The following is a 56,034-nucleotide window of genomic DNA, read 5'->3' on the forward strand; positions in this document are numbered from 1 at the left end:
CCAGGTTTGCCAGCAGCGGTAACGTTACCGTTGGTGCCGCCGCCCGAATCCAGACGTACGCCCAGCAGGCCGATGGCGTCGATACCAAAACCAACGGTGCCTTGGGTATAGCCGGAAATGAAACGCAGATCGAAGCCTTGGCCCCACTCTTCGTTGCGGCTTGGTTCGTTTGTTCCGCTACGGTTGTCAGTGTTGATGTAGAAGTTACGCAGCCCCAAAGTAGCTTTGCTGTCTTCGATGAAACCGGCGGCGCCTGCCTGCTGCGCCATAACCCCTACGGCCACAGCCAGGGCCAAGGTGGACTTGTTCATGTAAAGCTCCTCTCGTTTCTAATTCTTGTGTTCCTGGCCCGGGGTCTGATGCCCTGAGTCCTAAGATGCGCGATTAGCGCCAGACCGTGACTGACAAGTCAATCGTAACCTTTCATGTCTACGACCAAGGTCTAATCGCAGTGATTTGGTCCGTGCAGAGTAAAGATTTCCTGATAAACCCAAAAAGAATTTATTCATTCTTTTTCATATCATTTCGGAATATGGCCAGTATCGTGCCACCTCCGCCGGGAAACAGCGTATCGGCGACTAAGCTCATTCCTAAATGGTATCTGTTAGCCTTTTTTTATATCGATTAGCTTTGGCGCAACCGCAATTCGTCAAACCCTATCGAAAAGGCGACGCCATGATGGCCAAACGCGCACTATCTAGTCAATTTGTTACAGTTTGTGTGTCAGCACTTATTTCTTTTTCGGCCCATGCCGCCAACCTCACCGTCGGCTATCAAACCGGTATCGACCCAAGCAAAGTCCCGCAAGCCGACGGCGTCTACGAGAAAACCATCGGCGAGAAAATCGACTGGCGTCGCTTCAACAGTGGCCCGGAAGTTGTGACAGCCATTGCTTCGGGTGACGTGCAGATCGGCAACCTCGGCTCCAGCCCGTTGGCGGCCGCCGCTTCGCGCAATCTGCCGATTGTGGCGTTCATCGTTTCGGCGCAGATCAATGCCGCCGAAGCGCTGGTAGTGCGCAATGGCAGCGGTATCAACACACCCCAGGACCTGGTCGGTAAAACCATCGCCACACCTTTCGTTTCGACCTCACACTACAGCCTGCTCGGCGCCCTCAAGCACTGGGGCCTGGACGCCTCGAAAGTCAAAGTGGTGAACCTGCAACCCGCAGAAATCGCCGCTGCGTGGAAACGCGGCGACATCGATGGTGCTTTTGTCTGGTCGCCGGCGCTGGGTGAAATCCGCAAGACCGGCAAGACCCTGACCGATGCCGCGCAGGTCGGTCAGTGGGGTGCGCCGACCTTTGAGGTGTGGGTCGCCCGTAAAGACTTCGCCGAGAAGCATCCTGAGGTCGTGGCCAAATTTGCCAAGGTCACTCTAGACGCGTTTGCCGATTACGCCAGCCATAAGGACAGCTGGACAGCCGACTCCGAGCCTGTACAGAAAATCGCCAAACTGACCGGTGCCAATGCCGCTGATGTACCGGAATTGCTCGCAGGTTCAGCGTTCCCGGACGCCAAGGCGCAGCAAACCACAGCGCTGCTGGGGGCCGGCACGGCGAAGGCGATTGGCGAGACGGCGAAGTTTTTGAAGGAACAGGGCAAGGTTGAAACGGTGCTGCCGGACTACTCGCCGTACGTCAGCGCGAAATTCGTGGCGCAATAAAGCTTCGCGAGCAGGCTCGCTCCCACACTTTGGAATGCATTTTCCTGTGGGAGCGAGCCTGCTCGCGAATGGAGCGACGAGGTTTATAGGGTCTTTTCGAAGATTTTCGAATTGCGCTGGAAGTTGTACAGCGACGCCCTCGCCGCTGGCAGGCGTTCAACGCTGCTCGGTTCGAAACCACGCTCGCGGAACCAGTGCGCAGTACGCGTAGTGAGGACGAACAAGGTTTTCAAACCCTGAGCTCGTGCGCGGGTTTCGATGCGCTCCAACAGTTCATCACCGCGACCGCCATGGCGGTACTCCGGATTCACCGCCAGGCACGCCAGTTCACCGGCATCGGAATCGGCGATCTGATACAGCGCCGCACAGGCGATGATCATGCCTTCACGCTCGACCACGCTGAACTGCTCGATCTCGCGCTCCAGCACTTCGCGCGAACGCCGCACCAGAATCCCCTGCTCTTCCAGCGGACTGATCAAGTCGAGCAAGCCGCCAACGTCTTCAATCGCCGCCTCGCGGACCAGTTCGAATTGCTCCTGCGCGACCAAAGTACCGCCACCGTCACGGGTGAACAGCTCGGTCAGCAGCGCGCCGTCTTCGGCATAACTGACGATATGACTGCGCGCCACGCCGCCACGGCAAGCCTCGGCGGCAGCATCCAGCAGTTCCGCCTGATAGTTGCTGCCAAGGCGCTGCAAATGTGCCGGCACTTGCTGTGGACGCAACTCACGCACCAGCTTGCCGTTCTCATCGATCAGGCCGAGGTCGGCGCCGAACAGCAGCAGTTTGTCTGCGCCCAGGTCGATGGCGGCGCGGGTGGCGACGTCTTCGCAGGCGAGGTTGAAGATTTCCCCGGTCGGCGAGTAGCCCAGCGGCGACAGCAGAACGATCGAACGCTCATCCAGCAAGCGATTGATGCCTTTGCGGTCGACCCGGCGCACTTCGCCGGTGTGGTGATAGTCGACGCCTTCCAGCACGCCGATCGGCCGTGCGGTGACGAGGTTGCCGCTGGCCACGCGCAAACGCGAGCCCTGCATCGGCGACGAAGCCATGTCCATCGACAAACGCGCTTCGATGGCAATGCGCAACTGGCCAACGGCGTCGATCACACATTCCAGGGTCGCGGCATCGGTGATGCGCATGCCGTGGTGGTAATGCGGGGTCAGGCCACGCGCGGCGAGGCGGGTTTCGATTTGCGGGCGCGAACCGTGTACCAACACCAGACGCACGCCAAGGCTGTGCAGCAGGACGATGTCGTGAACGATGTTGCCGAAATTCGGATGCTCGACGCCGTCGCCGGGCAGCATGACGACGAAGGTGCAGTCGCGGTGGGCATTGATGTAAGGGGACGCGTGACGAAGCCAATTGACGTATTCGGGCATGAACCTGGGCCTGTAATAAATAGCAGCCTAAAAAGGGGCGAAACGGAAAACGCACAGCGGGCTGATGGTTATCGTCGGAACAGGCTTGGCGACACGCGCGCTCTCCTCATGAATACGGGTTGGGATGCTGGCAATTTACAGCGTTTGATCAGGCAAAACACAATCCCTGTAGGAGCGAGCCTGCTCGCGAAAGCGCTGTATCTGTCGACATCGAGGTGTCTGAACTGGCGCTTTCGCGAGCAGACTCGCTCCCACAGGGATGGATCATCGTTCGTCAGCAGTCAGGCAGTAATGTTCAATCAGTTGCCGTAATAGATGCACGGTAGGCTGCAAACGTGACATTTCAAGGTACTCGCCGGGCTGATGTGCACAGGCAATGTCACCGGGGCCAAGCACGATGGTTTCGCAGCCAAGGCGCTGAAGATAAGGCGCTTCGGTGCCAAACGCTACTGCTTCGGCGCTATGACCGGTGAGCTTTTCGGCGATGCGCACCAGTTCGGCGTCTTCGGCCTGCTCGAACGACGGCACTTCCGGGAACAATGGCTTGTAGTCGATCTTGACCTGATGCCGCTCGGCGACCGGGTTGAGCTTGCGCAGGATCTCTGCGCGCAGGACTTTCGGGTCCATGCCTGGCAGCGGTCGCAGATCAAACTCCAGCGAACACTGACCGCAGATACGGTTGGGATTGTCGCCACCATGAATGCAGCCAAAGTTCATCGTCGGCTGCGGCACGCTGAACTGCGGGTTGTTGAATTCACGTTGCCACAACAGGCGCAGGCCGCGCAGTTCGCCGATCGCATCGTGCATCGCTTCGAGGGCACTGTGGCCCAGGCGCGGATCCGACGAATGGCCGCTCTGCCCGAGGATGTCGATGCGCTCCATCATGATGCCTTTGTGCATGCGGATCGGTTTGAGGCCGGTCGGCTCGCCAATTACCGCCGCGCGGCCCAGCGGACGTCCGGCCTCGGCCAGCGCACGGGCGCCGGACATCGAGCTTTCTTCATCGCAGGTGGCGAGGATCAACAGCGGCTGCTTGAACGGCTGATCGAGCAGCGGCAACACCGCTTCGATGATCAGCGCGAAGAAACCTTTCATGTCGCAACTGCCCAACCCGACCCAGCGGCCATCGACTTCAGTTAGCTTCAGCGGATCGGTCTGCCACAACGCATCGTCGTACGGCACCGTGTCGCTGTGCCCGGCCAGCACCAGCCCGCCGGGGCCGCTGCCGAAACTGGCGAGCAGGTTGAATTTGCCGGGGCTGACCTGCTGGATATCGCAGCTGAAACCCAGGTCACCCAGCCAGCCGGCGAGCAAATCGATCACCGCGCGGTTGGACTGATCGAGGTTTGGTTGGGTGCAGCTGACCGATGGCGCGGCGATCAGCGCAGCGAACTGGTCTTGCATGGACGGCAAAGGCATTGCTGACTCCAACTCCCGATTTGAGGTCCATCATAGAACCATCCGGCGTCAGGAATAAACCGCCGCAGGGCGTAGGACGAATCAGTCCTGTACACTGCACGGCCTTGGCAGCCACATATTCCCCGGCTGCGCTCCCGATCCTGGATTTTCCGGCCATGCAGAAAGAAACCGAAATCAAACTCCGCGTCAGCCGCGAAACCCTCGCCGCCCTGCGCGAGCACCCGTTACTGAAAAAACGCAACAAAAGTGGCTGGGAACGCCGTGAGTTGATGAACCAGTACTTCGACACCCCCGAGCGCGATCTGGCCCAGGCCAAAGTTGCCCTGCGCCTGCGCAAGGACGGTGACGAAGTGATTCAGACCCTCAAGACCCGTGGCCAGAGTGTCGCCGGTCTGTCCGAGCGTAACGAGTACGACTGGACGTTGCCGAAAGCCAAGCTCGACGTGAAGAAACTCGACGGCGAATGCTGGCCCGAGTCGCTGGCCGAGCTGGACAAGAAAACCCTCAAGCCGATCTTCACCACCGATTTCGTCCGCGAACGTGCGGAAATCGCCTGGGGCCGTGGCAAATCCAAAGTGGTTATCGAAGCCGCGCTGGACCTCGGTCACGTGGTAGTCGGCAAGCAGAAAGAAGAAATCTGCGAGCTGGAACTGGAACTGCGCGAAGGCGAGCCTGCCGCGCTGCTGGAACTGGCTGCCGAACTGGCGGAAACCCTGGCGCTGATGCCGTGCGACATCAGCAAGGCCGAACGCGGTTATCGTCTGTACGACGCCAACAGCTACTCGCTGAGCCTGCCGGCACCGGAGCTGACCGCGGAAACCCAACTCGACGACGCCTTCGCCGCGCTGAGCTGGCATTTGCTCGGCAGCAGCCAGCGTCTGGCTGAACAATATCGCTTCAACGGCCACTGGCGCCTGTTGCTCGACTGGGTCGAGAACCTTGCAGAAATGCGCGCCCTGCTCAGCAGCCTCGGCCAGGCCGCGCCGCGTCAGTCGACTCACGACTTGCGCGTTGCCCTGGATGCGTTGCTGGAAGACTGGCGCCCGCTGGTGCAGGCCGGTATCGAAGACGAAGACGTGCGCAAAGCCGCACCGGAGCAGTTCCTCGAAGAACTCGAAGACCCGCGCTGGGGCTCGTTCTCGCTGAACACTTCGCGTTGGTTGCTGGCTCGCACCTGGACCGCCGAGCGCAATGTGCGTGGCAATCGTCAGGGCGGCGCGCAGTTGCACAGCTGGCTGCCGCGTACCTTGGGCGAAGAAGCGACGGCCCTGCAATTGCAGCGTTATCAGCAGCAGCCGGAAGATCTGGCTGAGCAACTGCCGCGTATCGAGCGCATTCAGGTCTGGCTGCACCACGCCCGCAACGTGCTGGAAATCCCGGAAATGGATCGCCTGTACGGCGAACTGAACAAACTGGCGCAACTGGCCAACGAGCCGACGATCACCGACGAACTGCTCGATGCACGCAAGCAGCAGGCGATTGCGGTTTACCAGAATCGCGCGTGGAAAATGCTCCTGCGCATGTAATACCGCTTTCGCGAGCAGGCTCGCTCCCACATTGGAATGCAATCCCCTGTGGGAGCGAGCCTGCTCGCGAAGAGGCCAGCCGCCTTACCTCAAACCGGCAGGCTGGTGGTGGATTTGATCTCCGACAGCGCCACAATCGAATTCACTTCCTGAATCCCCGGCACCAGCGACAGTTTCTCGAAAAAGAACCGCTCATACGCCTCGATGTCCGCCGCGACAATCCGCAGCAAAAAATCCACCGCGCCCATCAGCACATAACACTCCAGCACTTCCGGAAAGCCGCGAATCGCCTCGGTGAACTCGGTGAAGTTCGAACGCCCGTGCGCGTTGAGTTTGATCTCGGCAAAGATCTGGGTGTTCAGGCCAATCTTCTTGCGATCGAGCAAGGTCACCTGACCACGAATGATGCCCTCCTCCTTCATCCGCTGAATCCGCCGCCAGCACGGCGACTGGGACAAGCCCACCTGCTCGGCGATCTGCGCGCTGGACAGTGAAGCGTCCTCTTGCAGCAAGGCGAGAATCTTGCGGTCGTAGCTGTCCAGCTCACTGTGCATAGAAAAACCTCGATTACGTATTTCCGCGAATTGATCTTTTCGATCAACCGTCATTAACGCCGATCATAGCCAAGAAATACCCCGCGACGAATGTAAAAATTCCTCCAGAAATTTTGGAGACTCGCCATGCCGCACCTCGAAGCCGTCACCACCCCGCCAACCCGCGCCGATGTCTGGAACGTCAGCAACGCCCATTGCCTGGCGCAGTATCAGATCCTCGCAGAGGCTGAGCCGGACTTGCTGGTGCGGGTGCTCAACCTGTTCGCGTTGCAGTTCCTCACACCCGAGCAGGTCAACGTGCAGCGCATGGATGACTTGATGTCGATCGACATTGTCATGGGCGGTTTCAGTTGGCATCGCGCGCAAGTGATCGCGGAAAAACTTCGTAACCTGATCAGCGTCTGCTCGGTCAATCTGCAAAACGCCGACAGCGCTTGGGATGCGCCCGCCCAAGCCGCTGGCTGACAGATCCGGCAACGGCTTCGTCGGGTAGTGGCCCAACGGTCTGCGGGGCCACGACTATCCTTTTGCGCACTGTCGCTCAAAAGGAAGCCCGCATGTCCGTTCAACTCGCCACTCAGGACCGCTGGCTGGAACTCAACGAGGTGCTGCGTGAACTGGTCGCCCAAGGCTTTATCGGCCAGGACGCGGCGGAGCAGGCGCTGAACGCCCGTCGCCGTCACGCCGCCCACGGCCAGATGCATCCGCTGGAATTCATCGCCAGTCAGCAACTCGACGACCTTAGCCGTCCAGGCAAACACCTCGACCTGGAGAGCCTGACCCTGTGGCTGGCGCAGCAGGCCGGCCAGCCGTATTTGCGTATCGATCCGCTAAAGATCAACGTCGCCGCGATCACGCCATTGATGTCCTACGCCTTCGCACAACGGCACAAGATTCTCGCCGTGGCGGTCGACCGGGATTCGGTCACCGTGGCCAGCGCCCAGCCTTATGTCACCGGCTGGGAGGCCGATCTCACCCATGTATTGAAGCTGCCAATCAAACGGGTGGTGGCCAACCCTGCGGACATCCAGCGCTTCAGTGTCGAGTTTTTCCGCCTGGCGAAATCGGTCAGCGGCGCCAGCAATGCCGACGCTCAGAGCGGTAACCTCGGCAATTTCGAACAACTGCTCAACCTCGGCGCCAGCGATCAGGAGCCGGACGCCAACGACGCGCACATCGTCAACATCGTTGACTGGCTGTTTCAGTACGCCTTTCAGCAGCGCGCCAGTGATATCCATATCGAACCGCGCCGCGAGCAAGGCACCGTGCGCTTTCGCATCGACGGCGTGCTGCACAACGTTTATCAATTCCCGCCGCAGGTGACCATGGCAATTGTCAGTCGCCTTAAAAGCCTCGGGCGGATGAACGTCGCCGAGAAGCGCAAACCCCAGGACGGCCGGGTCAAGACCAAGACCCCGGACGGCGGTGAAGTCGAGCTGCGCCTTTCGACCCTGCCTACAGCGTTCGGCGAAAAAATGGTCATGCGGATTTTCGACCCGGAAGTGCTGCTCAAGGATTTCGACCAGTTGGGTTTCAGCGCCGATGACCTGCGCCGCTGGCAGGACATGACCCGCCAGCCCAACGGCATCATTCTGGTCACCGGGCCGACCGGTTCGGGCAAGACCACCACGCTGTACACCACGCTGAAAAAACTGGCGACGCCGGAGGTCAACCTCTGCACCATCGAAGACCCGATCGAAATGGTCGAGCCGGCGTTCAACCAGATGCAGGTGCAGCACAACATCGACTTGAGCTTCGCCGCCGGGGTGCGTGCGCTGATGCGGCAGGACCCGGACATCATCATGATCGGCGAGATTCGCGATCTGGAAACCGCTGAAATGGCGATTCAGGCGGCGCTCACCGGACACTTGGTGCTGTCGACCCTGCACACCAACGACGCGCCCAGCGCGATCAGTCGTCTGCTCGAACTCGGCGTTCCGCACTACCTGATCAAAGCCACCGTGCTCGGGGTCATGGCCCAGCGTTTGGTGCGCACCTTGTGTCCGCATTGCAAGGCGCCGCTGACGCTCGAAGAAGAAGACTGGCAAACCCTGACCCGCCCGTGGCAAGCGCCGTTGCCGAGCAACGCGCAACGCGCCATCGGTTGCGTGGAATGCCGCGACACCGGCTATCGCGGCCGCGCCGGGGTCTACGAAATCATGCAACTGAGCGACAGCCTTAAGGCGTTCATCACTCCCGACGCCGATCTCACGGCTATCCGCCGGCAGGCGTTCAAGGAAGGCATGCGCAGTTTGCGATTGTCCGGCGCGCAGAAAGTCGCGGCGGGACTGACGACGGTTGAGGAAGTGCTGCGGGTGACGCCGCAGAGCGAGCAGAAATGAGCCGCCACGGAACCGGATCGGGGAAATGGCGATCCAACGCCTCAGTTAACCCCCAGGAGTCATCTCATCATGCGTCTCAAACTTGCTGTCGCCACTCTGGCCTTGCTGTCCCTTCCCGTTGGTTCGGCCATGGCGGACAGCTTTTGGCGTAACGTCATCTCGTCCGGTGCCACCACCGGTTCGACCTATCTGACCTTCAAGGATCACAAGCTGATCATCGCCGCGCAGGACGATGCCGGCAGCTTCGTTGCCAGTGACGGCGGCATTCGTGGGCCGTATCTGGAAGCAGCGATGCAGAAAGTCCGCGCCGACAATCCGGGCCTGCAGGCGACCGATATGGAACTGGCGAATGCGATTCTGGCGAAGAACGCCGTGGCTTCCGAGTAAGCCGTTCGCCGAAGCAAAAATGCCGCTCAATCGAGCGGCATTTTTTTGCCCGGATTTCAGGATCACCACAATCCCTTGTAGGAGTGAGCCTGCTCGCGATAGCGGTGTATCAGCAAATTCTCCGGTGACTGATTCACCGCTTTCGCGAGCAGGCTCGCTCCCACGGGGGACGGTGTGCCACCAGAGAGTTCAGCGGTAATCATCCACCGGTACGCAGGCGCAGAACAGGTTGCGATCGCCGTAGACATTGTCGACCCGATTCACCGCCGGCCAATACTTGTGCGCCTTGGTGTGCACATCCGGGGTAATGCCCTGCTCGATGCTGTAGGGCCGCTCCCAAACTCCGGTGACATCCGCCAAGGTATGCGGCGCTCGTTTCAACGGGTTGTCCTCGGCCGGCCAGTTGCCGTTCTGCACCTCAGTGATTTCTGCGCGAATGCTCAACATTGCACCGATAAAGCGGTCCAGTTCAGCCTTGGATTCACTCTCGGTCGGCTCGACCATCAAGGTTCCCGGCACCGGGAAGGACATGGTCGGCGCATGGAAACCGTAATCCATCAGACGCTTGGCGACGTCCTCCTCACTGATCCCGGTCTGCGCCTTCAACGGCCGCAAATCCAGAATGCATTCATGAGCCACGCGCCCGTTGCGCCCGGTGTACAACACCGGGAACGCGCCGGATAAATGCTGCGCCAGGTAATTCGCTGCCAGGATCGCCACCTCGCTGGCGTCCGCCAATTGCGGGCCCATCATGGCGATGTACATCCAACTGATCGGCAGAATACTTGCACTGCCCCATGGCGCCGCGCTGACGGCGCCGTTCTGCGCCAACGGCCCATCGATTGGCACCACCGGGTGATTGGCGACGAACGGCGCCAGATGCGCACGAATGCCGATCGGGCCCATGCCCGGCCCACCGCCGCCATGGGGAATGCAGAAAGTCTTGTGCAGGTTCATGTGCGAGACGTCGGCGCCGATGTCGGCCGGCCGCGCCAGCCCAACCTGCGCGTTGAGGTTGGCGCCGTCCATGTACACCTGGCCGCCGTGTTTGTGGATAACTTCGCAGATCTCGCTGATGCCCTCCTCGTACACACCATGGGTCGACGGATAGGTTGCCATCAGGCACGACAACTTATCCCCAGCCTCGGCGGCTTTCGCTTTCAAATCCTCAAGGTCGACGTTGCCTGCCTCGTCGCACTCGACGATCACCACGCGCATCCCGGCCATCTGCGCCGAGGCCGGGTTGGTGCCGTGGGCCGAGGACGGAATCAGGCAGATATCCCGCGCACCCTGCTGACGGCTCTCATGATATTTGCGGATCGCCAGCAGCCCGGCGTACTCGCCTTGGGCGCCGGAGTTGGGCTGCATACAGATCGCATCGAAGCCGGTGATTGCGCACAGCCAGCGCTCCAGCTCCTCGATCATCAATGTGTAACCGACGGCCTGCTCGCGGGGCACGAACGGATGCAGATTGGCGAATTGCGGCCAGGTAATCGGGATCATTTCGCTGGTGGCGTTGAGTTTCATGGTGCAGGAGCCCAGCGGGATCATCGACTGGTTGAGCGCGAGATCCTTGTTCTCCAGTTGTTTGAGATAGCGCAGCATCTCGGTTTCGCTGTGATGAGCGTTGAATACCGGGTGGCGCAGGTACGGGGTTTTGCGCTGAAGGTTGTCGGGGATGCCCGAGCTCAGGGCTTCAGCGTCAAGTTCATCGACGTTCAATCCATGATCGGCGCCGAGCAATACATCGAACAGCTTGACCACCGTGCTTTCATCGGATGTCTCATCAAGACTCAGCCCCACACGGCCGCGACCAAGAATTCGCAGGTTGATCTGTGCGGCTTGAGCGCTTTCGATAATCGCGGTTTGCGCACCGCCGACGTCCAGCGTCAGGGTGTCGAAGAACTGCGCATTGACCCGACTGATGCCTTTGCGCTCAAGCCCGGCCGCCAGAATGCAGGTCAACCGATGCACGCGCTGGGCGATACGCCTCAAGCCTTCCGGGCCGTGATACACCGCGTAGAAACTGGCGATGTTGGCCAGCAGCACCTGCGCCGTGCAGATGTTTGAATTGGCCTTCTCACGGCGGATATGTTGCTCGCGGGTTTGCAACGCCATGCGCAGCGCCACGTTGCCCCGGGCATCTTTCGACACACCGATGATCCGCCCCGGAATCGCCCGTTTGTATTCCTCGCGACTGGCAAAGAACGCCGCATGGGGGCCGCCATAACCCATCGGTACGCCAAAGCGCTGGGACGAGCCGAACACCACATCGGCGCCCAGTTCGCCCGGCGGTGTCAGCAACAGCAAGCTCAACAAATCGGTCGCCACACACGCCAGGGCCTGCTGCGCATGCAAGTGATCGATCAACGGCCGCAGATCACGGATCTCGCCGTGAGTGTCGGGATACTGCAGCAGCGCGCCAAACACCTGATGCTGTTTCAAGTTATCCACAGCGTCGATGATCAGCTCGAAACCGAAGCCTTCGGCGCGGGTCTGCACCACGGAAATGGTTTGCGGATGACAGTTCTCATCGACGAAAAACAGGTTGCTCTTCGACTTCGCCACACGCTTGGCCAGCGCCATGGCTTCCGCCGCTGCCGTGGCTTCATCGAGCAGCGAAGCGTTGGCCAACTCGAGGCCGGTGAGGTCGATGGTCAACTGCTGAAAATTCAGCAGCGCTTCGAGCCGGCCCTGGGCGATCTCCGGTTGATACGGCGTGTACGCGGTGTACCAGCCGGGATTTTCCAGGACGTTGCGCAGGATGACGGTCGGCGTGAGCGTGCCGTGATAGCCCATGCCGATCAGGCTGGTCCAGACCTGATTCTGTTCGGCATAACCGCGCAGTTTGGCCAGCGCTGCTTGTTCATCCAGCGCCGGTGGCAGGTCGAGCGCGCGATTGAAGCGAATGCCTGGCGGCACCGTTTGCTCGATCAGTTCGATTCGACTACCGAGGCCGAGACTGTCGAGCATCGCCTGTTGTTCGGCGATGTCGGGACCGAGGTGGCGGCGCAGAAAAGCGTCGGGATCGCGTAACTGGCTCAGGGACGGCAACTGGGACATGACGGGCTCTCTCTTGGCTGGCGCTCGGCGTCAATGCAACACGGTCAAACCAGCATAGCAGCCCACATGGCAACCCATTTTCAGTGCACCGCGTCCCCCTGTAGGAGTGAGCCTGCTCGCGATAGCGGTGTGTCAGTCAGCATTAATGTGTCTGAAAGAGCGCTATCGCGAGCAGGCTCACTCCTACAGGGGATTTGTATCGCCCATGAAAAAGCCCCGACGAGTCGGGGCTTTGGGTATTGCTTAACGCTTACTCTCCGATGGCGGCCTTGTACGCCGCTGCATCCAGCAGCTTGTCCAGCTCAGCATTGTCACTTGGCTTGAGCTTGAAGATCCACGCGCCGTACGGGTCGGAGTTCAACAGCTCTGGCGAACCACCCAGCTCTTCGTTGATTGCGATCACTTCACCGCTGATCGGCGAATAGATGTCGGAAGCAGCTTTCACCGATTCAACGACGCCAGCCTGATCTTCAGCGGCGAACACCTTGCCCACTTCAGTCAGCTCGACGAACACCACATCGCCCAGCGCTTCCTGCGCGTGATCGCTGATGCCCACGGTGACGGTGCCGTCGGTTTCCAGACGTGCCCATTCATGACTTTCGGCAAAACGCAGTTCAGCGGGGATATTGCTCATCTTCGGTGTCCTCGGAATTGGGTCAGCGGTCATGCCCGCCGGAAAAAGGTTAGATCAAAGTTTTGCCGTGGCGTACGAAGGTCGGTTTGACCACTCGCACCGGGTACCACTTGCCACGGATTTCCACTTCGGCGCGGTCGGCGGTTGCCATCGGAACACGCGCCAGGGCAATCGATTTGCTTAGCGTAGGAGAGAAACTACCACTGGTGATCTCCCCTTCGCCAACATCGGCGATGCGAACCACTTGATGAGCGCGCAAAACACCGCGCTCTTCCAGCACCAGGCCGACCAGTTTGTGCGCAACGCCGGCGGCTTTTTCCGCCTCCAGAGCAGTGCGACCGATGAACTGGCGCGAGGCCGGTTCCCAGGCAATGCTCCAGGCCATGTTCGACGCCAGCGGCGAAACATCCTGATGAATGTCCTGACCGTAGAGGTTCATTCCGGCCTCAACGCGCAGAGTGTCGCGGGCGCCGAGGCCGATCGGGGAAATGCCGGCGCCGACCAGATCGTTGAAGAACCCCGGCGCCTGACTGGCCGGCAGGCAGATTTCCAGACCATCTTCACCGGTATAACCGGTACGGGCGATAAACCAGTCACCGTCGGTATAACCTTCGAAGGGTTTGAGGTGCTGGATCAGCGTGGCGCGCGACTGGGTCACCAGTTCGGCAATCTTGTGCCGGGCCTGTGGACCTTGAATGGCGAGCATCGCCAGTTCGGCGCGCTCGTGCAGCTGCACGTCGTAATCGCCGCGCTGCGCGTTCATCCAGGCCAGATCCTGATCGCGGGTGGAAGCGTTGAACACCAGTCGATAAGCGTCGTCGAGGCGGTAGACAATCATGTCGTCGACGATGCCGCCGCGCTCATTGAGCATGGTGCTGTACAACGCACGGCCGGGGCGGTGCAGGCGGTCGACGTCATTGGCCAGCAAATGCTGCAGCCAGGCTTTGGCCTGGGGGCCGGTGACATCGATCACGGTCATGTGGGATACATCGAACACCCCGCAATCGCGGCGCACTTCGTGGTGCTCCTCGACCTGCGAGCCGTAATGCAGGGGCATGTCCCAACCGCCAAAATCGACCATCTTCGCGCCGAGGGCGAGATGCAGGTCATACAGAGGCGTACGCTGTCCCATGGGTTTCTCCTTCCGGGCGTGGCGAAGGTGCGGACAGTCGCTGCACAGCGTGAAAGCCTTGTAATAGAAGGCTTTCAGCCAATTTCAGCGAAAAGATCTGTCAGACGAACCGCACCGAATGCCGCGCATTGTAGCCGCATGATTCAGGACTCACTACTAAGTGTTTCGATGGGCAGAGCGGCGAATCAGGCCGATGACCGGTAACAATCCGACCAGAACCAGGGTCAGCGCTGGCAACGACGCACGCGCCCATTCGCCTTCGCTGGTCATTTCAAAGATGCGTACGGCCAGCGTGTCCCAGCCAAATGGGCGCATCAGCAGGGTCGCGGGCATTTCCTTGAGCACATCGACGAACACCAGCAACGCCGCGCTCAACGTGCCGGGCAGTAACAACGGCAGATACACTTTGAAAAACAGTCGCGGCCCACTGACACCCAGGCTACGTGCCGCTTCGGGCAAAGATGGCCGTATACGCGCCAGACTGCTTTCCAAGGGTCCGTAAGCAACTGCGATGAAGCGCACCAGATAGGCCATCAACAACGCTGCCAGACTGCCGAGCAACAACGGTTTGCCCGCACCGCCGAGCCAGCCTGAAAGCGGGATCACCAGCTCGCGATCCAGATAACTGAACGCCAGCATGATCGACACCGCCAGCACCGAACCGGGCAAGGCGTAGCCAAGATTGGCCAGACCTACCCCGGAGTTGATCGCCTGCGTGGGTGCCAAGCGCCGGGCAAACGCCAGCAACAAAGCAACGCTGACGGTAATCAACGCGGCCATGCCGCCCAGATACAAGGTGTGCAGGATCAGCCCGGCGTAACGTTCATCCAGATCGAAACGGCCGCGCTGCCAGAACCAGACAACCAGTTGCAGCATCGGAATGACGAAGGCGCAAGCGAACACCAGTCCGCACCAGCTCATCGCTGCGAAAGCCTTGAATCCGCGCAAGTGGTACAAGGCTTTGACCCGTGGCCGCTCGTTGCTCGCCCGGTTGGCGCCACGCGCGCGACGTTCACCGTAGAGCACCAACATCACCACCAGCAGCAACAGACTGGCCAGTTGCGCGGCGCTCGGCAGGCTGAAGAAGCCGTACCAGGTTTTGTAGATGGCGGTGGTGAAGGTGTCGAAGTTGAACACCGACACTGCACCGAAATCGGCCAGGGTTTCCATCAGCGCCAGCGCCACGCCCGCACCGATGGCCGGACGCGCCATCGGCAACGCCACCCGCCAGAAGGCTTGCCACGGCGATTGACCGAGCACCCGTGCGGCTTCCATCAAGCCTTTGCCCTGAGCGAGAAACGCTGTGCGCGCCAGCAGGTAAACGTACGGGTAGAAGACCAGCACCAGCACGATAATCACCCCGCCGGTGGAGCGCACCCGTGGCAGGCGCAGACCGGTGCCGAACCATTCCCTGAGCAGTGTCTGCACCGGGCCGGCGAAATCCAGCAGGCCGACGAAAACGAAGGCCAGCACATACGCGGGGATGGCGAACGGCAGCATCAGCGCCCAGTCGAGCCAGCGCCGTCCGGGGAATTCGCAGAGGCTGGTGAGCCAGGCCAGGCTGACACCGAGCAGCGTTACGCCGACGCCGACGCCTACGACCAGCGTCAGGGTGTTGCCGAGCAGGCGCGGCATCTGGGTTTCCCACAGGTGCGCCCAGATCTGCTGATCGATGGTCTGCCAGGACAGCAGCAGAACGCTCAGGGGCAACAGCACCAGCGCGGCGATGGCGAAGACGATGGGGTACCAGCGGCGTTGGGCGGGGTGGGCCACTTTTGGGTCTCTGGGGGATTGGGGGTGTTTTTGGGATTAGGGTTTCAAGTTGAAATTGTTGCCCTCACCCTAGCCCTCTCCCGGAGGGAGAGGGGACTGACCGCGTAGTTTATGGGAATTACGCCGACCTGAAACATCGAGCCGAATTCAGGATTTGAATTCAACATAGATCGACTCCCTCTCCCAGAGGAGGAGGGGACTGACCGAGGTGCTCCGTCGATTTACGTCGACCTGAAACATTGAGTCGAACTCTGTATTTGAATCCAACACAGATCGGCTCCCTCTCCCTCCGGGAGAGGGCTGGGGTGAGGGGCAGCGATCTTGAAGCAGACAAGTCTATCGAAAAAGCCTCAATTCCAACCCGCCCGATCCATCATCCGAATCGCCTCAGCCTGACGCTTGCCCGCCACTTCCACCGGCAAGGTGTCTGCGATGAACTTGCCCCACGCCGCCACCTCTTCCGAAGGTGCCACCGCCGGGTTGGCCGGGAACTCCTGATTCACGTCAGCGAAAATCTTCTGCGCCTCTGGCGTGGTCATCCACTCAACCAAAGCCTTGGCCGCTTCCGGGTGCGGCGCATGTTTGGTCAGGCCAATGCCCGACAGGTTCACATGCACGCCACGATCGGCCTGATTCGGCCAGAACAATTTCACCGGCAACTCCGGCTTCTGCTTGTGCAGGCGACCGTAGTAGTACGTGTTGACGATGCCAACGTCGCACTGCCCGGCATTGATCGCTTCGAGCACCGCGACGTCATCGGAGAACACATCGGTGGACAGATTGTTGACCCAGCCCTTGAGGATCTTCTCGGTCTTTTCGGCGCCATGGACTTCGATCATGGTGGCAGTCAGCGACTGGTTGTAGACCTTCTTCGCCGTGCGCAGGCACAGGCGCCCTTCCCAGTTCTTGTCGGCCAGTGCTTCGTAGGTGGTCAGTTCGCCCGGTTTCACCCGTTCGGTGGAGTAGGCGATGGTCCGCGCACGCAGGCTCAGGCCGGTCCAGGCATGGCTGGACGAGCGATATTGCAGCGGGATGTTGGCGTCGATGGTTTTCGAAGTGAACGGCTGCAGGATGCCCATCTGCTCGGCTTGCCAGAGGTTACCGGCATCAACGGTGAGCAGCAGGTCGGCGGTGGCGTTTTCACCTTCGGCCTTGATGCGCTGCATCAGCGGCGCTTCCTTGTCGGTGATGAACTTGATCTTCACCCCGGTCTTGGCGGTGTAGGCATCGAAGACCGGTTTGATCAGTTCATCGATGCGCGACGAGTAAACCACCACCTCATCAGCGGCCTGGGCCGTTGTGCTGCCGATCAGGGTCAGGGCCAGTGCGGTCAGAAGACGCTTGGGTGCCAACATGGGAGTGGTCTCTCGGTCGGGAAATGTGGGCCAAATGATAAGGACTCACATTTACCACCTCAATCGAACTCTTTTTGAAGGAGTTACCAGATGTTGCACAGTTTGAAAATTGTGGTGCCTGGACGGGCGCCATCGCGAGCAGGCTCACTCCTACATTTGAAATGCGATCCCCTGTAGGAGTGAGCCTGCTCGCGATGAGGCCATCAGCAGCAACGAAAAGATCAAGGCTTGGCGAGGGCCGGAAGATCACCGGTCAATCCGAGTGCTTCACGCACAAAAAGCGCCTTCGCTTCGGGCATCTGCTCCACCAGCTTCAACCCGGCATTCCTCAACCAACGCACCGGCAACGGATCCGCCTGAAACAACCGCTCAAACCCTTCCATCGCCGCCATCAACGCGAGGTTGTGCGGCATGCGCCGACGCTCGTAACGGCTCAACACCTTCACATCCGCCAGACGCTCACCGCGCTCCGCCGCCTGCAACAGCACTTCCGCCAGCACCGCCGCATCGAGGAAGCCAAGGTTCACCCCCTGCCCCGCCAACGGGTGAATGGTGTGCGCCGCATCGCCGATCAGCGCCAGCCCTTCTGCCACGTAACGCTTGGCATGACGCTGACGCAGCGGCACGCACAGTCGTGGATCGGCACTGATCACTTCGCCGAGTCGCCCTTCAAAGGCACGCTCCAGCTCACGGCAGAAAGCCGCCTCATCCAGCGCCATCAAGCGTTCGGCCTCACTCGGCGTGGTCGACCAGACGATCGAACACCAATCCTGCTGCCCGTCACGTTCCAATGGCAAAAACGCCAGCGGCCCGTGATCGGTAAAGCGCTGCCACGCGGTCATCTGGTGCGGTTTGCTGCTGCGCACGCTGGTAACGATGGCGTGATGCAGGTAATCCCACTCACGCGTCGCCACACCGGTCAGACGGCGCACTGCCGAGTTGGCACCGTCAGCGGCAATCACCAGCGGCGCGCGCAACTGCCGACCGTCAGCCAACGTCAGCAGCCAGTCATCACCAGAGCGGCGCATCTGTTCCAGCCGCGCATTGGCCAGCATGCCCAGATCGCAATCGTGCAGACGGTCGAGCAAGGCGTCCTGCACCACACGGTTTTCGACGATATGCCCCAGCACCTCGGCGTGCACACTGCTCGCCGAGAAATGAATCTGCCCGGTGCCGCTGCCGTCCCATACGTGCATGTCGGTGTATGGACTGCTGCGGCGTTTGGCGATGCCTTCCCACACGCCGAGGCGTTCAAGAATGCGCTGGCTGGCTGCCGACAAGGCACTCACTCGCGGCTCAAAAGCGGCTTCGGCGTCGAAGGGTTTGACGCTCAACGGGCTGCCGTCGAGCAGCAGGACTTCGAGGCCGCTGTCCTGCAACGCCAACGCCAAAGCGCTGCCGACCATTCCGGCTCCGACAATCAGCAGATCTGCGCGCATTTCCATGCTTTAAGCCTGTCTCGCTTGCGGCTTGAGCCGCACGTAAAGGGTTTTACCGACCCGCGCCACCAGATTGCCGGCGCCGTCATGAATGTCGACCTGCAACTGCGGCAGGTATTTCTCACCATTGGCGGTTTGCCGGCGAATCTCGGCGAGCAAGGTCTCGTCGATATTGAAGCGGGCGAACACCGGGCCTTTGCCCGGTGCGATGAAATCGATGTCGGCAGCCTTGTCCCAGACGATGTAACGCGAACCGAGGTTTTCCATGAGCATCAGCATGAAGAACGGGTCGACCATCGAATACAGGCTGCCGCCGAACTGGGTGCCGACGTAGTTGCGGTTGTACCAGCCGAGGCCCATCGACACCTGCACATCGCGAAAGTCATCGCTGATGTGCCGAACCCGAACACCGGCGCCGAGGTACGGCGGGTAGAACGTCATCACCCAGCGCATCAATCGTGCTTTCCCGAATTTGCCGGTTAACCACTTAAGCATCCGGTCGTGTTCCCAAACCCATGGCCTGACGGGCAAACCAGCGCTTGGCCGGCGGCAACAGGTCGAGGCCGAGCAGGCCGATATTACGACCCAGCGAGACCAGCGGTTGCGTGCTGCCGAACAGGCGCGTGACCTGATCGGAGAAGCCGACGGTGAGATCCTGATCGAGACGCTGACGCTCGCGATACGTCTGCAACGTGGCGAGGTCGCCGAGCGGTTTATCGCTGGCCAACAGCGCAGCCGCCAAAGCATCGGCATCACGCAGCGACAGGTTGAAACCCTGCCCGGCAATCGGGTGCAGGCTGTGTGCCGCATTGCCGAGCACGGCCAGATGCGAGCGCACTTGTTCTTCGGCCTCAACCAGCGTCAGCGGATACAAATGCCGCGCGCCGACCTGTTTCAGCGTGCCGAGGCGGTAACCGAACACGCCCTGCAATTCGCTGAGGAAATCGCGCTCGCTCAGATCGGCCAAGCGCTGCGCGTCCATACCCAAACGGGTCCAGACCAAAGCGCAGCGGTTTTCGGGCAGCGGTAGCAGCGCCATCGGCCCTTCGTCGGTGAAGCGCTCGAAGGCCATGCCGTTGTGCGCTTCGCTCGGAGTGATGTTGGCGATCAGCGCGCTCTGGTTGTACGGACGCTTGCGCACGTTGATGCCCAACTGCTCGCGCAGACCGGAGCGACCGCCATCGGCGAGTACCGCGAGATCGCATTCAAGGGTGGTTTCATCGTTGAGGGTCAGGCGATAGCCGTCGGGCAGCGGCTCCATGCGCGTGACTTCCGCCGGGCAACGCCAACTGATCACGTCTTTGTCGACGTGCTGCCACAGGCACTGACCGAGCCAGGCGTTTTCCACCACGTAACCGAGTGCCGGCACGCCCTCTTCCATCGCCGACAAGCGCGCGGTGGAGAAGCGGCCACGGTCGGAAACGTGAATCTGTTTGATCGGCTCGGCACGGCGGGAGATTTCCTGCCACACGCCCAAGCGTTGATAGATCTGTCGCGAGCCGAAGGACAACGCCGAGGAACGTGCGTCGTAGCTCGGCTGCCAACTGTCACCGGGAGCGAACGGTTCGATCAGCACGATCTTCCAGCCACGCGCCTTGGCTCCGGCCTGCAAGGCCAACGCCAGACTGGCGCCGACCAGACCGCCACCGATGATTGCCAGATTGACTCGACTCATGCCGCGTGGGTCCTTGCTTGCGCCATCAGCGCTTCGATTTCTGCGACGGTTTTCGGCACGCCGCTGGTGAGGATTTCACAGCCCGTTTTGGTCACCACCACGTCGTCCTCGATGCGCACGCCAATGCCGCGCCATTTCTTCGCGACGTTCTGATTGTCCGGAGCGATATAAATGCCCGGCTCCACGGTCAGCGCCATGCCGACTTCCAGCACGCGCCATTCGCCGCCGACCTTGTACTCGCCGACGTCATGCACATCCATACCCAGCCAGTGGCCGGCGCGGTGCATGTAAAACGCTTTATAGGCTTCGCTGGCGATCAATTCGTCGACTTCGCCTTGCAGCAATCCGAGTTTCACCAAGCCTGTGGTGATCACCCGAACCGTGGCTTCATGTGCCTGATTCCAATGCTTGTTCGGGGCGATTTCGGCGAATGCGGCTTCCTGCGAGGCCAATACCAATTCGTAGATCGCTTTCTGCTCCGGCGAAAACTTGCCGTTGACCGGCCAGGTGCGGGTGATGTCGCTGGCGTAGCAATCAATCTCGCAGCCAGCGTCGATCAGCACCAGATCACCGTCCTTGAGCAGCGCGTCATTCTGCTGGTAATGCAGGATGCAGCTGTTGCGCCCGGCGGCGACGATCGAGCCGTAGGCCGGCATCTTCGCTCCGCCCTTGCGGAATTCGTAATCGAGCTCGGCTTCGAGGCTGTACTCGTAAAGCCCGGCCCGACTGGCCTGCATCGCGCGAATATGCGCCTGCGCCGAAATCCGTGCGGCTTCGCGCATCACCTTCACTTCTGCCGCCGATTTATACAGGCGCATGTCGTGCAGCAGATGATCCAGGGCAACGAATTCGTTCGGCGGCTGGGCACCGAGGTGCGCCTTGGAGCGGATCACGTTGATCCAGTCCATCAGGTGACGATCGAATTCGGGGTTGCTGCCCATCGCCGAATACACCCGGTCGCGGCCTTCGATCAGGCCCGGGAGGATGTCGTCGATGTCGGTAATCGGGAAGGCGTCGTCGGCACCGAAGTCGCGAATTGCGCCCTCTTGCCCTGCACGCAAGCCGTCCCACAACTCGCGTTCGGCGTTGCGTTCACGGCAGAACAGTACGTACTCGCCATGCTCGCGGCCGGGCATCAGGACGATGACAGCCTGCGGCTCGGGAAAACCGCTGAGGTACTGGAAGTCGCTGTCCTGCCGGTAGACGTGCTCGACGTCGCGGTTGCGAATGGCCACCGCGGCGGCGGGCAGGATCGCGATGCTGTTGGGTTCCATCTGCGCCATCAGAGCCTTGCGGCGACGGCTGTATTCCGCTTTCGGGATATGGGTCATGGGCAGATGGCTTTCCCTGGCACGCGATTAATGCAGCGACGGCTTGGCGGCTGGCGGCACGTCGGCTTTCTTGGTTTCCGAGAACAGCAGCAGCGGCGCGACGCGCAGGTATTCCATGACTTCCATGTAGTCGTTTTCGCCGTCATCGGACTCTTCAAGGGCATCTTGCACCTGAGAAATGGCGGCCAGATCCTGCAGCACTTCGGTGGCTTCAGTGCTGAGCATGCTGCTGTCGCGGCAGTTCAGGCCGAAACCGCTGAGGAAGCCCTGGCACCACTCGCCCAGTGCAGCGGCGCGGTCGGCCAGTGGCGCGTCATCGGTCGGCAGCAGCAGAACGACAGTAACGTCGTCGCCGGTCAGCTCGCCTTTGACCATCTCTTGCAGGCCGATCAGGGCGTTGCGGACGTTGTCCTGGATGTCGCCTTCGAGCAGTTCGGCGGCGTCGATCAGCCAGCCTTCGTTATCGAAGCCGGCACCGGCGCAACTGCGCCCGAGCAGCACGCCGTGCAGTTCGGCAGGCGAAACGTTGTGGCCGCTGGAGGTCAGCAGGGTGGCAAAGGCTTGGTACGGGGAATTCGCAATGGTCATGGGCAGCTAGGCGCCAGACGGCGCTATGTCTAGAATGAAGGCCTTGTATCCTACATCGACAGACTCGCCAAGACTATTAAAGGCTGTCCGCCAGCTATCCCATCAGACAGACTCCGACCCAGTGGACACAATGGAAGACACCGACCTGCAAGCGCTGATGGCCAGACTCGAACTGCTGATTGGCCGAGTCGAGCAACTAAAGAGTCAAAACGCACTCTTACTAGCTCAGGAAAAAACCTGGCGCGAGGAACGCGCTCACCTCATTGAAAAAAACGAAATCGCCCGGCGTAAGGTCGAATCGATGATTTCGCGCCTCAAGGCCCTGGAGCAAGACTCATGAGTTCAAGCAATAGCGTCACCGTGCAGATCCTCGACAAAGAGTATTCGATCATCTGCCCGCAGGAAGAACGCAGCAATCTGGTCAGCGCCGCGCGCTACCTCGATGGCAAGATGCGCGAAATCCGCAGCAGCGGCAAAGTCATCGGTGCCGATCGCATTGCTGTGATGGCCGCGCTGAACATCACCCATGACCTCTTGCACAAAGAAGAGCGCCCGGATATCCAGGCCAGCGGTTCGACCCGTGAACAGGTGCGTGACTTGCTCGATCGTGTCGATCTGGTCCTCGCCGACGATCAGAACACCACCAAGGGCTGATTCGACTGGCCGCTTGCGGTATACTCGCGGCACTCCCTGGGGTGCTTGCCAGTTGACGATGTCCCTGAGCCGATTCGCACTACCCTGGAAGTTGCACGTTGGGCTGGTGTGCATGTCCGCTAGACGGAAAGCCTTAAAGTCTACTGCATCTTCCACCTTGAACTTTCGGGTTCAAGGGCTAAGTTGACAGCGGTTCATCCGGGGAGCCTGATTCGAATCCGATGTCGGTGAAAACCGCCATCGGATTTTTTATGCGTACGTTTTCGTCCAACCTGCCGAAGCCGAACCATGACCGAACCCGCGCTACTGCCCCGCCCGCAACTCCGCCGCCTGCTGCGCAAGGCGCGCCGTTCGCTGAGCAAAAGCGAACAACGCCAGGCCGCCAAAGGCCTGTACCGGCAATTGGCGCAAGACCCGCATTTTCGCCGGGCCAGACATATCTCTCTGTACCTGCCCACCGACGGTGAAATCGATCCGCGCCTGCTGTTGCGTGAAGCACAGCGTCGCGGCAAAGCCACATATCTGCCGGTGCTCAGCGCCTGGCCGCGAACCAAAATGGTCTTTCAGCGCATTCGTCCCGGCGAAAAGCTCAAACCCAATCGTTTCCGCATTCTCGAGCCGCGAGCCAATCTGGCTCAGCAACGCAAGGTCTGGGCACTGGATCTGGTGTTGTTGCCGTTGGTAGGGTTTGACGATGTCGGCGGACGCCTGGGGATGGGCGGCGGTTTCTATGATCGCAGCCTGGCCTATCTGGCCCGCCGTAAAAACTGGCGCAAGCCGACGTTGCTGGGGCTGGCCCATGAGTGTCAGAAGGTCGAGCGATTGGCGCAGGCGAGCTGGGATGTACCGTTACAAGGCACGGTCAGCGACAAGGCGTGGTATTTCGCAGGATAGGACGCCGCGCAGATCAGCGGCGTCGGGAAAGCAGTTTCAGCGCTTGAAGGCTGTCGACTGTTGTACTTGCTGTGCAACTTCAATCGGCGCGTCGGCCTTGTTCGCCCACAGGCTTTGCGCGTAACCGGTGGTCACGACGCCCAGGCCAAACAAAATTACCAAAGTCCATAGTAAATCCGGTTTGCGTTTCATCGATTGCCCCCCTCAAGGCACATCATCACGATGACAGCAGCGGTTTCCGTTTGTAGGCCGTGCAGCAGCGTCAAGCTTTAAAGGCCGGCATTTTGCGACAACGTGAACCTGCGCGCAAACGCTGACGTCAACCGACTGTCGGTTTGTCATAAAATTGCCCGACAACCTGCCCAATGACCGTTTCAGGAGCAAAAAACCATGGCCTATTGGCTGATGAAGTCCGAGCCCGACGAACTCTCGATCAAAGGTCTGGAAAAACTCGGCAAAGCGCGCTGGGACGGGGTTCGCAACTATCAGGCACGCAACTTCCTGCGCGCGATGGCGGTGGGCGATGAGTTCTTTTTCTATCATTCCAGCTGCCCGGAGCCAGGGATTGCCGGGATCGGCAAAATAATCGAAGCGGCGTACCCGGATCCCACCGCACTGGAGCCGGAGAGTCATTACTTCGATCCGAAGGCTACGCAGGAGAAGAACACGTGGAGTGCGATTGACGTTGAATACGTCGAGACGTTTACGCGGGTGTTGAAGCTGGATTATCTGAAGCAGCAGACGGCGCTGGCGGAGATGCCGCTGGTACAGAAGGGATCAAGGTTGTCGGTGATGCCGGTGACGCCGGAGCAGTGGGCTGCGGTGATTGCGCTCAAGCCTTGAAGAATATGTTGCCTGAAACATCGCCATCGCGAGCAGGCTCACTCCTACAGGGGAACGCATTCCAACTGTAGGAGTGAGCCTGCTCGCGATGGGGCCAGCCCGGACAACGAATGGCTTACTGAATGATCAGGTTGTTGAACAACAGATCCTCAACCACCGGTTTGCCGGTCTCGTCATTCATCACTTGCTGGGTCTGCTTCAACGCTTCCTGACGCAGCTTTTCCTTGCCTTCGATGCTGGCCATCGCATCAGAGGTCTGCTGAGTGAACAGCGCCACCAGTTGATTGCGAATCAGCGGCTCGTTGGCCTTGACCAGTTTGCTCGCCTCTTCGCCGGTCACGCGTAATGCCACATCGGCCTTGTAGACCTTGAGCTTCGGCGTACCGTCCAGCCCGTAGTTGCCCACGAACGGTGGACTCAGGGTGATGTAGCTTACCTTCGGCGCCTCGCCTTCTTTGGCTTCTTCGGCCAGCGCTGCCACAGGCAGAGACAGGGCCAGCAACAACATGATCCACGCTTTCACAATTCGCTCCTTATCCGGTTTGCGGCCTAGCATAACGACCCGCCGCGCAAGCACAAGCTTATGGCTGACTATCAGGGCCGGGCATGCTCGTTGACCCGTTGACTGACACACCTACACTTATCGGCCATCACTCCCAAAGGAATAGCCCTGATGAAAGCCGTGCTGTGCAAAGCCTTCGGCCCTGCCGAATCGCTGGTGCTGGAAGACGTCGCCAGTCCCGCCCTGAAGAAGAACGAAATCCTGCTGGACGTGCACGCCGCCGGGGTCAACTTCCCGGATACGCTGATCATCGAGGGCAAGTACCAGTTCAAGCCGCCCTTCCCGTTCTCGCCCGGAGGTGAAGCGGCCGGTGTGGTGCATGAAGTCGGGGAAAAGGTCAGCCACCTCAAGGTTGGCGACCGGGTCATGGCCCTGACCGGCTGGGGCAGTTTTGCCGAACAGGTCGCGGTGCCGGGCTATAACGTGCTGCCGATTCCGCCGTCGATGGATTTCAACATCGCCGCCGCCTTCAGCATGACCTATGGCACCTCGATGCATGCACTCAAGCAGCGCGCCAACCTGCAACCGGGCGAAACCCTGCTGGTGCTTGGCGCATCCGGCGGGGTCGGCCTGGCGGCGGTGGAAATCGGCAAAGCCATGGGCGCCCGGGTGATTGCTGCCGCCAGCAGCGCGGAAAAACTGGCGGTGGCCAAGGCTGCCGGCGCCGATGAGCTGATCAACTACAGCGAAGTCAGCCTCAAGGAGGAAATCAAACGCCTCACCGATGGCCAGGGCGCCGACGTGATTTACGACCCGGTCGGCGGCGATCTCTTCGATCAAGCCATCCGCGCCATCGCCTGGAACGGCCGCCTGCTGGTGGTCGGCTTCGCCAGCGGCCGGATTCCCGAGCTACCGGTCAACCTCGCCCTGCTCAAAGGCGCAGCGGTGCTGGGGGTGTTCTGGGGCTCCTTCGCCCAACGCCAGCCGCAAGACAATGCGGCGAACTTCCAGCAATTGTTTGGCTGGTTCGCCGAGGGCAAGTTGAAACCGCTGGTGTCGCAGGTCTATCCGCTGAGCAATGCGGCGCAGGCGATCAATGATCTTGGCCAGCGCAAGGCGGTGGGCAAGGTGGTGGTGCAGGTGCGCTGAGTAACCTTTCGATAAAGGCCAGAATGTCCGGCTCGGTCATACTGGCTTTTGTTATCAGAGCAACTCACGAATCTCCGTGGGCAACAGGCTTATGAATTTGCGCGTGGGGCTCTCTCGACAAGCCCTGACGATCTTCTCAACCTGCCGATTCATCCTGGCGATCATCGCCAGACGCTGCTCATCCGGAAGCTGGGTTTTATGGAAGACGTTCGATAGATAGGCGCGGGTTTGTGCGAACGCCGCCGAATCGATCCATGAATACTCGGCAATGTTGGCGAGGTTCTCGTTGACCGTTCGGCATCGCAAGACTTTCAGTTGCCGGTTGACGTGAATGGGTTGATCCAGATCGAGCCGAAAGACTACCGGCGCGACGACTTCCTGCTTTTCGGGTTTGTCCTCCTCTACAGCCCAAGGCTTGAAACGCCACTGCACCAGCGCAACTCTGACCGCTTCAGCCAGATCGGGGTGGTCGCTTTTCAGAATGCTGATTTCGCTGACTGAGCCATCCGCCCTGACGATGAAACGAGCCTTAACCTCTCCCGTAATCCCTGCCCTGGACAATGCCAGTGGATAAATTGGTCGGGGGTTGTCTTCGGGAATCAACAGCGCCCCCGCCGCTTGCACGACACCGCCGACCAGCAACAAAAGCAACGCCACAATCCACCGCATGATCCGCTCCCTAAGCACCCGAATGCCGATCCCGGCAACAGCACAAAGGTTACGGAGCTATGACGTTTAACTGAATGGCGCAACTTCTGCTTTGGACGCAGGACGTTTCCCAAGACACAACGGTAAATCGGGCGAACGCACCACGCGAATGCTTAAAGGTAACTTTTCTGACGGACCCTATTACCGTTTCAGCCTGCAATATCGCCTGGCATCAGTTGTTCCTGAACCTTCTCGCTTCGCGACTGGATCAACTGCCCCCTGTCGTCGAAGCGCAAAACAATCAGCCAGTCGTAGATATCCACCGGCCATTTCGGCTGACCGATCAGTGCCGGGCCATCGCCGCCGAAAGCGGCAATCAGCTTATTGATGTGGCCGTGATGCCAGGCGATCAGCACGGTTTTCGCCTGATTATTCTTGCGCAGCGAGCTGACCAGTTTGTCGACGTCGTTATTGGCGTAGGGCTGCTCGATCGGCAGTTGCAGGCGCTGGGACAGTGGAATCAGCGTCTGTCGCGGGCGGATGCTTTCCGGGCTGTCGGCGGTAGCGATCAGACGTTGGGGTGTGAGTGTCTGGTCGTCCAACTGCAAAGAGGTGAAATAGTCCGCGTAAGCTGCGGCGCGCTGTTCGCCCCGGGCATTGAGTTCTCGGCCGACATCAGGCTTTTCCGCATGGCGGACGATCAATACGGTGACATTGCGCAGGCCTGGTGCTGGAGAACCTTGGGCGAAGCTCAGTGCCAACACTGAAACAGTCACCGCTGCGACCATCAACAGTCTGGGCAATAGCCTGCGAACTTTCGGGGTCATCGTTTATCTCGAGATATCAGTCGATCTGTAGATCGCGAGTCTAAGACACAACGTCCCGACCGCCACAAAAACGCCCTGTTCTTACAGCTGAGCGACAGGTTCGTAAAGGAACGCGCGACTTCCAACATTTTCCGCTATTTGCTCGATGCGAACCGGTGCTATTTTCGGTAACGAAACTGTAACATTCGCATCCGCAGTCAAAACAAGAAATCTGGAGCTCTTGAATGTTTGCTTTCTTTCGTCCTGCCGCACATCAGGCTCCATTGCCTGAAGAAAAAATAGACAGCACGTACCGACGCCTGCGCTGGCAGATCTTCGCCGGTATTTTCTTTGGCTATGCGGGTTACTACCTGCTGCGCAAAAACTTCTCGCTGGCCATGCCGTACCTGATCGACGAAGGCTACAGCCGCGGTGATCTGGGTCTGGCGATGTCGGCGATCGCCATTGCCTACGGCTTATCGAAATTCCTCATGGGCCTGGTGTCCGACCGCTCCAACCCACGCTACTTCCTGCCGTTCGGCCTGTTGGTCTCGGCCGGGGTGATGTTCATTTTCGGTTTCGCACCTTGGGCGACGTCCAGCGTAACCATGATGTTCATTCTGCTGTTCATCAACGGTTGGGCCCAGGGCATGGGCTGGCCGCCAAGCGGCCGGACCATGGTGCACTGGTGGTCGCAGAAGGAACGTGGCGGCGTGGTTTCCGTGTGGAACGTGGCGCATAACGTTGGCGGCGGTCTGATCGGCCCGTTGTTCCTGCTCGGCATGGGCCTGTTCAACGACTGGCACGCGGCGTTCTACGTACCGGCAGCGGTGGCGCTGGGCGTGGCGGTGTTCGCGTTCATCACCATGCGCGACACCCCGCAATCGGTCGGCCTGCCGCCGATCGAGAAGTACAAGAACGATTACCCGGAAGGCTACGACGCCAGCCACGAAGACGAATTCAGCGCGAAAGAGATCTTCGTCAAATACGTGCTGCGCAACAAAATGCTCTGGTACATCGCCATGGCCAACGTCTTCGTCTACCTGCTGCGTTATGGCGTGCTGGACTGGGCACCGACCTACCTGAAGGAAGCCAAGGGTTTCACCGTCGACAAAACCTCGTGGGCCTATTTCTTCTATGAGTGGGCGGGTATCCCGGGCACGCTGCTGTGCGGCTGGATGTCGGACAAGATCTTCCGTGGCAACCGTGGCCTGACCGGCATGGTGTTCATGGCACTGGTGACTGTCGCAACGCTGGTTTACTGGCTGAACCCGGCCGGTAACCCGACCGTCGACATGATCGCGCTGTTCTCCATCGGTTTCCTGATCTATGGCCCGGTGATGCTGATCGGCCTGCAGGCGCTGGAACTGGCACCGAAGAAAGCCGCTGGCACTGCCGCAGGCTTCACTGGCCTGTTCGGTTATCTCGGTGGTTCGGTCGCGGCCAGTGCCGCGATGGGCTACACCGTTGACCACTTCGGTTGGGACGGTGGTTTTGTCCTGCTGGTGGGCGCTTGCCTGCTGTCGATGGCCTTCCTCGCCCCGACCCTGTGGCACAAGCAAGTTGCCAGTCAGAGCCGCGAAGCAGTCGCCTGATCGGACTGTGATTGACAGCGCTTGAGCCGCGCTTCCAGATTGCGATCTGGCATGGCGTGGCTGCGCAGGGCGTGGGCGGTCTGCTCGACATAATCGCGAGTCGTGCCGTAACGCCCGCTGGCACTTTCGAACACCTGACTCAGCACGTGATCCGGCAGGTTGCCGGCATAGCTGGGCAGGTGTCGCTCCAACACAAATCCCAAGGCCTGCACCTGGCTACCGTCGGCAAGACGGCAATTGAGCCAGTGTGGCCGATAGGATGGCACCGGCATCTCGCGCTTCCACAGCGCGTACAGCGCCGCATCGAGATTGTCTTCCGGCAAGCGATACGCGAAGCCGCTGCACGAACCGCCGCGATCCAGACCAAATACCAGACCCGGCATTTCCGGCGTACCGCGGTGCTCGTGCGACCACAGGTACAAGCCGCGATGGTAGCCATGCACGCGTCCACGTACGCGCTCCACTGCCGTACATTCCGGCCGCCAGATCAGCGAACCATACGCGAACAGCCACACCGGCCCGCCCTTGTGGCGCGCCATGGTCGATTGCATGGAAGCGAGAAGTTGTTCGTGCGTCAGCTGCGGCCCAAGATCAAGCCGCGGAGGGTAATTCAAATTCAGAAAAGCGTTTTCAATGGCGCTCATGGCGAATAGCGTTCAGCTCCCCGCGGGTAAAGAATTACTTAATAGAACGCACCGCTGTAACAATAAGGCACATATGTTTTAAGGCAATTTGAGTGCCATGGCACAGTTCTTAATTGATTGCCTGATTGATATATAACCTAGCGGTATTTATGCAATTACATAAATACCGATCGGCTATATAGCGAGTTATAAAGAATCAGGAGCGCGGGGCGTAAGCGAATACGTCGGCACGCATTTGATGGGCATCCATCCCGGCTTCGACCAATGCGTCCAGCGTGCCGTAGACCATGGCTGGCGAGCCGCTGGCGTAGACGTGCAACGGTTTCAGGTCGGGGAAGTCTTCACAGACCGCCTCGTGCAGCATGCCGCAGCGCCCTTCCCAACCGCATTGATCGCTGACGACTTTGTGCAGGAACAGGTTGGGCAATTTCAGCCATTCGTCCCAATGTTCGATCTCATAGAAATCTTCCGGACGGCGCACGCCCCAGTACAGATGCACCGGATGTTTGAAGCCGTTGGCGCGGCAATGCTCGATCAGCGCGTGAATCTGGCCCATACCGGTGCCGGCGGCGACCAGCACCAGCGGCCCGTCGGGCAGCTCGGCCAGATGCGTGTCACCGAATGGCAGCTCGACCCGCACCATCGCGTTGCGTTGCAGCTGTTCGATCAGGCTCAGTGCACTGGCTTCGCGCGCCAGCACATGGATTTCCAGGTCACGCCCGCCGTGGGGTGCCGAGGCCATGGAGAACGCCGACTTCTCGCCGTTCTCACGTTCGATCATCAAGTACTGCCCGGCGTGATAGCGCGGCGGCTTGCCGGCAGGCGCCCGCAGGCGCACACGCCAGGTGTCGCCACCGACATCGCGGCATTCGATGACCTGACATGACAGGCTACGCACCGGCAGTTCTCCCAGCGCGAGCACGCCATCCCACAGCAGGATGCAGTCTTCCAGCGGCTCGGCTATGCAAGTGTAGAACTCGCCGTGATCATGCACCTTGCCGTCCTGCGCGACGCTACCTTCAACCAGCAGCGCCGCACACACATGACAATTGCCATTGCGGCAGCTTTGCGGGCATTCGTAGCCCAGGCGCCGCGCGCCATCGAGAATCCGCTCACCGGGCTGTATCTCGAGCACTGCTCCGGAGGGCTGCAGGGTTACACGCATCAATCTATTCCTAACTGATTCCAGATGGCATCGATCCGTTGGGTGACGGCGTCGTCCTTGACGATCACGCGGCCCCACTCCCGAGTGGTTTCGCCCGGCCACTTGTGGGTGGCATCGAGGCCCATTTTCGAACCCAGGCCGGAGATCGGCGAGGCGAAGTCGAGGTAGTCGATCGGCGTGTTATCGATCATCACCGTGTCGCGCTTGGGGTCCATGCGCGTGGTGATGGCCCAGATCACGTCGTTCCAGTCACGGGCGTTGATATCGTCGTCAGTGACGATAACGAACTTGGTGTACATGAACTGTCGCAAAAACGACCAGACACCGAGCATCACGCGCTTGGCATGCCCCGGATACGACTTCTTCATGGTCACGATGGCCATGCGGTACGAGCAGCCTTCCGGCGGCAGGTAGAAGTCGGTGATTTCCGGGAACTGCTTCTGCAGGATCGGCACAAACACTTCGTTGAGCGCCACGCCGAGAATCGCCGGCTCATCCGGCGGACGACCGGTGTAGGTGCTGTGATAGATCGGTTTGATCCGGTGGGTGATGCGCTCGACGGTGAACACCGGGAAGCTGTCGACTTCGTTGTAGTAACCGGTGTGATCGCCGTACGGGCCTTCATCGGCCATTTCGCCCGGGTGGATCACGCCTTCGAGGATGATTTCGGCGGTGGCCGGCACTTGCAGGTCGTTGCCACGGCACTTGACCAGTTCGGTACGGTTACCGCGCAAGAGCCCTGCGAAAGCGTATTCGGAAAGACTGTCCGGCACTGGCGTCACGGCGCCAAGGATGGTCGCCGGATCCGCGCCAAGGGCCACCGACACCGGGAACGGCTGACCCGGATGCTTCTCGCACCACTCACGGAAGTCGAGGGCGCCGCCACGGTGGCTGAGCCAGCGCATGATCACCTTGTTGCGGCCGATCACTTGCTGACGGTAGATGCCGAGGTTCTGGCGCTCTTTGTTCGGGCCTTTGGTGACGGTCAGGCCCCAGGTGATCAGCGGGCCGACGTCGCCAGGCCAGCAGGTCTGCACCGGCAACATCGCCAGGTCGACGTCGTCGCCTTCAATGACCACTTCCTGGCACACCGCGTCTTTGACGACTTTCGGCGCCATCGAGATGATCTTGCGGAAGATCGGCAGCTTCGACCACGCGTCTTTCAAGCCCTTCGGCGGCTCGGGTTCCTTGAGGAAGGCCAGCAGCTTGCCGATTTCGCGCAGCTCGCTGACCGACTCGGCGCCCATGCCCATGGCTACCCGCTCAGGGGTGCCGAACAGGTTGCCAAGCACCGGAATGTCGTAACCGGTGGGCTTTTCGAACAACAGCGCCGGGCCCTTGGCCCGCAGCGTGCGGTCGCATACCTCGGTCATCTCCAGCACCGGCGAGACGGGAATCTGGATGCGTTTCAACTCTCCGCGCTGCTCAAGCTGCTGCACGAAATCCCGAAGATCCTTGAATTTCATTGACGTTGGCACCCTCAAAATAGGCGTACATCCTACCTGCTCTGACGGGCAAACAGCAGCCCGTCAGTGCCCTTAATCCGTCGATATCACGGTGACCACCAATCAGCTACATAAGGTTTCTTGCCCCTGCGGGTAGCTGTTGTTCAAACAAGAGGACTGACACATCGGCAAAGTCATGCCCCCCGAAAGCAAAAAAAAACGCCCCCTTTCGGGAGCGTTCTTTTAAACAGCTGCGTATTACTTGCGCTTCATCGACAAGAAGAACTCGTCGTTGGTCTTGGTCGCTTTCAGCTTGTCGACCAGGAACTCGATGGCAGCGACTTCGTCCATCGGGTGCAGCAGCTTGCGCAGGATCCACATACGCTGCAGTTCGTCGTCGGCGGTCAGCAACTCTTCGCGGCGGGTGCCGGAGCGGTTGATGTTGATCGCCGGGAACACGCGCTTCTCGGCGATCTTGCGATCCAGAGGCAGCTCCATGTTGCCGGTACCCTTGAACTCTTCGTAGATCACTTCGTCCATTTTCGAGCCGGTTTCAACCAGCGCGGTGGCGATAATGGTCAGCGAGCCGCCTTCTTCGATGTTACGCGCAGCACCGAAGAAACGCTTTGGCTTCTCGAGGGCGTGGGCATCGACACCACCGGTCAATACCTTGCCGGAGCTCGGGATCACGGTGTTGTAGGCACGGGCCAGACGGGTGATGGAGTCGAGCAGGATCACCACGTCTTTCTTGTGTTCGACCAGGCGCTTGGCCTTCTCGATCACCATTTCGGCAACCTGCACGTGACGGGTCGGCGGCTCGTCGAAGGTCGAGGCAACCACTTCGCCGCGCACGGTGCGCTGCATTTCGGTTACTTCTTCCGGACGTTCGTCGATCAGCAGCACGATCAGGTGAACTTCAGGGTTGTTACGGGCGATGTTCGCTGCGATGTTCTGCAGCATGATCGTTTTACCGGCTTTCGGCGGCGCGACAATCAGACCACGCTGGCCTTTGCCGATCGGGGCGCACAGGTCAATCACGCGACCAGTCAAGTCTTCGGTGGAACCGTTACCGGCTTCCATCTTCATGCGCACGGTCGGGAACAGCGGGGTCAGGTTCTCGAAGAGAATCTTGTTTTTCGCGTTCTCCGGACGATCGAAGTTGATCGTGTCGACCTTGAGCAGGGCGAAATACCGCTCGCCTTCCTTCGGAGGGCGGATCTTGCCAACGATGGTGTCACCGGTACGCAAGTTGAAGCGGCGGATCTGGCTTGGCGAGACGTAGATATCGTCCGGGCCGGCCAGGTAGGAAGCGTCAGCGGAGCGCAGGAAGCCGAAGCCGTCCTGGAGAATCTCCAGCACGCCATCACCGGAGATTTCCTCGCCGCCTTTCGAGTGCTTTTTCAGCAGGGAGAAAATCACGTCCTGCTTGCGCGAACGGGCCATATTTTCTATGCCCATCTGTTCGGCCAATTCGAGCAGTTCGGTAATCGGCTTTTGCTTGAGTTCAGTCAGATTCATATAGGAATGACGTAATCATTTATGGAGGGGGGGGAAATTAAGCTTTTGGCTTAATGAGGCCGCGCCGCGGAGAAGGCGACAGGATCGCGAACTAATTCGAAAAGGAGTGCGTCGGCGACGGCTAGCAGGGGGCAGTGGAGAAACCAGTGCGGGGCCGAATGTACCACCTGAGTTTCGGAGCGTCTAGCCCTGAATACGCAAAAAGCCCCGCTAATTGCGGGGCTTTTTTTCAGGCACTTTACAGCGACGCTTAGATGTTGGCGTCGAGGAAAGCCGCCAGTTGCGACTTCGACAGGGCGCCGACTTTGGTCGCTTCAACGTTGCCGTTCTTGAACAGCATCAGCGTCGGGATACCACGCACGCCGTGCTTGGCCGGGGTTTCCTGGTTTTCGTCGATGTTCAGTTTGGCAACGGTCAGCTTGCCTTTGTAAGTCTCGGCAATCTCGTCCAGAACCGGAGCGATCATTTTGCAAGGACCGCACCATTCAGCCCAGTAATCGACCAGGACAGCGCCTTCGGCCTTGAGTACGTCGGCTTCGAAGCTAGCGTCGCTAACGTGTTTGATAAGATCGCTGCTCATGGAATTCTCCAGGTTGTAAGCAAAAAAACGTGGCCCATCATAGCCGCCCTTCCCCTGTTCAGGAAGCCGCAGTTGATTGAGTCTTGCTATGGCACTCGATGAGTTTGGGTATAGCTCAAGTCACGCGGTGGCGGGGGCGATGAAGGAAATTCCAGTGCGCAGGGCCGCGTTGCGCACGTGCTCCTGCATGGCTTTTTGCGCAGCGCCGGACGCCCGGCGCGTGAGGGCACGAAGAATCTTGCGGTGTTCCTGCCAGGTTTCCATGGCGCGTTCGGCGCGGATGAACGGTAGTTTCTGGCTTTCCAGGAACATCTCGGCGCTGGCGGTGAGGATGTTCAGCATCGCCTGATTGCCGCTGGCCAGAAGGATGCGCCGGTGGAATTCGAAGTCGAGTTTCGCCGCTGCCTCAAAGTCACCGACCTTCAATTGCTCGCGCATGGCTGCAACGTTGTCTTCCAGCGCATCCAGATCGAACGTGCTCAAGGTCACCGCCGCCAGCCCCGCCGCAAATCCTTCCAGCGCATAGCGCAACTGAAAGATGTCCAGTGGCGACGCCTGCGCCGCGAACGACCAGCCCGGTGCGTTTTCGCCACGCGACAATTCTACTGGTGACTGCACGAACACGCCTTTGCCCGGCTGAATACTGACCACGCCCAGCGCACTTAACGATGACAGTGCCTCGCGCAACGACGCCCGGCTCACGCCCAGTTGCAACGCCAGATCCCGCTGCGACGGCAAGGCGTCGCCCGCACCGAAACCCTGCTCGGTGATCAGTTTGCGGATCGCTTGCAGCGCCACTTCGGGTACCGCACGGGAAATCGAGTTCATGGTTTTTCAGACGCGCCAGGCCAATGTGCGGCTAGTTGTAAAGCTATTCGCCGAGTCCGGCAAGTCGTGCCCCAGCGGGGTTCGGTGCTGCGCAGCGATGCGCGATAGCGGTGCGAAAAACAACCTGACTGTTCAGACCAGTAAGACCGAACAAAGCCGCTGAAACCGCGGCCTGCCACGACGAAAGCCACGTATTGGCACGGCACATGCTCTGTCCGAACGCAGAAATCACTTCCCGCCGATCCGGAGATTGTCCATGACCAAGCGTTACAGCGCCCTCCTCGCCGCTCTGTTTGCCTCTTTGTTGCTCAGCCAGGCTCCCGCTCACGCCGACGGTCTGGACGACGTGGTCAAGCGCGGCACGCTGAAAGTCGCCGTGCCCCAGGACTTCCCGCCGTTCGGCTCGGTCGGCCCGGACATGAAACCTCGTGGTCTGGACATCGACACGGCGAAACTGCTGGCTGATCAACTCAAGGTCAAACTCGAACTGACCCCGGTCAACAGCACTAACCGCATTCCGTTCCTGACCACCGGCAAGGTTGATCTGGTGATCTCCAGCCTCGGCAAAAATCCTGAGCGTGAGAAGGTCATCGACTTCTCCCGCGCCTACGCCCCCTTCTACCTCGCCGTGTTCGGCCCGCCAGACGCTGCGATCGCCGGCCTCGACGATCTCAAAGGCAAGACCATCAGCGTCACCCGTGGCGCCATCGAAGACATCGAGCTGAGCAAAGTCGCCCCCGAAGGCGTGACCATCAAACGCTTCGAAGACAACAACTCGACCATCGCCGCCTACCTCGCAGGACAAGTTGACCTGATCGCCAGCGGCAACGTGGTGATGGTGGCGATCAGCGAAAAGAACCCGAAACGCGTGCCGGCGCTGAAAGTGAAGCTCAAGGACTCGCCAGTCTACGTCGGCGTGAACAAGAACGAAGCGGCGCTGCTGGCCAAGGTCAACGACATCCTGACCACCGCCAAGGCTGACGGCGCACTGGAAAAGAATTCGCAGACCTGGCTGAAAGAGCCGCTGCCGGCCGATCTCTGATCGACTGAGCGGGAGACCTTCATGGCTTATCAGTTCGATTTCATGCCGGTGGTGGAAAACACCGACCTGTTGCTGCGCGGCGCGCTGTTCACCCTTGAGCTGACGGCCATCGGCGCGTTGCTCGGGGTCGGCGTCGGGATTGTCGGGGCGCTGGTGCGGGCGTGGAACATCCGCCCGTTCTCGGCAATCTTCGGCGTCTACGTCGAGTTGATCCGCAACACGCCGTTTCTGGTGCAGTTGTTCTTCATCTTCTTCGGCTTGCCGTCGCTTGGCGTGCAGATTTCCGAGTGGCAGGCGGCGGTGCTGGCGATGGTGATCAACCTCGGCGCCTATTCGACGGAGATCATTCGCGCCGGCATTCAGGCGATCCCGCGCGGGCAACTGGAAGCCGCAGCGGCGCTGGCGATGACGCGCTTCGAAGCGTTCCGTCATGTGGTGCTGCTGCCGGCGCTGGGCAAGGTCTGGCCGGCGCTGAGCAGCCAGATCATCATCGTCATGCTTGGCTCGGCGGTGTGTTCGCAGATCGCCACCGAAGAGTTGAGTTTTGCCGCCAACTTCATTCAGTCGCGCAACTTCCGCGCCTTTGAAACCTACGCGCTGACCACGCTGATCTATCTGTGCATGGCGCTGCTGATTCGCCAACTGCTGAACTGGATCGGTCGGCGCTACATCAGCAGGAGCCGCGCATGAGCGATTTCACCTTCTGGGACATCCTGCGCAACCTGCTCGTCGGCCTGCAATGGACGCTGGCGCTGTCGCTGGTGGCGTTTATCGGCGGCGGGATTGTCGGGCTGCTGATCCTGATCATGCGCATCTCGAAAAACTCTCTGCCAAGCAGCATCGCCCGCACATGGATCGAGCTGTTCCAGGGCACGCCATTGTTGATGCAGCTGTTTCTGGTGTTCTTCGGCGTGGCGCTGGCCGGGATCGAAATCTCGCCGTGGATGGCCGCAGCGATTGCCCTGACCTTGTTCACCAGCGCCTATCTGGCGGAGATCTGGCGCGGCTGCGTCGAATCGATTTCCAATGGCCAGTGGGAAGCCTCGGCGAGTCTGGCGCTCAATCCGCTGGAACAGCTGCGCTACGTGATCCTGCCGCAGGCCCTGCGCATTGCCGTGGCGCCGACCGTGGGTTTCTCGGTGCAAGTGGTCAAAGGCACCGCGGTGACCTCGATCATCGGTTTCACCGAGCTGACCAAGACCGGCGGCATGCTCGCCAACGCCACGTTTGAACCGTTCATGGTCTACGGCCTCGTCGCCCTCGGCTACTTCCTGCTCTGCTACCCCTTGTCCCTCAGTGCGCGCTACCTGGAAAGGAGACTGCATGCCTCTGCTTAGAATTTCCGCCCTGCATAAATACTACGGCGATCACCACGTGCTCAAAGGCATCGACCTCAGCGTCGAGGAAGGCCAGGTCGTGGCGATCATAGGCCGCAGCGGCTCGGGCAAATCCACCCTGCTGCGCACGCTCAATGGCCTGGAGTCGATCAACGATGGCGTCATCGAAGTCGATGGCGAATACCTCGACGCCGCCCGCGCCGACCTGCGCAGCCTGCGGCAGAAGGTCGGCATGGTGTTTCAGCAGTTCAACCTGTTCCCGCACCTGACCGTGGGCGAAAACGTCATGCTCGCGCCGCAAGTGGTGCAGAAAGTGCCGAAAGCCAAGGCTGCGGAACTGGCGCGAGAGATGCTCGAACGTGTGGGGCTTGGAGAAAAATTCGATGCCTTCCCGGATCGACTCTCAGGCGGCCAGCAACAGCGCGTGGCGATTGCCCGGGCGCTGGCGATGTCGCCGAAGGTTTTGCTGTGCGACGAGATCACCTCGGCGCTCGACCCGGAACTGGTCAACGAAGTGCTCAGCGTGGTTCGGCAACTGGCCAAGGAAGGCATGACGCTGATCATGGTCACCCATGAAATGCGCTTTGCCCGCGAGGTCGGGGATAAATTGGTGTTCATGCACCATGGCAAGGTGCATGAGGTGGGTGATCCGAAGGTGTTGTTTGCCAATCCGCAGACGGCGGAGCTGGCGAACTTTATTGGCACAGTTGAAGCAACAGCCTGAGAGAAAAACAGGGGCTTCCAAGCCCTCATCGCGAGCAGGCTCACTCCTACATGGGAATGCGTTCACCTGTAGGAGCGAGCCTGCTCGCGATTGACCGCGCAGCGGTCACCGACTTTCTGCGCTGAATCAACGGTTTGAACCATGCGCGTTGGCGCCAGCCGTTGATCGTGGCACGATGTCGAGGTTATCGACCGAGACCCCCTGACCATGCCGCAATCCCAAGCCAAGAATCTGTCCCTGATCGCCGCAATCGACCTGGGCTCGAACAGCTTTCACATGGTCGTGGCCAAGGCCCAGAACGGCGAGATCCGCATTCTCGAGCGGCTCGGCGAAAAGGTTCAGCTGGCCGCTGGCATCGACGATGAGCGCAAGCTCAACGAAGAATCGATGCAACGTGGCCTCGATTGCCTCAAGCGTTTTGCCCAACTGATCAACGGCATGCCGCTGGGCGCCGTGCGCATCGTCGGCACCAACGCCCTGCGTGAAGCGCGCAACCGCCTTGAGTTCATTCACCGCGCCGAAGAAATCCTCGGCCACCCGGTGGAAGTCATCTCCGGCCGTGAAGAAGCGCGTCTGATCTATCTGGGCGTGTCGCACACCCTCGCCGACACTCCGGGCAAACGTCTGGTCGCCGACATCGGCGGCGGCAGTACCGAGTTCATCATCGGCCAGCGCTTCGAGCCGCTGCTGCGCGAAAGCCTGCAGATGGGCTGCGTCAGCTTCACCCAGCGCTACTTCAAGGACGGCAAGATCACCCCGGCCCGCTACGCCCAGGCATACACGGCGGCGCGGCTGGAGATCATGAGCATCGAACACGCCCTGCACCGTCTGACCTGGGATGAAGCCATCGGCTCCTCGGGCACCATCCGCGCCATCGGCCTGGCATTGAAGGCCGGCGGCCATGGCACTGGCGAAGTGAATGCCGAAGGTCTGGCCTGGCTCAAGCGTCGGCTATTCAAGCTTGGCGACGTCGACAAGATCGATTTCGAAGGCATCAAGCCGGATCGCCGGACCATTTTCCCGGCGGGCCTGGCGATTCTCGAAGCGATTTTCGACGCCCTCGAACTGCAACGCATGGATCACTGCGACGGCGCACTGCGTGAAGGCGTGCTCTACGACCTGCTTGGCCGTCATCATCACGAAGACGTGCGCGAACGCACCCTGACCTCGCTGATGGAGCGCTACCACGTCGACCTGGAGCAGGCGGCGCGAGTTGAGCGCAAAGCCTTGCACGCGTTCGATCAGGTCGCGGTGGACTGGGAGCTGGATGACGGCATCTGGCGCGAACTCCTCGGCTGGGCGGCGAAAGTGCACGAAGTCGGCCTCGACATCGCTCACTATCACTACCACAAGCACGGCGCCTACCTGATCGAGCACTCGGACCTCGCCGGCTTCTCCCGCGAAGACCAGCAAATGCTTGCGCTGTTGGTGCGCGGCCATCGCCGCAACATTCCCAAGGACAAGTTTGCCGATTTCGGCGACGACGGTGACAAGCTGATCCGCCTGTGCGTGCTGCTGCGCTTTGCGATCCTGTTCCACCACATTCGTGGCACGCAGACGATGCCGCAGGTGGTGTTGCATGCCAAGGGCAACACCTTGGATGTGGAATTCCCGGAGAACTGGCTGGATGAGAATCAGCTGACTCAGGCGGATTTCGGGCTTGAGGCGGATTGGCTGACGCGGGTGGGGATTGTGCTGACTGTTCACTGATACCCAGCAAATTTGTGAATGACAGGTGCAAAAAAGGCGATCCGCAGGGATCGCCTTTTTTATTGGGTTCGGCTTGAGATGGGAGGTGGGCCTGCCCCTCACCCCAGCCCTCTCCCGGAGGGAGAGGGCGCCGATTTGTGGGCTTTTCAAATCCTGAGTTCGACTCGGTATTGCAAGTCGGCGTAACCCTGACATCCACCTCGATCAGTCCCCTCTCCCTCCGGGAGAGGGTTAGGGTGAGGGGCTTTTGCTTTTGATTTAGCTGCTTACCGGAAGGATGGGGCTACCCAACCGTTCCAGCAACGTCGCCTGCGCACTCCTCGGGTTCTGGTTGCCGGTCGGTGTGTTGCGGATGTAACGGCCATCCGACTGCAAGCTCCAGCTATGAGTGTTGTCAGTCAAATACAACTCCAGCTCTTTCTTCACCCGAGTCAGCAGCTTTTTGCCTTCGACCGGGAAGCAAGTCTCGACGCGTTTGTCGAGGTTGCGCTCCATCCAGTCGGCACTGGAGAGGAACATCTGCTCATCGCCGCCATTGAGGAAGTAGAACACTCGCGTGTGCTCAAGGAAGCGCCCAATGATCGAGCGCACATGGATGTTGTGCGAAACCCCGGCAATCCCCGGACGTAGGCAGCACATGCCGCGCACCACCAGATCGATGCGCACGCCGGACTGGCTGGCCTTGTACAGCGCGCGGATGATCTTCGGATCGGTCAGCGAGTTGAACTTGGCGATGATGTGCGCCGGTTTGCCTTCGACGGCGAACTGGGTCTCGCGGGCAATCATGTCGAGCATGCCCTTCTTCAGGGTAAACGGCGCATGCAGCAGCTTCTTCATGCGCAGGGTTTTACCCATGCCGATCAACTGGCTGAACAGTTTGCCGACGTCTTCGCACAAGGCGTCGTCGGAGGTCAGCAGGCTGTAGTCGGTGTAAAGCTTGGCGTTACCGGCGTGGTAGTTACCGGTGCCGAGGTGCGCGTAACGGACGATTTCGCCGGCCTCACGCCGCAGGATCAGCATCATCTTGGCGTGGGTCTTGAAGCCGACCACGCCGTAGATCACCACCGCACCGGCCGCTTGCAGACGGCTGGCCAGTTGCAGGTTGGACTCTTCGTCGAACCGCGCACGCAGCTCGATGACCGCCGTCACTTCCTTGCCGTTACGCGCGGCATCGACCAGCGCATCGACGATCTCGGAGTTGGCACCGGAGCGGTACAGGGTCTGACGCACAGCGAGAACGTGCGGGTCTTTCGCCGCTTGACGCAGCAGGTCGACCACCGGGGTGAACGACTCGAACGGGTGCAGCAAGAGGATGTCCTGCTTGCTGACCACGCTGAAGATGTTTTCGCTGTTCTGCAGCAGTTTCGGGATCTGCGGAGTGAACGGCGTGTATTGCAGCTCCGGATGACTGTCCAGACCGGTGATGCTGAACAGGCGTGTCAGGTTGACCGGGCCGTTGACCTGATACAGCTCGCTCTCGCTCAGGTTGAACTGCTTGAGCAAGTAATCCGAAAGGTGTTTCGGGCAGGTGTCGGCGACTTCCAGACGCACCGCATCGCCGTAACGACGCGAGAACAACTCGCCACGCAGGGCGCGGGCCAGGTCTTCGACGTCTTCGGAATCGAGCGCGAGGTCAGCGTTTCGGGTCAGACGGAACTGGTAGCAGCCTTTAACCTTCATGCCCTGGAACAGGTCATCGGCGTGGGCGTGGATCATCGACGACAGGAACACGTAGTTGTCGCCCGGGCCGCCAACTTCTTCCGGCACCTTGATGATCCGTGGCAGCAAACGCGGCGCCGGGATGATCGCCAGACCGGAGTCGCGACCAAAGGCGTCGATGCCTTCCAGCTCGACGATGAAGTTCAGGCTCTTGTTCACCAGCAACGGGAACGGGTGCGTCGGGTCGAGGCCGATCGGGGTGATGATCGGCGCGATCTCGTCGCGGAAATAGCGGCGCACCCAGGTTTTGATCTTGACCGTCCAGTGGCGGCGACGGATGAAGCGCACCTGATGCTTTTCCAGCTCCGGCAACAGAATGTCGTTGAGGATCGCGTACTGACGGTCAACGTGACCGTGCACCAGCTCGCTGATCCGCGCCAGCGCTTGATGCGGCTGCAAGCCGTCAGCACCGGCCTGTTCACGGGCGAAGGTGATCTGCTTCTTCAGACCGGCGACGCGGATCTCGAAAAATTCGTCGAGGTTGCTGGAGAAGATCAGCAGGAACTTCAAGCGCTCCAGCAGCGGATAGGACTCGTCCAGCGCCTGTTCCAGCACGCGGATATTGAATTGCAGTTGCGAAAGCTCACGGTGGATGTACAGGCTGCTGTCATCCAGGCCCGGTATCGCAATCACTGGCGCCGCCGCGACAGGTTCGGCGACTGGCGCGGGTGGCGCAGGCTCCAGCTCCGGCGGAGTTTCGGTGATTTGCTCGACCACCGGCTGAGCTTCTTTTACTGCAACTTCCGTGAGTCCTTCGGTATTCATTGAATGTTCCTGGGAGGGCTATTTCTGCTCTCGTAACAATTGAGCGGCGCGGACAGCAAAGTAAGTCAGGATGCCATCAGCGCCGGCACGTTTAAAGGCGGTCAGTGATTCGACAATCACCGCCTCGCTCAACCAGCCATTCTGGATTGCCGCCATGTGCATGGCGTATTCGCCGCTAACCTGGTAGACGAAGGTCGGCACTTTGAAGGCATCTTTTACCCGGAAAAGAATGTCGAGGTAGGGCATGCCCGGTTTGACCATGACCATGTCCGCGCCTTCAGACAAGTCCGCACCGACTTCGTGCAGCGCTTCGTCGCTATTGGCCGGGTCCATCTGATAAGAGGCTTTGTTCGCCTTGCCGAGGTTCGATGCCGAGCCGACCGCATCGCGAAACGGGCCGTAATAGGCGCTGGCGTACTTGGCCGAATAAGCCATGATCCGCACGTTGACGTGACCGGCGACTTCCAGCGCTTCGCGGATCGCCTGAATACGACCGTCCATCATGTCCGACGGCGCGACAACCTGAGCGCCGGCTTCGGCATGGGAAAGCGCCTGACGCACCAGTGCGTCAACAGTGATGTCGTTCTGTACGTAGCCTTCTTCGTCGAGGATGCCGTCCTGACCGTGGGTGGTGAACGGATCGAGCGCCACGTCAGTGATCACGCCGAGCTCAGGGAAACGCTCACGCAGCGCGCGGGTGGCGCGCTGGGCGATGCCTTGAGGATTCCAGGCTTCGGCGGCGTCGAGGGATTTAAGTTCAGGAGGGGTGACCGGGAACAGCGCTAGCGCCGGAATCCCCAGTTCGACCCATTTCGCTGCTTCTTCGAGCAGCAGATCGATAGTCAACCGCTCTACCCCGGGCATCGACGCCACGGCTTCGCGACGGTTTTCACCGTCAAGCACGAACACCGGCAGGATCAGGTCATCGACCGTCAGCACATTTTCCCGCACCAGCCGACGCGAAAAATCATCACGACGATTGCGGCGCAGGCGCGTGGCAGGGAACAGACGGTTGGCTGGGGTAAAGCTCACGGCGGACTCCTGAGCCCGCGCAAACGGGCGAGCGTGACAGTTATAGACGGCCATTATGACGAACAGATGACAGTTGTGTGAGGCCCGTGACATGTAGCCGCATTCCATTCTCAGTGTAGGAATTGTTCACGTCGAGACACATTTGGACACTTTCATGAATGTGTCCGAAGGGTTAGGCTGCGCGTTCATTTCGCCAGCACCCAGACAATGCTCCAACAATTTCTGCATGACTTTGGCTACTTTGCCTTGTTCCTCGGCACGTTCTTCGAAGGCGAAACCATTCTGGTGCTCGCGGGCTTCCTCGCGTTCCGTGGATACATGGACATCAACCTGGTGGTGGTCGTGGCGTTCTGCGGCAGCTATGCCGGCGATCAGCTGTGGTACTTCCTGGGCCGCAAGCACGGGCGCAAATTGCTCGCGCGCAAACCGCGCTGGCAACTGATGGGCGACCGCGCGCTGGAGCACATTCGTAAGCATCCTGACATCTGGGTATTGAGCTTCCGTTTCGTTTACGGTCTGCGCACGGTGATGCCGGTGGCGATCGGCCTGTCGGGTTATCCGCCGGGACGTTATCTGCTGCTCAACGGTATCGGTGCAGCGATCTGGGCGACCGCGCTGGCCGCCGCCGCTTACCACTTCGGCGCGGTGCTGGAAGGCATGCTCGGCAGCATCAAGAAGTACGAGTTGTGGGTACTCGGTGCGCTGCTGATTCTTGGCGTTGGCCTGTGGTTGCGCCGCCGCTTCAAGAATGCGCGGCTGGCCAAGCAGGTGTACGCCGACGAGCAAGCTGCGAAAGCTGCACTGCTGAATCAGGCCGAAGAATCCAAGCCTGCCGAACCGAAGACGCCTGCCGAGTAACGCGCTGGCGACTTGCTACAGCCCGCCGGCACTGAGCGGGCTGGCCGCCTCTTTCAGTCATTTATCCCCTCTGCGCTAGCGGACTCCCGCTCGTCAGCGGCGTTCTCACGCCAAAAATCACCCGCTCGCCACGCAACAGACATCCCAAATAATGAACACCCCGCCGTTGTTGCGATCCATGTAGAAAGCGTTCCATGCAGGTGCCGCCACCACTTGAGCCTATGGCAACGCGCGACAATTTAGTGGACATTTAGCGCCATGAATCTGGAGAGAAAACCATGAGCAAAAAAGTTGCAGTGATCCTGTCCGGCAGTGGCGTGTACGACGGCGCCGAGATCCATGAAAGCGTGATCACCCTGCTGCGCCTCGACCAACGCGGCGCGCAGGTGCAGTGCTTCGCCCCGAACATCGCGCAATTGCACGTGATCAACCACCTGACCGGCGAAGAAATGCCCGAGTCGCGTAACGTCCTGGTGGAATCGGCGCGCATTGCTCGCGGCAACATCAAGGACATCCGCGAGGCCGACGTCGACGACTTCGATGCGCTGATCGTGCCGGGTGGGTTTGGTGCGGCGAAGAACCTCTCGAACTTCGCTGTTGAAGGTGCTGGCTGCAGCGTGCAGCCGGAAGTGCTGGCGCTGGCCGAGGCATTTGCCGAAGCGGGCAAACCGGTCGGTCTGATGTGCATCTCGCCGGCACTGGCGGCGAAGATCTACGGCCCGGGCGTAACCTGCACCATCGGCAACGACGCCGACACCGCCACGGCGATGAACAAGATGGGCGCCACCCATGAAGACTGTGCGGTGACGGAAATCATCGAAGACAAGGCGCGCAAACTGGTGACGACCCCGGCTTACATGCTGGCGCAGAACATCAGTGAGGCGGCTTCGGGGATCAATAAGCTCGTGGATCGCGTCCTCGAACTGACCCACGAAAACGACGCCTGATACGGTCTACTGTAGGAGTGAGCCTGCTCGCGATGGCGGTGTATCAGGCACATATCTGTTGAATGACCGACCGCTATCGCGAGCAGGCTCACTCCTACAAGGGGATTTGTGTAGGGCTTAAGGCTTGCGGGTCAGGCGTGTGAGGATCCGGTCCAGCGCATTGGCGAACGCCTGCTTCTCGCGATCGCCAAACGGCGCGGGCCCGCCACTCATCTGGCCCTGCTCGCGCAGATCGGTGAACAGGTTGCGCACGGCCAGGCGTTCGCCCATGTTCTGCGCATCGAACTCCTTGCCCCGCGGATCCAGCGCCGCGACGCCCTTCTTCACCAAACGATCGGCCAGCGGGATATCGCTGCAAATCACCAGCTCACCGGGTACCGCGTGCTCGACCAGATAATCGTCCGCCGCATCCGGCCCGCTCGGCACCACGATCAGTTTGACGATGGCCAGCCCCGGTTTGATCTGCGGCTGCCCGGCCACCAGCACCACTTCGAACTGGCGCTTGAGCGCAAACTTCATTACCAGATCCTTCGCCGCCCGTGGGCAGGCATCGGCATCGATCCATACACGCATTTCTTACCTCCAAAAAATTCGCGAGCAAGTCGAATCGTCAGTCCCACAGGTTACGCACAAATCCTGTGGGAGCGAGCCTGCTCGCGAATGTGAGCGCAGCGAATGCTGTTAAGCGACTACCCGCCGCTTCTCCGCCATCCAACTACGCCCATACAACACAACAATCGCCAGAATCGCCACCGCCTGCGCCGTCAACGAATACGCATCGGCATGAATCCCCAGCCAGTCGAATTCAAAGAACGCCACCGGCCGCGTGCCGAAGATCCCGGCTTCCTGCAACGCCTTCACGCCATGCCCGGCAAACACCACCGACAGCGCGCACAACAGCGCCGCGTTGATGCTGAAGAACAGCGTCAGCGGCAGTTTCGCCGAACCGCGCAGGATCACCCACGCCAGACCGACCAGCAGCACCAGTGCCGTCGCGCCACCGGCGAGCACCGCGTCATGCCCGGCCGGGCCGGCCTGCAACCACAGGGTTTCGTAGAACAGGATCACTTCGAACAACTCGCGATACACCGAGAAGAACGCCAGAATCGCGAAGCCGAAACGCCCGCCACCGCCGACCAGACTGCTCTTGATGTAATCCTGCCAGGCCGCGGCGTGGCGACGGTCATGCATCCACACGCCCAGCCACAAGACCATGACACTGGCGAACAGCGCCGTGGCGCCTTCGAGCAGTTCACGCTGCGAGCCGCTGACGTCGATCACATACGCCGCCAGCGCCCAGGTGCCGAGGCCGGCCAGCAGCGCCAGGCCCCAACCGACGTTGACGCTGCGCACCGCCGATTGCTGGCCGGTGTTGCGCAGGAAGGCGAGGATCGCCGCCAGCACCAGAATCGCTTCCAGCCCTTCACGCAGCAGAATCAGTAGGCCGGAAATGTAGCTCAGCGACCAGCTCAGGCCGTCACTGCCGAGCAACCCGGCGGACTCTTTCAACTTCGCCTTGGCCGCATCCAGACGCTGCTCGGCCTGCTCGACCGGCAAGCCGTCCTGCAACGATTGTCGATACGCCATCAGCGACTTTTCAGTGTCCTTGCGCACATTGGCGTCGACGTTATCCAGCGAGCTCTCGACCAGCTCGAAGCCTTCCAGATACGCCGCGACCGACAGGTCGTAAGCCTGATCGTGCTCACCGGCGCGGTACGCAGCAAGACTCTTGTCCAGCGTTGCCGCGGTGTAGTCGAGCAACTGCGCCGGACCACGCTTGACCTGTGGCGGCTGCGCGCGTTGCGCACGGAACGTCGCCGCCGCTTGCGGGCCATCGGCAGCCTGCACTTCGGCCGGGGTCTGACGGGCCAGATCGGCGATGTTGTAGCTCTTCTCGGACTTGGCCGCCGCCGGATCGGCGCTGAAGCCGGCGATGTAAGTCGCCAGATCCCAGCGCTGCCGATCGTCAAGCTGATCGGCAAACGCCGGCATGTCGGTGCCTTCGACGCCTTGGCCGAGGGTGTTGTAGATCGCATACAGACTCAGGTGATCCATCCGCGCCGCATCACGCAGATTGGCCGGGGCCGGGGTCATGCCGAGCCCCGCCGGTCCGTCACCGGCGCCGCTGTCGCCGTGGCACACCGAGCAGTTCTGCGCATAGAGCGGAGCGCCTCGGGTGGGATCGGGGGTGATGATCGGTGCCTGGCTGACTTCATAGGCTACCGCCAGTTGCGCGCCCAACTGCCGCGCCTGACGGGCCACTTCAGCGCCATCCTGTTTCGCGCTGATCGCCGCGTGCAGGACTTCAACGCCCTGCTCCAGCGCAGCCTTTTCCGATTTGGCCGGCATACCGGCGATCAAGCCTTGCAGCGCCCGCGTGAACTCCAGTTGCTCGCGGTATTCGGAGTCATCGACAACCTTGCCCGCCGCTACCGTCGGCGGGTAATCCGCACTGATGTAATCGAGCAGGTGCAGCGCTTGCGGCGCGCCTTCCACGGTATCGGCCAGCAGATTGAAGCTGCTCAGGGCAAACAACGGGAACACCAGCCAGGCCAGGAACCGGGACGAGGCAGTCATGAAGAATTCTCAAATGGAAATGCGAAGTTACATATTGTTCACTTCGAACGCATTTCCCTCAAGCTTTGTCGGTGTTTCGCTTTGATTGGGCGGATGTACCCGGCAGACGAACTCCGCAAAATCGCCGAGGATTGCCTCAGGAACAGAGTCTTTGATCTGCGCACATCGGCACCCAACTCGCAGCCACTGGCCAGCATCCGTCACTATACTGCGCGCGCCCTCAACATTCCGGCTCAAGGAAACACACCGTTTATGCGGATCATCCCGTTGTTTGTCCTGCTCGCCACTGCGCTTTTTTTAAACGGCTGCGCGGCTTACCGTAATTACGATCAGGAAATGCAGCAAACCACCGACGAGATGACCAAGGGCAACCTCACCGGCGCACTGGCACTGGTCGAGATGCATAACCCGTGGGAAGACAAGGATCTGCTGTATTACCTGGAAACAGGCGCCATCCTCAGCGCTGGCAGCGCTCTGCCCGAAAGCCAGCAAGCGTGGCGCAGTGCTGACCGGATGATCTTCCAGCGCGAAGAGGCCAACCCATCCGGCGCCATGAAGCTGCTGTCCCGGTTCGGCAATGAAATGGGCACCATGCTCGTCAACGACAAGCTGCTGCGCTACGAAGGCTATGACTACGAGAAGGTCATGCTGACCACGCAAATGGCCCTCAATCAGTTATCCGTCAACGATTTCGATGGTGCTCGCGCCGATATCAAGAAGACCCATGAACGCGAAGGACTGATCGCCCGGCAACGCGAATTGCAATACGAAGCGGTAGAGGCAGAGGCCAAGTCCCAGGGCATCACCCTGCGCTACAAAGATCTGCAAGGTTATCCGGTGGCCATACTCGATGCGCCACAAGTGCTCGAACTGAAGAACGGCTATCAAAGTGCGTTCAGTCACTATCTGGCCGGGTTCACTTATGAAGCCTTGGGTGAGCGCGACCTCGCGGCGCCCGGTTATCGCCAAGCCATCGAACTGCGCCCGGACATGCCGTTTCTGCAGAACGCTTTGCGTAACCTCGACAAGCCTGCAGCCAAGGCCGATGAAAGTGACGTTCTGATCATTGTGCAAAGCGGTCTGGCACCGGCGCGCAGCTCGGTTCAAGTGCCGATTCCGGTGCGCCTGAACGAAAACCTGGTCATTGTCGCGCCGATATCCTTTCCGGTGATGATTCCGGACGCCGTCACCCCGACCTTCAATCACCTGAAGGTTGATGGCCGTAAGCAGCCGTTGACGGTCATCAACAGCGTGACCGATATGGCCATGCGAACACTGCGCGATGACATGCCTGAAATCATCTCGCGCGCCATGTTCCGCGCCAATATGGCCGCGATCGGCCAGGCACAGGAAAACGAGCGCAACCCGGCCAAGGCCTCGCTGGTGGTGACAAACAAGGATCCTTTCGAGGAGGCCGATACACGCACCTGGCGCGCCCTGCCTGACAAGACGCTCGTCACTCGTCTGCGCCTGAAAAAGGGCCTGCACACGGTCGACGTGCCCATCTACCCGCCGGGCTATCCCCTGACCTTACGCGTCGATCAGGATCATCAAATACTCAATCTGCGCGTGTTCCGGGATCAGACCTATTACGTCGGATCGGCCTTCGTTGCTCCTGCGACGCCTTTACCAGAGAAAGCAAGCCCTTCGAAATAAGTAATGGCACCTAACTAACCAGTGCAATTAAAAAGCTATTACATAGCCATCACCGCCTGCTTATAATGCCGCGCCCGCGTTATTGCGATCGGGCATTAAAGCTCCTCTAGTTATGAGGAATTGGCAGGAGGCCAGCGCCACTGTCGATGGGTCACACCAGCCCGACCAGCATTCGCGGCTGTTTTACTCCAGGGAAGAAGTACCCCCATGGCATTCCGCGCCCCCACTCTGATCGCGCTCAGCGCCGTCACTCTGCTGTCCGGCTGTTCGGCGTTTCGCAACTACGACTCCGAACTGGCACAGACCAACCAGCAACTGGCCACCGGCAACGTTGACGCTGCGCTGACCCTGCTGGAAAAGAACAACACCGGCCCCGACAAAGACCTGCTCTATTACTTCGAGAAAGGTGAGTTGCTGCGCGCCAAGGGTGACCTCTCCGGCAGCCAGAATGCCTGGACCAGTGCCGATGTGGTGGTCGGTCAGTGGGAAGACTCGGTCAAGCTCGACACCGGTAAATACCTGGCTCAGTTCGGCAGCTTCATCGTCAATGACAAAGTGCGTCGCTACGAAGGCTACGACTACGAAAAAGTCATGCTGACCACCCAGATGGCCCTGAACCTGCTGGCGGTCAATGACTTCGACGGTGCGCGTACCGCGATCAAGAAGACTCACGAACGTGAAGCGGTGATCGCCGAGTTGCGTGACAAGGAATACCTCAAGAGCGAAGAAGAGGCCGAGAAAGAAGGTATCAAGACGCAGTACAAAGACCTGCAGGGCTATCCGGTCGCCAGTCTCGACGCGCCGGAAGTGGTCGGTCTGAAAAACAGCTACCAGAGTGCGTTCAGCCATTACCTGTCCGGTTTCGTCTATGAAGCCCTGGGCGAAAAAGGCCTGGCTGCACCGGGCTACCGCAAGGCTGCCGAATTGCGTCCGAACACGCCGCTGCTGGAACAGGCGCTGGTCAACCTCGACAAGCCGGGCAAATCCGACGACAGCGACATTCTCATCGTCGTCCAGAGTGGTCTGGCGCCAGCCCGCGACTCAATCCGGGTGCCGCTGCCATTGCCGATCTCCAACAATGTGGTGATCACGCCGCTGTCGTTCCCGATCATCAAACCTGACACCTCCACGGCGACTTTCGCGCAAATCGGCGTCGATGGTAAGCAGGTCGATCTGACCGCGCTCAACAGCACCACCGCGATGTCCCGCCGCGCCCTGCGCGACGACATGCCGGGGATCATCGTGCGCACCACCGTGCGGGCGATCACCAAGGGTGTTGCGCAGAAGCAGATCAACGAAACCAACCCGCTGGCCGGTCTCGCCGTCGGTATCTCTTCAGCTGTGCTCGAAGGTGCCGATACCCGTACGTGGCGCACCTTGCCGGACTACACCCAAGTGGTGCGTCTGCGTCTGAAAAAGGGTGAGCATCAGGTTACCCTGCCGAGCGCCGTGGGCGGTTCGGTGGTCACGGTCACTGTCGATCAGCGATATCAAGTGATCACCCTGCGCGCCGTGGGCAACCAGGTATTCGCCGGTGGCCTCGCCGCACACGTCATCCCGAGCGCCAGCGCGACCAACGTCGCCAGCCTCAAACAACCTTAAGAACGGAGTCTTTGCATGCGCTTCAAACTCATCGCCGTCGCCGCCCTCGCCTTGCTGGCGAGCGGCTGCGCCACCCCGCCACCGCCAGAGCCGGGCAGCGCCGCGAGCAAAGTCGTGGCCATGGGTCCGCAGAAACACATCGTCGTCGGCGCCATGCGCGTCGCCCGGGAAAACGGCTTCATGACGGTCAATGTGCAGTTGAGCAACACCCTCAACAGCAACAAGATTTTCTACTACCGCTTCGCCTGGCTCGGCGCGGAAGGCTTCCCGATTGCCGAAGAAGAAGTGTGGAAAAGCCAAATGATGTACGGCGCCCAGACCAGCTTCATTCAAGGCATCGCCCCGACCCCGAAAGCCATGGACTTCCGTCTGGAAATCAAGACGCCGTAAGCCTGTCACCCTATTCCTGTTTTAGAGAGCATTCCCATGTTTGCACGCTTTTCCTGCATCGCCGTTATCGCCCTGCTGGCCTCCGGTTGCGCCAACACTTCGCCGACCCTGGGCAGCAAGAACATCAGCTACGGTGACACCAAAGCGGTTGAAACCGTGACCAACGAATTCGGTTCGACCGACCTGCAAATGATCGCCGAGTCGATGACCCGCTCGCTGGCCCAGTCCGGCATTCTGCAGGGCCGTCCGGTGGTTCAGGTCTACGACGTGAAGAACAAGACCAGCGAGTACATCGACACCCGCGAAATCACCACCAGCATCAAGACTCAGCTGATGAAAACCGGTGTAGCGCGTTTCGCCAGCGACAACAACGCCATGCAGAGCCAGGTTGACCAGCTCAAGCTGCAAAACCAGAGCGGTCTGTACAAGAAGAGCACCGTGGCCAAGACCGGCAACATGGTTGCCGCCAAGTACCGCATCGAAGGCTCGATCAGCTCGATCGTCAAGCGCAGCAGCGACTACAAGGACGTCTTCTACAAATTCAGCCTGCAACTGATCGACGTTGAAAGCGGTCTGGCCGAGTGGATGGACGAAAAAGAGATCCGCAAAACCACGGAGCGTTAATTGATGCGCGCATGGATTGGCATGATGGCCCTGGCTTGCGCGTTCAGCGTGCAAGCGGCCCCGAAAGTCGCGGTGACGGATCTGGCGTACCAGGAACGTGTGGAGCAATACATCCACATCGTTTCGGCCCAGAGCAATCATCGCGAGGGTTACTACAGCTCCAGCGGCTCGTCGAGCTACAACGAGATCGAAGCGAGCACCAGCTACATCGAGCAAGGCGAGTTGCGCAAATTCACCGGCGACATCAAGGGTGAAATCCTGCGCACCGGCATGTTCCAGCTGGTGCAGGGCACGCCGTACACCGCGTCGTCCAAGGGTGACGTCTACGACGTGATCAAGCGCATCAAGGCCGGCAACTTCAAAGGCGCCGACTATGTGCTGTTCGGCACCGTGTCGGACATCGACTTCACTCAGGACATCAACGAGCTGGCGAACACCGACAGCTATTCGGCGGTACTGGGCCTGACGTTGGTGGCGGACTTCAGCCTGATCAACACCAAGACCTTCGAGATCACCTCGGCCTTCACGGCGATGGGCGAAGCGCAGGACACCAAACTGGTGAACCACCGCGACATCAAGATCTCGCTGAACCGCCCACGGGTGGTGCGTGACGTGTCCAAGGCCTTGGGTGAAGACGTGGCCGGGCAACTGAGCATGCAGCTCGGTGGTGGCGGTTACGAGCAGCCGCGCGAAGCACCGCAGCGCAACAATCTGCCGCGTGATACTGCGCCGGTGATCCTGCGCTGATGACTGGCCCCTGATCTTTCCCATGCTCCGCGTGGGAATGCATCCCGGGACGCTCTGCGTCCCGGCCACAAAAAAGGCGACCTGCAAAGGTCGCCTTTTTTGTGGCTGCAATGTTTACGCCGCCGCTTTACGCAACGTCGCCATAAACGCCGCCGCGCCAATGAACAGCCCGGCAAATGTACGGTTCATGCGCTTCTGCTGCTGCGGTGTGCGCAACAGACGCAGCACCTTCGACGCCAGACCGGTGTAGCCCGCCATGACGATCAGGTCGACACAAACCATGGTCACGCCGATCACCACGTACTGAATCAACAGCGGCGCATGCGGGTTGATGAACTGCGGCAACACCGCGAGCATGAACACCAAGGCCTTGGGGTTGCTGATGTTCACCAGAAAGCCACGGAACACCAGCGCCAACGGCTTGCCGATCGGGCGTACAGCGGCGTCATCGCTCATGTCCATGGGCAGCGCACGCCATTGCTTGATGGCCAGATACACGAGGTAAGCCACACCAAACCATTTGATCGCGTGGAACGCCGTGGCCGAGGCGGTCAGGATCGCGCCAACACCGGCGCCGACAATCGCAATCTGCACCGCCAGGCCGATCTGCAGGCCGAGGGCGTTCCAGTAACCGCGCCAGAACCCGTATTGCAGACCGCTGGACATCGACGCAATGGCGCCAGCACCCGGGGACAGACTGATCACCCAGCAGGCGGCAAAAAACGCCAGCCATGTTTGAAGCTCCATCGCACACCTCGACTCATGCTCGTGACAAATGCCTAAGCTAATCCGGGTTTGAATGGATGACTACCGATTTTTTGCTGAATGTTGCGGGTGCTGCTGAGGGCCCCTTCGCGAGCAAGCTCGCTCCCACAGGGGGAATGCATTCCAAATGTGGGAGCGAGCCTGCTCGCGAAGGCGTCAGAACAGACGCCGCAGAATCTACTTCTCGAACCCGCTCGACGGAAACACATCCGTCCCGCGCCAACGCCGCACCGAGCGCTGGAAGAACAGACTGTTGGGCACTTGCACCATGGCGCTGCCAGTCCCCAGCTCTTCAGCCTCGATCAACGTGGTGTAAAGCAGATTGATCGCCACCACCCGGCCTTTTACGCCGGGCTTGTCAGTGGTGTCCACCAGCTCAACGATATCGCCCAGGCGAAACGGCCCGACCGTGAAGATCAGAATCGCGCAGAGCAAATTCGACAGCACGCTCCACATCGCAAAGAACGCCACCGCCGCCACCGCGACGAACCCCGACAGCGCCGTCCACAACACCGTGGCGGAGACGCCGAGGCGTTCCAATACGAAGATCAGCGCACTGCCCATGATCAGCCAGCGCAACACACCGCGCAGCGGCATCAGCAATTGCGGCGGGAACGGATAGCGCTCACCCAACCGGGTCAGGCCTTTGGCAACGAAGCGCTGAGTGAGGTAACCGGCCAGCAGGATCAGCAGAATCTGCACCGCAAACCAGATCGGCTCGATCCACTCCGCCGGCAGCGGCAGCTTGAACGCTTCCATCAGGACAGCGCCTCCAGCTCCGCTTGCATGCTTTCCAGCGTCTCGAGGGCTTCCATCCACGCTTCTTCCAGCTCGGCTTCGCGAACCTTCAGCTTGGCCTGCTCGGCCAGCAGATCACGCAATTCGTTCTTGCGTGCCGGCTCGTAGATGTCGCTGTCGCCGAGGCTGGCATCGACCTTGGCGAGTTTCTCGTGGAGCTTGCCCAGTTCGGCTTCGAGCTTGTCGGCTTCACGCTTGTGCGGAGCCAGTTGCTGACGCAACGCAGCCGCCGCCTGACGCTGAGCCTTCTTGTCGGTCTTGTCCGGGTTCACCGGCGTATTACTGACCGGGGCATTGCGCTGACGGTACTCCACCAGCCAGCGTGCGTAGTCTTCGAGGTCGCCATCGAACTCTTCGACCTTGCCGTCAGCGACCAGGTAGAAGTTGTCGGTGGTGCTCTTGAGCAAGTGCCGATCGTGAGACACCACCAGCACCGCGCCGCTGAATTCCTGCAGCGCCATGGTCAGCGCCAGGCGCATTTCCAGGTCGAGGTGGTTGGTCGGTTCGTCGAGCAGCAACAGGTTTGGGCGCTCCCAGGCGATCAGCGCCAAAGCCAGACGCGCTTTTTCGCCACCGGAGAAATTCAGTACTGGCTCATCGATGCGCGCACCACGGAAGTCGAAACCACCGAGGAAATCACGCAGGGTCTGCTCGCGCTCGGTCGGCGCCAGACGCTGCATGTGCAGCAACGGGCTGGCCTTGGAATCCAGCGAGTCGAGCTGATGCTGGGCGAAGTAGCCGACCACGGTGTTCTCGCCACGGGTCAGGCGCCCGGCGATCGGTGACAGCTCGCCGGCGAGGTTCTTGATCAGGGTCGATTTACCCGCGCCGTTCGGCCCGAGCAGGCCAATCCGCGCCCCCGGGGTCAGTTGCAGCTTGACCTTCTCCAGGATGGTTTTGTCGCCGTAACCCAGGCTGGCATCGGACAGGTCGATCAGCGGGCTGGAGATCTTGCTCGACTCGCGGAAGACGAAATCGAACGGCGAATCAACGTGGGCCGCCGACAGCTCTTCCATCCGCTCCAGGGCTTTGATCCGGCTCTGCGCCTGACGGGCCTTGGTCGCTTGCGCCTTGAAGCGCGCGATGTAGCTCTCCATGTGCGCACGTTGCGCCTGCTGCTTCTCGTAGGCCTGTTGCTGCTGGGCCAGACGTTCGGCACGGGCGCGTTCGAATGCGCTATAGCCGCCGCGATACAGGGTGATTTT

General features: G+C 60.2%; 54 protein-coding genes and 1 other RNA gene (2 of these 55 cut by a window edge). 24 read left to right on the top strand and 31 right to left on the bottom strand.

Features of this window, described 5'->3' with window-relative positions; translation table 11 throughout:
- A protein-coding gene (locus AC5SEM_RS24525; RefSeq protein WP_495471460.1) for an OprD family porin crosses the window boundary here: on the bottom strand, positions 1 to 311 show its 5' portion. 1,045 nt of this gene lie to the left of the window's left edge; the window shows 311 of its 1,356 coding nt (coding positions 1-311); its start codon is at positions 309 to 311; the stop codon falls past the left edge of the window.
- Between the two features lie 364 nt (positions 312 to 675).
- Between AC5SEM_RS24525 and tauA the strand changes: the two genes are divergently transcribed.
- Entirely contained in the window at positions 676 to 1,665 is a 990-nt protein-coding gene (tauA, locus tag AC5SEM_RS24530; RefSeq protein WP_495471461.1) for a taurine ABC transporter substrate-binding protein, read from the top strand.
- An 83-nt stretch (positions 1,666 to 1,748) separates the two neighbouring features.
- On the opposite strand, the gene argA is transcribed toward tauA, so the two are convergent.
- Together argA and argE are read right to left on the bottom strand one after the other, a co-directional pair.
- Positions 1,749 to 3,047 (bottom strand): amino-acid N-acetyltransferase, encoded by a 1,299-nt coding sequence (argA, locus tag AC5SEM_RS24535; protein ID WP_007913824.1) that lies wholly within the window; start codon positions 3,045 to 3,047, stop codon positions 1,749 to 1,751.
- A gap of 264 nt (positions 3,048 to 3,311) precedes the next feature.
- Complete coding sequence (gene argE / locus AC5SEM_RS24540; protein ID WP_123593558.1) at positions 3,312 to 4,466, bottom strand: acetylornithine deacetylase; 1,155 nt, start codon at positions 4,464 to 4,466, stop codon at positions 3,312 to 3,314.
- 155 nt (positions 4,467 to 4,621) lie between these two features.
- Between argE and AC5SEM_RS24545 the strand changes: the two genes are divergently transcribed.
- Positions 4,622 to 5,992, top strand: coding sequence for a CYTH domain-containing protein (locus AC5SEM_RS24545; RefSeq protein WP_123593557.1), 1,371 nt, complete (start codon positions 4,622 to 4,624; stop codon positions 5,990 to 5,992).
- 89 nt (positions 5,993 to 6,081) lie between these two features.
- Here the strand turns inward: AC5SEM_RS24545 and AC5SEM_RS24550 are convergent, their stop codons facing one another.
- Positions 6,082 to 6,546: an Lrp/AsnC family transcriptional regulator gene (locus AC5SEM_RS24550; protein WP_016983809.1), complete on the bottom strand. Its 465-nt coding sequence runs from the start codon at positions 6,544 to 6,546 to the stop codon at positions 6,082 to 6,084.
- Between the two features lie 126 nt (positions 6,547 to 6,672).
- Here AC5SEM_RS24550 and AC5SEM_RS24555 point away from each other — a divergent pair, with 126 nt between their 5' ends.
- The 3 genes from AC5SEM_RS24555 (at position 6,673) to AC5SEM_RS24565 (ending at position 9,275) form a co-directional block, all read left to right on the top strand.
- Positions 6,673 to 7,011: an ACT-like domain-containing protein gene (locus AC5SEM_RS24555; RefSeq protein WP_077574966.1), complete on the top strand. Its 339-nt coding sequence runs from the start codon at positions 6,673 to 6,675 to the stop codon at positions 7,009 to 7,011.
- Between the two features lie 92 nt (positions 7,012 to 7,103).
- A complete protein-coding gene (gene tfpB / locus AC5SEM_RS24560; protein WP_495471462.1) occupies positions 7,104 to 8,888 on the top strand; it encodes a type IV pilus assembly ATPase TfpB in 1,785 nt (594 codons plus the stop codon).
- 66 nt (positions 8,889 to 8,954) lie between these two features.
- Positions 8,955 to 9,275 (top strand): DUF2388 domain-containing protein, encoded by a 321-nt coding sequence (locus AC5SEM_RS24565; RefSeq protein WP_171057234.1) that lies wholly within the window; start codon positions 8,955 to 8,957, stop codon positions 9,273 to 9,275.
- A gap of 189 nt (positions 9,276 to 9,464) precedes the next feature.
- Here the strand turns inward: AC5SEM_RS24565 and gcvP are convergent, their stop codons facing one another.
- The 10 genes from gcvP to AC5SEM_RS24615 form a co-directional block, all read right to left on the bottom strand.
- Positions 9,465 to 12,338 (bottom strand): aminomethyl-transferring glycine dehydrogenase, encoded by a 2,874-nt coding sequence (gene gcvP, locus AC5SEM_RS24570; RefSeq protein WP_495471463.1) that lies wholly within the window; start codon positions 12,336 to 12,338, stop codon positions 9,465 to 9,467.
- A 250-nt stretch (positions 12,339 to 12,588) separates the two neighbouring features.
- Positions 12,589 to 12,972 carry a glycine cleavage system protein GcvH gene (gcvH, locus tag AC5SEM_RS24575; RefSeq protein ID WP_495471464.1) on the bottom strand — a complete coding sequence of 128 codons (384 nt, stop codon included), beginning with the start codon at positions 12,970 to 12,972 and terminating at the stop codon, positions 12,589 to 12,591.
- Between the two features lie 49 nt (positions 12,973 to 13,021).
- Positions 13,022 to 14,104, bottom strand: coding sequence for a glycine cleavage system aminomethyltransferase GcvT (gene gcvT / locus AC5SEM_RS24580; RefSeq protein WP_077574971.1), 1,083 nt, complete (start codon positions 14,102 to 14,104; stop codon positions 13,022 to 13,024).
- 156 nt (positions 14,105 to 14,260) lie between these two features.
- Positions 14,261 to 15,877, bottom strand: coding sequence for an ABC transporter permease (locus AC5SEM_RS24585; protein ID WP_495471465.1), 1,617 nt, complete (start codon positions 15,875 to 15,877; stop codon positions 14,261 to 14,263).
- 350 nt (positions 15,878 to 16,227) lie between these two features.
- Positions 16,228 to 17,232 (bottom strand): extracellular solute-binding protein, encoded by a 1,005-nt coding sequence (locus AC5SEM_RS24590; protein ID WP_077574973.1) that lies wholly within the window; start codon positions 17,230 to 17,232, stop codon positions 16,228 to 16,230.
- Positions 17,233 to 17,453: 221 nt separating this feature from the next.
- On the bottom strand, positions 17,454 to 18,671 hold the full coding sequence (locus tag AC5SEM_RS24595; protein ID WP_495473501.1) for a 2-octaprenyl-3-methyl-6-methoxy-1,4-benzoquinol hydroxylase: 1,218 nt from the start codon (positions 18,669 to 18,671) through the stop codon (positions 17,454 to 17,456).
- A 9-nt stretch (positions 18,672 to 18,680) separates the two neighbouring features.
- Entirely contained in the window at positions 18,681 to 19,166 is a 486-nt protein-coding gene (locus AC5SEM_RS24600; protein WP_495471466.1) for a DUF4442 domain-containing protein, read from the bottom strand.
- A complete protein-coding gene (gene ubiH, locus AC5SEM_RS24605) occupies positions 19,159 to 20,346 on the bottom strand; it encodes a 2-octaprenyl-6-methoxyphenyl hydroxylase (RefSeq protein WP_077574976.1) in 1,188 nt (395 codons plus the stop codon). Before ubiH ends, AC5SEM_RS24600 begins: the two co-directional genes overlap by 8 nt.
- Positions 20,343 to 21,677: a Xaa-Pro aminopeptidase gene (gene pepP / locus AC5SEM_RS24610; protein ID WP_116028461.1), complete on the bottom strand. Its 1,335-nt coding sequence runs from the start codon at positions 21,675 to 21,677 to the stop codon at positions 20,343 to 20,345. Before pepP ends, ubiH begins: the two co-directional genes overlap by 4 nt.
- Before the next feature lie 27 nt (positions 21,678 to 21,704).
- The gene (locus AC5SEM_RS24615; protein ID WP_495471467.1) at positions 21,705 to 22,265 is read right to left on the bottom strand and encodes a YecA/YgfB family protein; all 561 of its coding nucleotides are present in this window, start codon (positions 22,263 to 22,265) and stop codon (positions 21,705 to 21,707) included.
- Positions 22,266 to 22,395: 130 nt separating this feature from the next.
- On the opposite strand from AC5SEM_RS24615, the gene AC5SEM_RS24620 reads away from it, so the two are divergent.
- The 4 genes from AC5SEM_RS24620 (at position 22,396) to AC5SEM_RS24635 (ending at position 23,813) form a co-directional block, all read left to right on the top strand.
- Positions 22,396 to 22,605: a TIGR02449 family protein gene (locus AC5SEM_RS24620; protein WP_007911197.1), complete on the top strand. Its 210-nt coding sequence runs from the start codon at positions 22,396 to 22,398 to the stop codon at positions 22,603 to 22,605.
- On the top strand, positions 22,602 to 22,919 hold the full coding sequence (locus AC5SEM_RS24625) for a cell division protein ZapA (protein WP_034151990.1): 318 nt from the start codon (positions 22,602 to 22,604) through the stop codon (positions 22,917 to 22,919). Before AC5SEM_RS24620 ends, AC5SEM_RS24625 begins: the two co-directional genes overlap by 4 nt.
- A 30-nt stretch (positions 22,920 to 22,949) precedes the next feature.
- A non-coding RNA gene (gene ssrS, locus AC5SEM_RS24630) (6S RNA) lies at positions 22,950 to 23,128 on the top strand.
- A 79-nt stretch (positions 23,129 to 23,207) separates the two neighbouring features.
- Complete coding sequence (locus tag AC5SEM_RS24635; protein WP_116028463.1) at positions 23,208 to 23,813, top strand: 5-formyltetrahydrofolate cyclo-ligase; 606 nt, start codon at positions 23,208 to 23,210, stop codon at positions 23,811 to 23,813.
- A 36-nt stretch (positions 23,814 to 23,849) separates the two neighbouring features.
- On the opposite strand, the gene AC5SEM_RS24640 is transcribed toward AC5SEM_RS24635, so the two are convergent.
- The gene (locus AC5SEM_RS24640; RefSeq protein ID WP_007911192.1) at positions 23,850 to 24,005 is read right to left on the bottom strand and encodes a hypothetical protein; all 156 of its coding nucleotides are present in this window, start codon (positions 24,003 to 24,005) and stop codon (positions 23,850 to 23,852) included.
- Between the two features lie 198 nt (positions 24,006 to 24,203).
- On the opposite strand from AC5SEM_RS24640, the gene AC5SEM_RS24645 reads away from it, so the two are divergent.
- Positions 24,204 to 24,656 (top strand): EVE domain-containing protein, encoded by a 453-nt coding sequence (locus AC5SEM_RS24645; RefSeq protein ID WP_495471468.1) that lies wholly within the window; start codon positions 24,204 to 24,206, stop codon positions 24,654 to 24,656.
- A gap of 115 nt (positions 24,657 to 24,771) precedes the next feature.
- Here the strand turns inward: AC5SEM_RS24645 and AC5SEM_RS24650 are convergent, their stop codons facing one another.
- Positions 24,772 to 25,179 carry a flagellar basal body-associated protein FliL gene (locus AC5SEM_RS24650; RefSeq protein ID WP_116028465.1) on the bottom strand — a complete coding sequence of 136 codons (408 nt, stop codon included), beginning with the start codon at positions 25,177 to 25,179 and terminating at the stop codon, positions 24,772 to 24,774.
- Positions 25,180 to 25,329: 150 nt separating this feature from the next.
- Here AC5SEM_RS24650 and AC5SEM_RS24655 point away from each other — a divergent pair, with 150 nt between their 5' ends.
- Complete coding sequence (locus AC5SEM_RS24655; protein WP_495471469.1) at positions 25,330 to 26,307, top strand: NADPH:quinone oxidoreductase family protein; 978 nt, start codon at positions 25,330 to 25,332, stop codon at positions 26,305 to 26,307.
- Between the two features lie 54 nt (positions 26,308 to 26,361).
- Here the strand turns inward: AC5SEM_RS24655 and AC5SEM_RS24660 are convergent, their stop codons facing one another.
- Together AC5SEM_RS24660 and AC5SEM_RS24665 are read right to left on the bottom strand one after the other, a co-directional pair.
- Positions 26,362 to 26,976 (bottom strand): energy transducer TonB, encoded by a 615-nt coding sequence (locus AC5SEM_RS24660; RefSeq protein WP_495471470.1) that lies wholly within the window; start codon positions 26,974 to 26,976, stop codon positions 26,362 to 26,364.
- A gap of 188 nt (positions 26,977 to 27,164) precedes the next feature.
- Positions 27,165 to 27,782 carry a flagellar basal body-associated protein FliL gene (locus tag AC5SEM_RS24665; RefSeq protein ID WP_116028468.1) on the bottom strand — a complete coding sequence of 206 codons (618 nt, stop codon included), beginning with the start codon at positions 27,780 to 27,782 and terminating at the stop codon, positions 27,165 to 27,167.
- Between the two features lie 224 nt (positions 27,783 to 28,006).
- On the opposite strand from AC5SEM_RS24665, the gene glpT reads away from it, so the two are divergent.
- The gene (glpT, locus tag AC5SEM_RS24670) at positions 28,007 to 29,356 is read left to right on the top strand and encodes a glycerol-3-phosphate transporter (protein WP_007911178.1); all 1,350 of its coding nucleotides are present in this window, start codon (positions 28,007 to 28,009) and stop codon (positions 29,354 to 29,356) included.
- Here glpT and AC5SEM_RS24675 read toward each other — a convergent pair.
- The 6 genes from AC5SEM_RS24675 to AC5SEM_RS24700 all read right to left on the bottom strand — a co-directional run bounded on the left by AC5SEM_RS24675 (position 29,332) and on the right by AC5SEM_RS24700 (position 35,536).
- A complete protein-coding gene (locus AC5SEM_RS24675) occupies positions 29,332 to 30,000 on the bottom strand; it encodes a gamma-glutamylcyclotransferase (protein ID WP_137218512.1) in 669 nt (222 codons plus the stop codon). The two genes, glpT and AC5SEM_RS24675, sit on opposite strands and share 25 nt — an antisense overlap.
- A 196-nt stretch (positions 30,001 to 30,196) precedes the next feature.
- Entirely contained in the window at positions 30,197 to 31,165 is a 969-nt protein-coding gene (locus AC5SEM_RS24680) for a CDP-6-deoxy-delta-3,4-glucoseen reductase (protein WP_034151997.1), read from the bottom strand.
- Positions 31,165 to 32,631, bottom strand: coding sequence for a 4-hydroxy-3-polyprenylbenzoate decarboxylase (ubiD, locus tag AC5SEM_RS24685; RefSeq protein ID WP_008081413.1), 1,467 nt, complete (start codon positions 32,629 to 32,631; stop codon positions 31,165 to 31,167). The genes AC5SEM_RS24680 and ubiD overlap by 1 nt, the downstream gene beginning before the upstream one ends.
- A 237-nt stretch (positions 32,632 to 32,868) precedes the next feature.
- A complete protein-coding gene (gene rho / locus AC5SEM_RS24690) occupies positions 32,869 to 34,128 on the bottom strand; it encodes a transcription termination factor Rho (protein ID WP_077574986.1) in 1,260 nt (419 codons plus the stop codon).
- 250 nt (positions 34,129 to 34,378) lie between these two features.
- Positions 34,379 to 34,708, bottom strand: a complete 330-nt coding sequence (gene trxA, locus AC5SEM_RS24695) for a thioredoxin TrxA (protein WP_003206727.1) — start codon at positions 34,706 to 34,708, stop codon at positions 34,379 to 34,381.
- Positions 34,709 to 34,828: 120 nt separating this feature from the next.
- Entirely contained in the window at positions 34,829 to 35,536 is a 708-nt protein-coding gene (locus AC5SEM_RS24700) for a FadR/GntR family transcriptional regulator (protein ID WP_212620805.1), read from the bottom strand.
- A gap of 256 nt (positions 35,537 to 35,792) precedes the next feature.
- Between AC5SEM_RS24700 and AC5SEM_RS24705 the strand changes: the two genes are divergently transcribed.
- From AC5SEM_RS24705 to ppx, 5 genes are all read left to right on the top strand, one after another.
- Entirely contained in the window at positions 35,793 to 36,578 is a 786-nt protein-coding gene (locus AC5SEM_RS24705) for a transporter substrate-binding domain-containing protein (RefSeq protein ID WP_495471471.1), read from the top strand.
- A 21-nt stretch (positions 36,579 to 36,599) separates the two neighbouring features.
- Positions 36,600 to 37,268: an amino acid ABC transporter permease gene (locus AC5SEM_RS24710; RefSeq protein WP_007911165.1), complete on the top strand. Its 669-nt coding sequence runs from the start codon at positions 36,600 to 36,602 to the stop codon at positions 37,266 to 37,268.
- The gene (locus tag AC5SEM_RS24715; RefSeq protein WP_077574990.1) at positions 37,265 to 37,915 is read left to right on the top strand and encodes an amino acid ABC transporter permease; all 651 of its coding nucleotides are present in this window, start codon (positions 37,265 to 37,267) and stop codon (positions 37,913 to 37,915) included. The genes AC5SEM_RS24710 and AC5SEM_RS24715 overlap by 4 nt, the downstream gene beginning before the upstream one ends.
- The gene (locus AC5SEM_RS24720; RefSeq protein WP_007911148.1) at positions 37,902 to 38,639 is read left to right on the top strand and encodes an amino acid ABC transporter ATP-binding protein; all 738 of its coding nucleotides are present in this window, start codon (positions 37,902 to 37,904) and stop codon (positions 38,637 to 38,639) included. Before AC5SEM_RS24715 ends, AC5SEM_RS24720 begins: the two co-directional genes overlap by 14 nt.
- A gap of 207 nt (positions 38,640 to 38,846) precedes the next feature.
- Positions 38,847 to 40,349 carry an exopolyphosphatase gene (gene ppx, locus AC5SEM_RS24725; RefSeq protein WP_008081406.1) on the top strand — a complete coding sequence of 501 codons (1,503 nt, stop codon included), beginning with the start codon at positions 38,847 to 38,849 and terminating at the stop codon, positions 40,347 to 40,349.
- Between the two features lie 258 nt (positions 40,350 to 40,607).
- Here ppx and ppk1 read toward each other — a convergent pair whose 3' ends face one another.
- Both ppk1 and hemB read right to left on the bottom strand, forming a co-directional pair.
- Positions 40,608 to 42,833, bottom strand: a complete 2,226-nt coding sequence (ppk1, locus tag AC5SEM_RS24730; protein WP_038359078.1) for a polyphosphate kinase 1 — start codon at positions 42,831 to 42,833, stop codon at positions 40,608 to 40,610.
- An 18-nt stretch (positions 42,834 to 42,851) separates the two neighbouring features.
- On the bottom strand, positions 42,852 to 43,865 hold the full coding sequence (gene hemB, locus AC5SEM_RS24735) for a porphobilinogen synthase (protein WP_495471472.1): 1,014 nt from the start codon (positions 43,863 to 43,865) through the stop codon (positions 42,852 to 42,854).
- 207 nt (positions 43,866 to 44,072) lie between these two features.
- Here hemB and AC5SEM_RS24740 point away from each other — a divergent pair, with 207 nt between their 5' ends.
- Both AC5SEM_RS24740 and elbB read left to right on the top strand, forming a co-directional pair.
- The gene (locus tag AC5SEM_RS24740) at positions 44,073 to 44,723 is read left to right on the top strand and encodes a DedA family protein (RefSeq protein ID WP_116028473.1); all 651 of its coding nucleotides are present in this window, start codon (positions 44,073 to 44,075) and stop codon (positions 44,721 to 44,723) included.
- Positions 44,724 to 45,001: 278 nt separating this feature from the next.
- Positions 45,002 to 45,670, top strand: a complete 669-nt coding sequence (elbB, locus tag AC5SEM_RS24745) for an isoprenoid biosynthesis glyoxalase ElbB (RefSeq protein ID WP_038359087.1) — start codon at positions 45,002 to 45,004, stop codon at positions 45,668 to 45,670.
- A 117-nt stretch (positions 45,671 to 45,787) separates the two neighbouring features.
- Here the strand turns inward: elbB and AC5SEM_RS24750 are convergent, their stop codons facing one another.
- Positions 45,788 to 46,243: a YaiI/YqxD family protein gene (locus tag AC5SEM_RS24750; protein WP_495471473.1), complete on the bottom strand. Its 456-nt coding sequence runs from the start codon at positions 46,241 to 46,243 to the stop codon at positions 45,788 to 45,790.
- A gap of 108 nt (positions 46,244 to 46,351) precedes the next feature.
- Positions 46,352 to 48,247, bottom strand: a complete 1,896-nt coding sequence (locus AC5SEM_RS24755) for an FTR1 family protein (protein ID WP_495471474.1) — start codon at positions 48,245 to 48,247, stop codon at positions 46,352 to 46,354.
- A 252-nt stretch (positions 48,248 to 48,499) separates the two neighbouring features.
- On the opposite strand from AC5SEM_RS24755, the gene AC5SEM_RS24760 reads away from it, so the two are divergent.
- From AC5SEM_RS24760 to AC5SEM_RS24780, 5 genes are all read left to right on the top strand, one after another.
- A complete protein-coding gene (locus AC5SEM_RS24760; protein ID WP_495471475.1) occupies positions 48,500 to 49,903 on the top strand; it encodes a COG3014 family protein in 1,404 nt (467 codons plus the stop codon).
- A gap of 207 nt (positions 49,904 to 50,110) precedes the next feature.
- Entirely contained in the window at positions 50,111 to 51,505 is a 1,395-nt protein-coding gene (locus AC5SEM_RS24765) for a COG3014 family protein (RefSeq protein ID WP_495471476.1), read from the top strand.
- Positions 51,506 to 51,520: 15 nt separating this feature from the next.
- On the top strand, positions 51,521 to 51,895 hold the full coding sequence (locus AC5SEM_RS24770; protein WP_127930191.1) for a YcfL family putative periplasmic lipoprotein: 375 nt from the start codon (positions 51,521 to 51,523) through the stop codon (positions 51,893 to 51,895).
- A 36-nt stretch (positions 51,896 to 51,931) separates the two neighbouring features.
- Positions 51,932 to 52,519 (top strand): penicillin-binding protein activator LpoB, encoded by a 588-nt coding sequence (gene lpoB, locus AC5SEM_RS24775; RefSeq protein WP_016772610.1) that lies wholly within the window; start codon positions 51,932 to 51,934, stop codon positions 52,517 to 52,519.
- A gap of 3 nt (positions 52,520 to 52,522) precedes the next feature.
- Complete coding sequence (locus AC5SEM_RS24780) at positions 52,523 to 53,266, top strand: penicillin-binding protein activator LpoB (protein WP_093429734.1); 744 nt, start codon at positions 52,523 to 52,525, stop codon at positions 53,264 to 53,266.
- Positions 53,267 to 53,380: 114 nt separating this feature from the next.
- Here AC5SEM_RS24780 and rhtB read toward each other — a convergent pair whose 3' ends face one another.
- The 3 genes from rhtB to AC5SEM_RS24795 all read right to left on the bottom strand — a co-directional run.
- Positions 53,381 to 54,013: a homoserine/homoserine lactone efflux protein gene (gene rhtB, locus AC5SEM_RS24785; protein ID WP_034152015.1), complete on the bottom strand. Its 633-nt coding sequence runs from the start codon at positions 54,011 to 54,013 to the stop codon at positions 53,381 to 53,383.
- Positions 54,014 to 54,208: 195 nt separating this feature from the next.
- Entirely contained in the window at positions 54,209 to 54,790 is a 582-nt protein-coding gene (locus AC5SEM_RS24790; protein WP_064116380.1) for a mechanosensitive ion channel family protein, read from the bottom strand.
- Positions 54,790 to 56,034: the 3' portion of an ATP-binding cassette domain-containing protein gene (locus tag AC5SEM_RS24795; RefSeq protein ID WP_495471477.1), read on the bottom strand. It continues 666 nt past the right edge of the window; the window shows 1,245 of its 1,911 coding nt (coding positions 667-1,911); its start codon lies off the right edge, out of view — the gene reads right to left on this strand; the stop codon is at positions 54,790 to 54,792. Before AC5SEM_RS24795 ends, AC5SEM_RS24790 begins: the two co-directional genes overlap by 1 nt.

The organism is Pseudomonas sp. CH61 (genome assembly GCF_059429415.1).

Coding starts and splice junctions, on each gene's coding strand:
- AC5SEM_RS24620 (WP_007911197.1), top strand. CDS start 22,396: ATGGAAGACACCGACCTGCAAGCGCTGATGGCCAGACTCGAACTGCTG.
- AC5SEM_RS24600 (WP_495471466.1), bottom strand. CDS start 19,166: ATGCTTAAGTGGTTAACCGGCAAATTCGGGAAAGCACGATTGATGCGC.
- AC5SEM_RS24550 (WP_016983809.1), bottom strand. CDS start 6,546: ATGCACAGTGAGCTGGACAGCTACGACCGCAAGATTCTCGCCTTGCTG.
- AC5SEM_RS24640 (WP_007911192.1), bottom strand. CDS start 24,005: ATGAAACGCAAACCGGATTTACTATGGACTTTGGTAATTTTGTTTGGC.
- AC5SEM_RS24770 (WP_127930191.1), top strand. CDS start 51,521: ATGCGCTTCAAACTCATCGCCGTCGCCGCCCTCGCCTTGCTGGCGAGC.
- AC5SEM_RS24700 (WP_212620805.1), bottom strand. CDS start 35,536: ATGAACTCGATTTCCCGTGCGGTACCCGAAGTGGCGCTGCAAGCGATC.
- gcvP (WP_495471463.1), bottom strand. CDS start 12,338: ATGTCCCAGTTGCCGTCCCTGAGCCAGTTACGCGATCCCGACGCTTTT.
- ubiD (WP_008081413.1), bottom strand. CDS start 32,631: ATGAAATTCAAGGATCTTCGGGATTTCGTGCAGCAGCTTGAGCAGCGC.
- elbB (WP_038359087.1), top strand. CDS start 45,002: ATGAGCAAAAAAGTTGCAGTGATCCTGTCCGGCAGTGGCGTGTACGAC.
- gcvT (WP_077574971.1), bottom strand. CDS start 14,104: ATGGGACAGCGTACGCCTCTGTATGACCTGCATCTCGCCCTCGGCGCG.
- AC5SEM_RS24680 (WP_034151997.1), bottom strand. CDS start 31,165: ATGCGTGTAACCCTGCAGCCCTCCGGAGCAGTGCTCGAGATACAGCCC.
- AC5SEM_RS24665 (WP_116028468.1), bottom strand. CDS start 27,782: ATGACCCCGAAAGTTCGCAGGCTATTGCCCAGACTGTTGATGGTCGCA.
- AC5SEM_RS24740 (WP_116028473.1), top strand. CDS start 44,073: ATGCTCCAACAATTTCTGCATGACTTTGGCTACTTTGCCTTGTTCCTC.
- AC5SEM_RS24590 (WP_077574973.1), bottom strand. CDS start 17,232: ATGTTGGCACCCAAGCGTCTTCTGACCGCACTGGCCCTGACCCTGATC.
- AC5SEM_RS24705 (WP_495471471.1), top strand. CDS start 35,793: ATGACCAAGCGTTACAGCGCCCTCCTCGCCGCTCTGTTTGCCTCTTTG.
- AC5SEM_RS24555 (WP_077574966.1), top strand. CDS start 6,673: ATGCCGCACCTCGAAGCCGTCACCACCCCGCCAACCCGCGCCGATGTC.
- glpT (WP_007911178.1), top strand. CDS start 28,007: ATGTTTGCTTTCTTTCGTCCTGCCGCACATCAGGCTCCATTGCCTGAA.
- lpoB (WP_016772610.1), top strand. CDS start 51,932: ATGTTTGCACGCTTTTCCTGCATCGCCGTTATCGCCCTGCTGGCCTCC.
- AC5SEM_RS24545 (WP_123593557.1), top strand. CDS start 4,622: ATGCAGAAAGAAACCGAAATCAAACTCCGCGTCAGCCGCGAAACCCTC.
- AC5SEM_RS24765 (WP_495471476.1), top strand. CDS start 50,111: ATGGCATTCCGCGCCCCCACTCTGATCGCGCTCAGCGCCGTCACTCTG.
- AC5SEM_RS24645 (WP_495471468.1), top strand. CDS start 24,204: ATGGCCTATTGGCTGATGAAGTCCGAGCCCGACGAACTCTCGATCAAA.
- trxA (WP_003206727.1), bottom strand. CDS start 34,708: ATGAGCAGCGATCTTATCAAACACGTTAGCGACGCTAGCTTCGAAGCC.
- AC5SEM_RS24710 (WP_007911165.1), top strand. CDS start 36,600: ATGGCTTATCAGTTCGATTTCATGCCGGTGGTGGAAAACACCGACCTG.
- ppk1 (WP_038359078.1), bottom strand. CDS start 42,833: ATGAATACCGAAGGACTCACGGAAGTTGCAGTAAAAGAAGCTCAGCCG.
- argE (WP_123593558.1), bottom strand. CDS start 4,466: ATGCCTTTGCCGTCCATGCAAGACCAGTTCGCTGCGCTGATCGCCGCG.
- AC5SEM_RS24615 (WP_495471467.1), bottom strand. CDS start 22,265: ATGACCATTGCGAATTCCCCGTACCAAGCCTTTGCCACCCTGCTGACC.
- AC5SEM_RS24655 (WP_495471469.1), top strand. CDS start 25,330: ATGAAAGCCGTGCTGTGCAAAGCCTTCGGCCCTGCCGAATCGCTGGTG.
- argA (WP_007913824.1), bottom strand. CDS start 3,047: ATGCCCGAATACGTCAATTGGCTTCGTCACGCGTCCCCTTACATCAAT.
- AC5SEM_RS24660 (WP_495471470.1), bottom strand. CDS start 26,976: ATGCGGTGGATTGTGGCGTTGCTTTTGTTGCTGGTCGGCGGTGTCGTG.
- tauA (WP_495471461.1), top strand. CDS start 676: ATGATGGCCAAACGCGCACTATCTAGTCAATTTGTTACAGTTTGTGTG.
- rhtB (WP_034152015.1), bottom strand. CDS start 54,013: ATGGAGCTTCAAACATGGCTGGCGTTTTTTGCCGCCTGCTGGGTGATC.
- ppx (WP_008081406.1), top strand. CDS start 38,847: ATGCCGCAATCCCAAGCCAAGAATCTGTCCCTGATCGCCGCAATCGAC.
- AC5SEM_RS24780 (WP_093429734.1), top strand. CDS start 52,523: ATGCGCGCATGGATTGGCATGATGGCCCTGGCTTGCGCGTTCAGCGTG.
- AC5SEM_RS24715 (WP_077574990.1), top strand. CDS start 37,265: ATGAGCGATTTCACCTTCTGGGACATCCTGCGCAACCTGCTCGTCGGC.
- tfpB (WP_495471462.1), top strand. CDS start 7,104: ATGTCCGTTCAACTCGCCACTCAGGACCGCTGGCTGGAACTCAACGAG.
- AC5SEM_RS24675 (WP_137218512.1), bottom strand. CDS start 30,000: ATGAGCGCCATTGAAAACGCTTTTCTGAATTTGAATTACCCTCCGCGG.
- AC5SEM_RS24625 (WP_034151990.1), top strand. CDS start 22,602: ATGAGTTCAAGCAATAGCGTCACCGTGCAGATCCTCGACAAAGAGTAT.
- AC5SEM_RS24595 (WP_495473501.1), bottom strand. CDS start 18,671: ATGCGCGCAGATCTGCTGATTGTCGGAGCCGGAATGGTCGGCAGCGCT.
- AC5SEM_RS24635 (WP_116028463.1), top strand. CDS start 23,208: ATGACCGAACCCGCGCTACTGCCCCGCCCGCAACTCCGCCGCCTGCTG.
- rho (WP_077574986.1), bottom strand. CDS start 34,128: ATGAATCTGACTGAACTCAAGCAAAAGCCGATTACCGAACTGCTCGAA.
- AC5SEM_RS24790 (WP_064116380.1), bottom strand. CDS start 54,790: ATGGAAGCGTTCAAGCTGCCGCTGCCGGCGGAGTGGATCGAGCCGATC.
- pepP (WP_116028461.1), bottom strand. CDS start 21,677: ATGACCCATATCCCGAAAGCGGAATACAGCCGTCGCCGCAAGGCTCTG.
- ubiH (WP_077574976.1), bottom strand. CDS start 20,346: ATGAGTCGAGTCAATCTGGCAATCATCGGTGGCGGTCTGGTCGGCGCC.
- gcvH (WP_495471464.1), bottom strand. CDS start 12,972: ATGAGCAATATCCCCGCTGAACTGCGTTTTGCCGAAAGTCATGAATGG.
- AC5SEM_RS24755 (WP_495471474.1), bottom strand. CDS start 48,247: ATGACTGCCTCGTCCCGGTTCCTGGCCTGGCTGGTGTTCCCGTTGTTT.
- AC5SEM_RS24750 (WP_495471473.1), bottom strand. CDS start 46,243: ATGCGTGTATGGATCGATGCCGATGCCTGCCCACGGGCGGCGAAGGAT.
- AC5SEM_RS24720 (WP_007911148.1), top strand. CDS start 37,902: ATGCCTCTGCTTAGAATTTCCGCCCTGCATAAATACTACGGCGATCAC.
- AC5SEM_RS24760 (WP_495471475.1), top strand. CDS start 48,500: ATGCGGATCATCCCGTTGTTTGTCCTGCTCGCCACTGCGCTTTTTTTA.